Annotated in this window: 55 protein-coding genes and 1 riboswitch (1 of these 56 cut by a window edge); of the genes, 19 read left to right on the top strand and 36 right to left on the bottom strand. The window is 56.0% G+C overall.

What is annotated here, in order from left to right; translation table 11 throughout:
* Positions 1 to 59: 59 nt before the first annotated feature.
* From atpE to MKY74_RS05775, 18 genes are all read right to left on the bottom strand, one after another.
* Positions 60 to 284 (bottom strand): F0F1 ATP synthase subunit C, encoded by a 225-nt coding sequence (gene atpE / locus MKY74_RS05860; RefSeq protein ID WP_036706394.1) that lies wholly within the window; start codon positions 282 to 284, stop codon positions 60 to 62.
* Between the two features lie 88 nt (positions 285 to 372).
* On the bottom strand, positions 373 to 1,182 hold the full coding sequence (gene atpB, locus MKY74_RS05855) for a F0F1 ATP synthase subunit A (protein WP_076174681.1): 810 nt from the start codon (positions 1,180 to 1,182) through the stop codon (positions 373 to 375).
* A gap of 30 nt (positions 1,183 to 1,212) precedes the next feature.
* Positions 1,213 to 1,590 (bottom strand): ATP synthase subunit I, encoded by a 378-nt coding sequence (locus tag MKY74_RS05850; RefSeq protein ID WP_076174683.1) that lies wholly within the window; start codon positions 1,588 to 1,590, stop codon positions 1,213 to 1,215.
* Positions 1,583 to 1,837, bottom strand: coding sequence for an AtpZ/AtpI family protein (locus MKY74_RS05845; RefSeq protein WP_076174685.1), 255 nt, complete (start codon positions 1,835 to 1,837; stop codon positions 1,583 to 1,585). Before MKY74_RS05845 ends, MKY74_RS05850 begins: the two co-directional genes overlap by 8 nt.
* A 177-nt stretch (positions 1,838 to 2,014) precedes the next feature.
* Complete coding sequence (gene wecB, locus MKY74_RS05840; RefSeq protein WP_076174687.1) at positions 2,015 to 3,175, bottom strand: non-hydrolyzing UDP-N-acetylglucosamine 2-epimerase; 1,161 nt, start codon at positions 3,173 to 3,175, stop codon at positions 2,015 to 2,017.
* 15 nt (positions 3,176 to 3,190) lie between these two features.
* Positions 3,191 to 3,820 (bottom strand): uracil phosphoribosyltransferase, encoded by a 630-nt coding sequence (gene upp / locus MKY74_RS05835; RefSeq protein ID WP_076174689.1) that lies wholly within the window; start codon positions 3,818 to 3,820, stop codon positions 3,191 to 3,193.
* A gap of 581 nt (positions 3,821 to 4,401) precedes the next feature.
* Entirely contained in the window at positions 4,402 to 5,649 is a 1,248-nt protein-coding gene (gene glyA, locus MKY74_RS05830) for a serine hydroxymethyltransferase (RefSeq protein ID WP_076174691.1), read from the bottom strand.
* A gap of 62 nt (positions 5,650 to 5,711) precedes the next feature.
* Positions 5,712 to 6,326: a TIGR01440 family protein gene (locus tag MKY74_RS05825; protein WP_116233566.1), complete on the bottom strand. Its 615-nt coding sequence runs from the start codon at positions 6,324 to 6,326 to the stop codon at positions 5,712 to 5,714.
* Positions 6,327 to 6,347: 21 nt separating this feature from the next.
* Complete coding sequence (rpiB, locus tag MKY74_RS05820; protein ID WP_076174695.1) at positions 6,348 to 6,803, bottom strand: ribose 5-phosphate isomerase B; 456 nt, start codon at positions 6,801 to 6,803, stop codon at positions 6,348 to 6,350.
* Positions 6,804 to 6,950: 147 nt separating this feature from the next.
* Positions 6,951 to 7,032: riboswitch (ZMP/ZTP riboswitch) on the bottom strand.
* 109 nt (positions 7,033 to 7,141) lie between these two features.
* Complete coding sequence (locus MKY74_RS05815; RefSeq protein ID WP_076174699.1) at positions 7,142 to 7,729, bottom strand: low molecular weight protein arginine phosphatase; 588 nt, start codon at positions 7,727 to 7,729, stop codon at positions 7,142 to 7,144.
* 39 nt (positions 7,730 to 7,768) lie between these two features.
* Positions 7,769 to 8,329: a manganese efflux pump MntP gene (locus tag MKY74_RS05810; RefSeq protein ID WP_076174701.1), complete on the bottom strand. Its 561-nt coding sequence runs from the start codon at positions 8,327 to 8,329 to the stop codon at positions 7,769 to 7,771.
* A gap of 86 nt (positions 8,330 to 8,415) precedes the next feature.
* Positions 8,416 to 9,597: an L-threonylcarbamoyladenylate synthase gene (locus tag MKY74_RS05805; protein ID WP_084204125.1), complete on the bottom strand. Its 1,182-nt coding sequence runs from the start codon at positions 9,595 to 9,597 to the stop codon at positions 8,416 to 8,418.
* 97 nt (positions 9,598 to 9,694) lie between these two features.
* Positions 9,695 to 10,417, bottom strand: a complete 723-nt coding sequence (gene spoIIR / locus MKY74_RS05800; protein WP_076174798.1) for a stage II sporulation protein R — start codon at positions 10,415 to 10,417, stop codon at positions 9,695 to 9,697.
* Positions 10,418 to 10,731: 314 nt separating this feature from the next.
* Complete coding sequence (locus tag MKY74_RS05795) at positions 10,732 to 11,928, bottom strand: FtsW/RodA/SpoVE family cell cycle protein (RefSeq protein WP_076174703.1); 1,197 nt, start codon at positions 11,926 to 11,928, stop codon at positions 10,732 to 10,734.
* Between the two features lie 83 nt (positions 11,929 to 12,011).
* Entirely contained in the window at positions 12,012 to 13,250 is a 1,239-nt protein-coding gene (locus MKY74_RS05790) for an FtsW/RodA/SpoVE family cell cycle protein (RefSeq protein ID WP_076174705.1), read from the bottom strand.
* 71 nt (positions 13,251 to 13,321) lie between these two features.
* A complete protein-coding gene (locus tag MKY74_RS05785) occupies positions 13,322 to 14,389 on the bottom strand; it encodes a HemK/PrmC family methyltransferase (RefSeq protein WP_244169411.1) in 1,068 nt (355 codons plus the stop codon).
* A 4-nt stretch (positions 14,390 to 14,393) separates the two neighbouring features.
* Complete coding sequence (gene prfA / locus MKY74_RS05780; protein ID WP_076174707.1) at positions 14,394 to 15,461, bottom strand: peptide chain release factor 1; 1,068 nt, start codon at positions 15,459 to 15,461, stop codon at positions 14,394 to 14,396.
* 168 nt (positions 15,462 to 15,629) lie between these two features.
* Positions 15,630 to 16,928: an amino acid permease gene (locus tag MKY74_RS05775; RefSeq protein ID WP_076174709.1), complete on the bottom strand. Its 1,299-nt coding sequence runs from the start codon at positions 16,926 to 16,928 to the stop codon at positions 15,630 to 15,632.
* Between the two features lie 193 nt (positions 16,929 to 17,121).
* Between MKY74_RS05775 and MKY74_RS05770 the strand changes: the two genes are divergently transcribed.
* From MKY74_RS05770 to MKY74_RS05750, 5 genes are all read left to right on the top strand, one after another.
* Entirely contained in the window at positions 17,122 to 18,027 is a 906-nt protein-coding gene (locus tag MKY74_RS05770) for a LysR family transcriptional regulator (RefSeq protein ID WP_076174711.1), read from the top strand.
* A 91-nt stretch (positions 18,028 to 18,118) separates the two neighbouring features.
* Complete coding sequence (locus MKY74_RS05765) at positions 18,119 to 18,652, top strand: RNA polymerase sigma factor (RefSeq protein ID WP_076174713.1); 534 nt, start codon at positions 18,119 to 18,121, stop codon at positions 18,650 to 18,652.
* On the top strand, positions 18,649 to 19,071 hold the full coding sequence (locus MKY74_RS05760) for a zf-HC2 domain-containing protein (protein WP_076174715.1): 423 nt from the start codon (positions 18,649 to 18,651) through the stop codon (positions 19,069 to 19,071). The genes MKY74_RS05765 and MKY74_RS05760 overlap by 4 nt, the downstream gene beginning before the upstream one ends.
* Positions 19,068 to 19,589, top strand: a complete 522-nt coding sequence (locus tag MKY74_RS05755) for a hypothetical protein (protein WP_076174717.1) — start codon at positions 19,068 to 19,070, stop codon at positions 19,587 to 19,589. Before MKY74_RS05760 ends, MKY74_RS05755 begins: the two co-directional genes overlap by 4 nt.
* Positions 19,586 to 20,689, top strand: coding sequence for a DUF4097 family beta strand repeat-containing protein (locus MKY74_RS05750; RefSeq protein WP_076174719.1), 1,104 nt, complete (start codon positions 19,586 to 19,588; stop codon positions 20,687 to 20,689). Before MKY74_RS05755 ends, MKY74_RS05750 begins: the two co-directional genes overlap by 4 nt.
* Before the next feature lie 178 nt (positions 20,690 to 20,867).
* On the opposite strand, the gene ychF is transcribed toward MKY74_RS05750, so the two are convergent.
* The 5 genes from ychF to fni all read right to left on the bottom strand — a co-directional run bounded on the left by ychF (position 20,868) and on the right by fni (position 26,787).
* Positions 20,868 to 21,968, bottom strand: coding sequence for a redox-regulated ATPase YchF (gene ychF / locus MKY74_RS05745; RefSeq protein WP_076174721.1), 1,101 nt, complete (start codon positions 21,966 to 21,968; stop codon positions 20,868 to 20,870).
* Between the two features lie 327 nt (positions 21,969 to 22,295).
* Positions 22,296 to 23,123 (bottom strand): energy-coupling factor transporter transmembrane component T family protein, encoded by an 828-nt coding sequence (locus MKY74_RS05740; RefSeq protein ID WP_076174723.1) that lies wholly within the window; start codon positions 23,121 to 23,123, stop codon positions 22,296 to 22,298.
* Complete coding sequence (locus MKY74_RS05735; protein WP_208629385.1) at positions 23,116 to 24,825, bottom strand: ABC transporter ATP-binding protein; 1,710 nt, start codon at positions 24,823 to 24,825, stop codon at positions 23,116 to 23,118. Before MKY74_RS05735 ends, MKY74_RS05740 begins: the two co-directional genes overlap by 8 nt.
* 41 nt (positions 24,826 to 24,866) lie before the next feature.
* On the bottom strand, positions 24,867 to 25,427 hold the full coding sequence (locus MKY74_RS05730) for an ECF-type riboflavin transporter substrate-binding protein (RefSeq protein WP_084204127.1): 561 nt from the start codon (positions 25,425 to 25,427) through the stop codon (positions 24,867 to 24,869).
* A gap of 292 nt (positions 25,428 to 25,719) precedes the next feature.
* Positions 25,720 to 26,787: a type 2 isopentenyl-diphosphate Delta-isomerase gene (gene fni, locus MKY74_RS05725; protein WP_084204128.1), complete on the bottom strand. Its 1,068-nt coding sequence runs from the start codon at positions 26,785 to 26,787 to the stop codon at positions 25,720 to 25,722.
* A gap of 437 nt (positions 26,788 to 27,224) precedes the next feature.
* Here fni and MKY74_RS05720 point away from each other — a divergent pair, with 437 nt between their 5' ends.
* Positions 27,225 to 28,574, top strand: a complete 1,350-nt coding sequence (locus MKY74_RS05720) for an Nramp family divalent metal transporter (RefSeq protein ID WP_076174730.1) — start codon at positions 27,225 to 27,227, stop codon at positions 28,572 to 28,574.
* A gap of 193 nt (positions 28,575 to 28,767) precedes the next feature.
* Entirely contained in the window at positions 28,768 to 30,297 is a 1,530-nt protein-coding gene (locus MKY74_RS05715; RefSeq protein ID WP_084204129.1) for a phospholipase D family protein, read from the top strand.
* 212 nt (positions 30,298 to 30,509) lie between these two features.
* Here MKY74_RS05715 and MKY74_RS05710 read toward each other — a convergent pair whose 3' ends face one another.
* Together MKY74_RS05710 and cls are read right to left on the bottom strand one after the other, a co-directional pair.
* Entirely contained in the window at positions 30,510 to 31,337 is an 828-nt protein-coding gene (locus MKY74_RS05710; protein WP_076174732.1) for an ABC transporter ATP-binding protein, read from the bottom strand.
* Positions 31,338 to 31,509: 172 nt separating this feature from the next.
* Positions 31,510 to 33,015 carry a cardiolipin synthase gene (gene cls, locus MKY74_RS05705; protein WP_076174735.1) on the bottom strand — a complete coding sequence of 502 codons (1,506 nt, stop codon included), beginning with the start codon at positions 33,013 to 33,015 and terminating at the stop codon, positions 31,510 to 31,512.
* Positions 33,016 to 33,253: 238 nt separating this feature from the next.
* Between cls and MKY74_RS05700 the strand changes: the two genes are divergently transcribed.
* The 6 genes from MKY74_RS05700 to MKY74_RS05675 all read left to right on the top strand — a co-directional run bounded on the left by MKY74_RS05700 (position 33,254) and on the right by MKY74_RS05675 (position 39,491).
* The gene (locus tag MKY74_RS05700; protein WP_076174738.1) at positions 33,254 to 33,835 is read left to right on the top strand and encodes a TetR/AcrR family transcriptional regulator; all 582 of its coding nucleotides are present in this window, start codon (positions 33,254 to 33,256) and stop codon (positions 33,833 to 33,835) included.
* Between the two features lie 40 nt (positions 33,836 to 33,875).
* Positions 33,876 to 34,223, top strand: a complete 348-nt coding sequence (locus MKY74_RS05695; RefSeq protein WP_076174740.1) for a DMT family transporter — start codon at positions 33,876 to 33,878, stop codon at positions 34,221 to 34,223.
* The gene (locus MKY74_RS05690; protein WP_076174742.1) at positions 34,223 to 34,537 is read left to right on the top strand and encodes a DMT family transporter; all 315 of its coding nucleotides are present in this window, start codon (positions 34,223 to 34,225) and stop codon (positions 34,535 to 34,537) included. Before MKY74_RS05695 ends, MKY74_RS05690 begins: the two co-directional genes overlap by 1 nt.
* A gap of 87 nt (positions 34,538 to 34,624) precedes the next feature.
* Positions 34,625 to 35,071, top strand: coding sequence for a carboxymuconolactone decarboxylase family protein (locus MKY74_RS05685; protein ID WP_076174745.1), 447 nt, complete (start codon positions 34,625 to 34,627; stop codon positions 35,069 to 35,071).
* A 215-nt stretch (positions 35,072 to 35,286) separates the two neighbouring features.
* The gene (locus tag MKY74_RS05680; RefSeq protein WP_076174747.1) at positions 35,287 to 36,210 is read left to right on the top strand and encodes a TetR/AcrR family transcriptional regulator; all 924 of its coding nucleotides are present in this window, start codon (positions 35,287 to 35,289) and stop codon (positions 36,208 to 36,210) included.
* Positions 36,211 to 36,254: 44 nt separating this feature from the next.
* Positions 36,255 to 39,491: an efflux RND transporter permease subunit gene (locus tag MKY74_RS05675; RefSeq protein WP_076174750.1), complete on the top strand. Its 3,237-nt coding sequence runs from the start codon at positions 36,255 to 36,257 to the stop codon at positions 39,489 to 39,491.
* Between the two features lie 147 nt (positions 39,492 to 39,638).
* Here the strand turns inward: MKY74_RS05675 and mobA are convergent, their stop codons facing one another.
* Entirely contained in the window at positions 39,639 to 40,292 is a 654-nt protein-coding gene (gene mobA / locus MKY74_RS05670) for a molybdenum cofactor guanylyltransferase (protein WP_144025508.1), read from the bottom strand.
* Positions 40,293 to 40,551: 259 nt separating this feature from the next.
* Here mobA and MKY74_RS05665 point away from each other — a divergent pair, with 259 nt between their 5' ends.
* Complete coding sequence (locus MKY74_RS05665; RefSeq protein WP_076174755.1) at positions 40,552 to 41,790, top strand: MFS transporter; 1,239 nt, start codon at positions 40,552 to 40,554, stop codon at positions 41,788 to 41,790.
* 170 nt (positions 41,791 to 41,960) lie between these two features.
* Here MKY74_RS05665 and MKY74_RS05660 read toward each other — a convergent pair whose 3' ends face one another.
* Positions 41,961 to 43,649, bottom strand: coding sequence for a glutamine--tRNA ligase/YqeY domain fusion protein (locus MKY74_RS05660; protein WP_076174809.1), 1,689 nt, complete (start codon positions 43,647 to 43,649; stop codon positions 41,961 to 41,963).
* Between the two features lie 268 nt (positions 43,650 to 43,917).
* Here MKY74_RS05660 and MKY74_RS05655 point away from each other — a divergent pair, with 268 nt between their 5' ends.
* The 3 genes from MKY74_RS05655 to MKY74_RS05645 all read left to right on the top strand — a co-directional run bounded on the left by MKY74_RS05655 (position 43,918) and on the right by MKY74_RS05645 (position 44,990).
* Positions 43,918 to 44,172 (top strand): DUF2164 domain-containing protein, encoded by a 255-nt coding sequence (locus tag MKY74_RS05655; protein ID WP_076174757.1) that lies wholly within the window; start codon positions 43,918 to 43,920, stop codon positions 44,170 to 44,172.
* Positions 44,173 to 44,265: 93 nt separating this feature from the next.
* Positions 44,266 to 44,814, top strand: a complete 549-nt coding sequence (locus MKY74_RS05650) for a GNAT family N-acetyltransferase (RefSeq protein WP_076174812.1) — start codon at positions 44,266 to 44,268, stop codon at positions 44,812 to 44,814.
* Positions 44,796 to 44,990 carry a hypothetical protein gene (locus MKY74_RS05645; protein ID WP_076174760.1) on the top strand — a complete coding sequence of 65 codons (195 nt, stop codon included), beginning with the start codon at positions 44,796 to 44,798 and terminating at the stop codon, positions 44,988 to 44,990. The genes MKY74_RS05650 and MKY74_RS05645 overlap by 19 nt, the downstream gene beginning before the upstream one ends.
* Here MKY74_RS05645 and MKY74_RS05640 read toward each other — a convergent pair.
* The 5 genes from MKY74_RS05640 to MKY74_RS05620 form a co-directional block, all read right to left on the bottom strand.
* Entirely contained in the window at positions 44,987 to 45,646 is a 660-nt protein-coding gene (locus MKY74_RS05640; protein ID WP_076174763.1) for an MOSC domain-containing protein, read from the bottom strand. The genes MKY74_RS05645 and MKY74_RS05640 overlap by 4 nt on opposite strands.
* A 90-nt stretch (positions 45,647 to 45,736) precedes the next feature.
* On the bottom strand, positions 45,737 to 46,522 hold the full coding sequence (locus MKY74_RS05635; RefSeq protein ID WP_076174766.1) for an SDR family oxidoreductase: 786 nt from the start codon (positions 46,520 to 46,522) through the stop codon (positions 45,737 to 45,739).
* A gap of 237 nt (positions 46,523 to 46,759) precedes the next feature.
* A complete protein-coding gene (locus MKY74_RS05630; protein WP_076174768.1) occupies positions 46,760 to 47,263 on the bottom strand; it encodes a GNAT family N-acetyltransferase in 504 nt (167 codons plus the stop codon).
* Positions 47,264 to 47,323: 60 nt separating this feature from the next.
* Complete coding sequence (locus MKY74_RS05625) at positions 47,324 to 48,550, bottom strand: MFS transporter (protein ID WP_076174771.1); 1,227 nt, start codon at positions 48,548 to 48,550, stop codon at positions 47,324 to 47,326.
* A gap of 214 nt (positions 48,551 to 48,764) precedes the next feature.
* Positions 48,765 to 50,831, bottom strand: a complete 2,067-nt coding sequence (locus MKY74_RS05620; protein WP_076174773.1) for a molybdopterin-containing oxidoreductase family protein — start codon at positions 50,829 to 50,831, stop codon at positions 48,765 to 48,767.
* A gap of 327 nt (positions 50,832 to 51,158) precedes the next feature.
* On the opposite strand from MKY74_RS05620, the gene MKY74_RS05615 reads away from it, so the two are divergent.
* Positions 51,159 to 51,809 (top strand): SDR family oxidoreductase, encoded by a 651-nt coding sequence (locus MKY74_RS05615; protein ID WP_244169412.1) that lies wholly within the window; start codon positions 51,159 to 51,161, stop codon positions 51,807 to 51,809.
* A 661-nt stretch (positions 51,810 to 52,470) separates the two neighbouring features.
* Here MKY74_RS05615 and MKY74_RS05610 read toward each other — a convergent pair.
* A complete protein-coding gene (locus MKY74_RS05610) occupies positions 52,471 to 52,947 on the bottom strand; it encodes a glutathione peroxidase (protein ID WP_076171834.1) in 477 nt (158 codons plus the stop codon).
* Positions 52,948 to 52,992: 45 nt separating this feature from the next.
* On the bottom strand, positions 52,993 to 53,403 hold the full coding sequence (locus MKY74_RS05605) for a YjdF family protein (protein ID WP_076171836.1): 411 nt from the start codon (positions 53,401 to 53,403) through the stop codon (positions 52,993 to 52,995).
* Positions 53,404 to 53,702: 299 nt separating this feature from the next.
* Here MKY74_RS05605 and MKY74_RS05600 point away from each other — a divergent pair, with 299 nt between their 5' ends.
* Complete coding sequence (locus tag MKY74_RS05600; protein WP_076171838.1) at positions 53,703 to 54,914, top strand: oxalate decarboxylase family bicupin; 1,212 nt, start codon at positions 53,703 to 53,705, stop codon at positions 54,912 to 54,914.
* Positions 54,915 to 55,063: 149 nt separating this feature from the next.
* On the opposite strand, the gene MKY74_RS05595 is transcribed toward MKY74_RS05600, so the two are convergent.
* Positions 55,064 to 56,086, bottom strand: a complete 1,023-nt coding sequence (locus MKY74_RS05595) for an LLM class flavin-dependent oxidoreductase (RefSeq protein WP_076171840.1) — start codon at positions 56,084 to 56,086, stop codon at positions 55,064 to 55,066.
* A 338-nt stretch (positions 56,087 to 56,424) separates the two neighbouring features.
* Positions 56,425 to 57,005: the final stretch of a DEAD/DEAH box helicase gene (locus MKY74_RS05590; protein WP_076171842.1), read on the bottom strand. The gene runs 958 nt beyond the window's last position; the window shows 581 of its 1,539 coding nt (coding positions 959–1,539); its start codon lies beyond the right edge, outside the window; the stop codon is at positions 56,425 to 56,427.

Raw genomic sequence — 57,005 nt, 5'->3', positions numbered from 1 at the left:
ACGGCTAAAAAGAAGGCGCGGATGGCCGTGGCCTTCCCCGCCAAACCTTACTGCTTAAATTAAGCTCCTGCGTAGAACAAGAACGCGAGTACGACACCGATGATTGGAAGGGCTTCGACCAGACCTACACCGATAAACATTGTCGTTTGAAGCGTAGATTTCGCTTCTGGCTGACGAGCGATACCTTCAACCGTTTTACTTACGATCAGACCGTTACCAATACCTGCGCCAAGTGCGCCCAAACCTACTGCAATCGCAGCTGCAAGAAATGCCCAAACTCCCATTGATAAAATCCTCCTTAGAGATGTGTATTTGTTATTATTTATGTTTAGTTAAGAGTGAAGAAAGAAAACTCCAAGCTTAACTTTGAAGCTAGTGTTCGTGTTCGTCGTGACTTTCTATCATTTGTGAGATATAAACCATCGTCAGGATCGTAAAGACGAATGCCTGGATAGCGCCGACGAAAATACTGAAGCCCTGCCAAACGATGAGACCGAGTGCGGAAGCGATGTATCCGCCTACGCCGAGTGCGGTCAGTTTCAACAGAACCGAGATCAGCACTTCACCCGCGAAAATATTACCGAATAGACGCATGCCCTGCGTCAGCAGCTTCGCAAACTGCTCGATAACGTTGATCGGGAAGAAGAACCAGTAAGGTTGGAAATAGTGCTTGAAATAACTCTTTGTATTTCTGGTCATTCCCAGGAAGTGCGAAAGGAAGAATACGATAAACGCGAGCCCCATGGTAACCGAGGCATCAGCCGTAGGTGATTTCCACCAAGCCAGCTCGACTTCTTCTACATCCGGATGTTTCGCAAATTCTTCGGTGACAGATACGATTTCTTTGCCAAAGATATGCGCATGTTCCGGATCGTGGACTCCTGTAACGATACCAAAAGGAAGACCCAATAGGTTGCCGACGAAGATAAACATAATAAACGTCAATCCAAGGGACAGAAAGTGCTTCCCCTTCTTCCAATCCATCGTGCTGGAAATCAGGTTCTGGACGAATTCCACCGTCCATTCCATGAAATTCTGCAATTTCCCCGGGTTTTCGACTGACAAGTTACGGGTTGCCAGCTTCGCGATCACAAACACGATTACGGAGGTTACGATGAGCATCAGGATTGTGGAAAGGTCGAATTTTATGCCGCCCAATTCAATAATCGGTGATGTATGCATGTTTTTCTCACCCCTTTCTCAGTTGAAGGTCTACTCCTGTTTACGAGACAATCGAATCCCTATGAATAAGAGAAGAAACTGTGCCAATACCAGTGTTGCCGCTACGGCATACAGGTTAAACGTCTCCGGCCTTTGATAGGCCACAACGACGGCCAGCACACTGAGGGCTGCACGGGTCAGAAAACCCATATTTACTCTCTTGCCGCCCCCGCCTTCGACTGAATCCAACACTTTTTGCACTTTATAGCCCAAATAAAAGCTATTGGCAAGGCTGACACTGGAGCCAAGCACCATACCCAGCGCTATACTCCGGTATTGCGGGAAGACAGCAGCACCCAAGAAGCAAAGAGCCAGGAAATAAAGTGTCGCTCTAGTCAATACCCTGCGGTATTTCCATAGTTCACTCATCACTTTCCCCCATGACTGCCTTGGTGATCATAAAAACGCTTACGCCGCCAATCGCCAGACCCAGCAAAACTCCGAATGCAATCCAGAGTCCGGGTCCTCCCCAAATCTTGTCCAGCCAGGAGCCGAGATAAAAGCCCCCTAAAGTACACGCGGCCAGATCGATTCCGATGGCGCTTACAAGGCCCGCATACTTCAGAGGGCTTGCAGCATTTTTATTGGATTTTTGCGGCTTATCAGGTTGATTCATCTCTGTCCACCCTCTAATCCCAGTTCATTTTACTGAATGACCCGAGAGTTTGTCAATTGAACAAATCCGTGTCGAAACTGGCTGGAAATGTGACTTAAATCACTGCAAAAAGCCCGCAAATCCGTGTCAACCGTACAGTTTAACTGTATGCTGTACCCTTTGCCCTCAGAATATGGCTTAACTTTCCTTTGTGAACATTCTGTGAAATTGTTCAGGACGTTCATTTTTGATGCCAAAATGATGCAAAATCGCGTGGACAATCCGCTGGGATGCCTTGCCATCTCCGTATGGATTTGCGGCGCCGCTCATCGCATTATAGGCTTCCTGATCGGTCAGCAAATGCTTCGTCCGTCCGTACACTTGTTCCTCATCCGTTCCGACCAGCTCGAGCGTCCCCGCCTCGATCCCTTCCGGACGCTCGGTCGTGTCACGGAGCACCAGCACCGGCACACCGAAGGATGGAGCTTCTTCCTGAAGACCGCCGGAGTCCGTCAAGATGAGATGCGTATGCGGATAAAAATTGTGCAAGTCTACAACATCCAGCGGTTCAATCAGCTTAATTCTTGGATGATTGCCCAAAATTTGATGCGCCGGTTCTTTGACCGCCGGACTTGGATGGACCGGATACACGATGGCGATATCGTCGAATTCGTCGGCGATCCGCTTCACGGCACGGAAGATGTTCAGATGAGGCTCGCCCTGCGATTCGCGCCGGTGCGCCGTCATCAAAATCAGCCGTTTGCCCTGCGCCCAGTCGAGCACCGGATGGTGATAATCCGACTTGACGGTGTACTGGAATACATCGGTTACGGTATTGCCGGTCACGTAAATGTGGGACTCGTTCTTGTTCTCCTTCTTCAGGTTGCCTGCAGACCAGTCCGTCGGGGCAAAATGAAGATCGGCAAGCACGCCGGTCAACTGCCGGTTCATCTCCTCCGGATACGGGGAGAGCTTGTTCCACGTTCTCAGGCCCGCCTCGACATGTCCTACCTGGATCTTCTGCAGGAAGGCCGCATAGCTGGCCAGGAAGGTCGTCAGCGTGTCTCCGTGCACCAGAACGATATCAGGCTTGGCCTCTTTCAAAACCGGCTCCAGGCCCTGCAGAACGCGGATGGTCACCTCGTTCAGCGTCTGGTTCTCTTTCATGACGTCCAGATCGAAATCCGGCGTAATCTTGAACACCTCGAGCACCTGATCCAGCATCTGACGATGCTGGGCCGTTACGCAGACGACGGATTCGATATGCTCGGGATGCTTCTGCAGTTCTAAGATGAGCGGAGCCATCTTGATGGCTTCCGGGCGCACCCCGAAGATCGTCATCACTTTAATTTTTGACATATGGTTTCCCTCTCCTTACTTGGTTCCGTACAGCCGGTCTCCGGCGTCTCCCAGTCCCGGAATGATATAACCGTGATCGTCCAGCTTCTCGTCCAGGGCAGCTACATAAATGTCCACGTCAGGATGGGCTTCCTGCACGGCTTTGACTCCTTCCGGCGCGGCGATCAGGTTCATCATCTTGATCTGGGTGCACCCCCGCTTCTTCAGGACGTCGATCGCGGCAATAGCCGATCCGCCGGTCGCCAGCATCGGATCGATGACGATCAGCTCGCGCTCGGTCACGTCCGTCGGCAGCTTCGTGTAATACTCGACAGGCTGCAGCGTTTCCGGATCGCGGAACAGGCCGACATGTCCCACCTTGGCGGCGGGAATCAGCTTCAGCATGCCGTCGAGCATGCCGAGCCCGGCGCGCAGAATCGGAATCAGGCCGAGCATGCGGCCCGCCAGAACCTTACCGTCCATCTCGGCGACGGGTGTCTGCACCTTCACCGACTCGAGCGGAACCTCGCGTGTAATTTCGTAAGCCATTAAGGAAGCAACCTCATCGACCAGTTCGCGAAAATCTTTCGTGTTCGTCCGCACATCGCGGATAAATGTCAGTTTGTGTTGAATCAAAGGGTGATCACAAATCACCAGTTTTCCCATGTTAGTCCCTCCGGTTAAATCGTAAGTCTAAGTGCTGTCATTGCCGGTTAGTTAGATGCCCATTCGCATAACGATACATGCAAGTACACAAATCTTATTTATTATATCATTCCTGGAAATGATTTTGCACCCAAGAAAGATATGTTTATTCTGGCCCAAAGATCTGCCGGCTTAAACGTTAACCGAAGGACCGCGCAAGGGAACCGGCATGGTGTAAACACCCCGTAAAGACCCGCCAATCTGACATCTGCCCTTCGCATCTACCAGTCTTAAATCTAGCAGCTCCCTCTGAACTACTATATAAAAGCCACTCTAAGAGTGTGAAGGCACACATCCGCTGTGACGACAGAAAGGTTTATTGACCTATACGGCTTTTGAGAGCGAAAAGAAAAACGTTTTATCGGCATTCATTCTCAGAAAACAGACCGCGTTTAGCGGGAGTTTCTTTTGCGGGATCAGGATGGTTAGCCTCGAAACCTCGGAATATCTCTATTTTTCTTATCTCTAAAAAAAGGGACCGGAGAATATTCCCCAGTCCCTTATTTTCTCACAGACCTGTACTTCTCAAGATCGGTGTCCTATTAATAGTTCAGTTCAGGATACAGCGGATATTGATCCGTCAATTCCTTCACCATCGCCGCTGCTTTGGACAGCACGGCTTCTTCCTCAGGCGCCTTCAGCGTCATAGCGATGATCTTGCCGATTGTCACCATAGCCGCTTCATCCATGCCGCGGGAAGTCGCAGCCGGCGTACCGATCCGGATTCCGCTCGTGACGAACGGGCTGGTCGGATCGAACGGAATGGCGTTTTTGTTGACGGTGATACCGACGGAGTCCAGCACCTTCTCGGCGTCTTTCCCTGTAATGTTTACGCTGCGGGTATCCACCAGCATCAGGTGGTTATCCGTGCCGCCGGATACGATGTTCAGGCCTTCGCTGATCAGCGTCTCAGCCAATACTTTGGCGTTCTTCACCACGTTTTCGGCATACGTTTTGAACGATGGGTCCAGCGCTTCGCCCAAGGCTACGGCTTTGGACGCGATAACGTGCATCAGCGGACCGCCCTGCGTGCCCGGGAACACGGCCTTGTCGATGGCCGCAGCCCATGGCTGCTTGCACAGAATCATACCGCCGCGTGGTCCGCGGAGCGTTTTGTGCGTTGTCGTCGTGACAAAATGGGCGTGAGGCACCGGGTTCGGATGAAGCCCGGCTGCAACCAGTCCCGCAATATGAGCCATATCAACCATGAACAGCGCGCCCACGTCGTTGGCGATCGAAGCGAGAGCTTCGAAATCAATCGTACGCGGATAGGCGCTCGCACCGGCGACGATCAGGCGCGGACGATGCTTGAACGCAAGTTTGCGGACTTCGTCATAATCGATGAGGAACGTATCTTCCTGGACCCCGTAAGCGACGAAGTTGTACAGCAGACCGGATGCGTTCACCGGGCTTCCGTGCGTCAGGTGTCCGCCATGGGCAAGGTTCATCCCGAGTACGGTGTCCCCTGGTTTTAGCGCTGCCAGGTATACGGCCATGTTGGCCTGAGCGCCGGAGTGCGGCTGCACGTTGGCATGCTCGGCTCCGAACAGTTCTTTCGCACGGTCACGAGCGATATCTTCAACGATATCGACGCGCTCGCAGCCGCCGTAGTACCGCTTGCCCGGATATCCTTCGGCGTATTTGTTCGTGAGGACGGAGCCCATGGCTTCCATAACCGCTTCACTGACAATATTCTCCGATGCGATCAGCTCGATGTTCGCACGCTGACGCTTCAGTTCCAAATTCATGGCCTCGAGTACAGCCGGGTCCTTCTTACGCAATTGATCCATGTTAATAGTTCCTCCCTTATTGGAATTCAAAATAAAATGTTCGTTTCAATCATCCGCTCAAGTTAATCGCAAAGATCTGAACTGCCGCCGTCACGGTCGGCTCTGCCGGCTTCTTCATCCAGACGGTACACCGCCCGTTCTCCGCCGATCAGCTTGGGCCGCGTGTAGGCCGCATTCACGCGCGCATGCCCCACATACCGCAGGGTCGGGCGGAAAGGTACCGCCACACGCCGCAGATGCATGCCGATCATCGTCTCTCCGATGTCAATGCCCGCGTGAGCCTCGATCGCTTCGGCCAGACAAGGCTCCTTCATGGAACGGTAAGCAGCGGCAGCCATAGAGCCGCCCGCTTTCGGAACAGGAACGGCGGCGACCTCGGTTAAACGAAGGCGCTCCAGTACGGAACGCTCCATCACAAGCGCCCGGTTCAAATGCTCACAGCACTGAAACACCGTGTCGAAGCCGAACTTGGCCCGGACCTCGCCGATCGCCTGCAGCAGCTCCTCGGCAACCCCGAGTGCCCCGGAAGTGCCGATGCGTTTCCCGGCCACCTCACTGGTGCTCGTTCCGACAACCAGTACCTTACCAGGGCCAAGCCCGGCGGCTTCCACCAGCTCATGAAGAATTTGGGATACCTGTTCTCCCAGCGAAACTTCCAATGGACTGCCTCCTGACATGCTTTCCATGAGAAAACCTCCCTAATTGTGCAGATACCGCTCTTCAATCGCTTTAATCTTGTTCACGCGCCCGACATGACGCTCGCCGCCGCTGAACTCCGTGCCCAGCCACGCCTTGACGATTTCCTGGGCCAGACCTGGACCGATGACGCGTTCGCCCATCGCCAGCACGTTGGAGTCGTTGTGCTCCCTTGTGGCAATCGCTGAGAACACATCGTGGACCAAGGCGCACCGGATGCCCGGAACCTTGTTCGCAGCAATGCTCATGCCAATGCCTGTTCCACAGATCAGGATTCCCCGGTCGGCCTCGCCTTTGGTAACCAGCTCGCACACAGGGAGAGCATAGTCGGGATAGTCCACGGAATCCGTGCATCCGCATCCCACATCCGCAACTTGATGCCCCATTCCTTCGATCACGGCAATGATGTCTTCTTTCAAACGTATACCCGCATGATCTGTTCCAACAGCAATTTTCATCTTTCGAAAAACCTCCTAAAATTTCGCGCAATACAGAGAAACGAATCTAGCGCTCCCCGGTATTCCCGTGACTTCTTGTACCATTATAACTCATTTGCAGCCACTAGACGAAAAAAAGAGCAGTCCGCGGATCATTCCGCAGAATTGCTCTTTTGCCCAGGCGACCGGCCGTATATTCCGGTGCTCCATCGTGGTTGGATCCACATTGTCGCCAGTTACACCGGAACCGATGTTTTTCACCTTCATCATAAAGCATGACGCGATGAAAATCAATCTGCAAATTTACTCCATTTTTTCAGGCATAGGCTCCCGCCCAAGTGCCAATTTAAGCTTGTTTCTTAAAATGTACGGAACGCCTCCAGCTTATCCAGCAGCCGCTCGATGGCGGCGCGGATTTCTGCGGCGGTTACATCGTAATCGTCGCGGGACCCGCCGAACGGGTCCGAAATATCAAAGCTCGGGATCCGCTGCTGGATCTCGATCAGCCGCTCCCGTTCCTCATCCTCCAGCTGCTGCCCGAGCGCCCGCTTCATTTCCCAGGTGGCGTACAGGCTGTCGAGCTCCTGCAGGTCCTTGATCACGTTCTCGTCATCTTCGGTGTATTCCTTCAGGGTATAAATTTTATCAGCCGCGAGCGGAAAGCTCCGGATCACATGCTGCTTATGCCCCTGGGTCAGTGTCAAAATCAAATCCGCCCAATCCACCGTGTCGGCCCTGAGCGGCTTGGCGGTCAAATGCTCATCGATCTCGTGGTCCCGCAGCACCGCTTCCGCATGACGCGAGATCGGTGTCCCTTCAAGGGCGGCCACACCGGCCGAACGGACTTCGAGCGGAACGCTGCGCTCCTTGGCCAGCTTGCGAAGCAGAGCTTCGGCCATCGGGCTGCGGCACGTGTTACCCGTACAGACAAACAAAATATGCTTCACGTCTCTAGCACCTCCCGAAGTGTCTTTGCCGATATTGTATCAGAAGATAAAGGCGAGGCCAAATGCCAGCAGAATCGCGCCGCCAAGGGCCTCCCCGTATTCGCCGAGATTCCGGCTTACCCTCCTGCCGAGCAGGAGTCCAAGCACGGCCATCGCGCCCCCGCAGATCCCGAAAGCCAGCACGGTCAGAATCCGGTTGCTCTCAAACATCCCCAGGGATACGCCTACCGAAAAGGAGTCAATGCTGACGCTGAGCGAAAACAGCAGCATCCCCAGCAAAGAGCGGTGATCCACCATTCGCGTTTCGCTTGTTTTGAAGGAATTCAGGACCATGTGTCCACCCAGCAGCACAAGCAGCCCGCCGGCAACCAGGGCGGCAACTTGTCCAAGCAGCGAACTGACGTAATATCCCATAAACATTCCCAGCAGCGGCATCAACACATGGAAAAGGCCGATCAGCAGGCTGATCTTGAGAATATGCAGCAGCCGGATTCCTTTCATGCCGATTCCTACGCCCAGAGAGAATGCATCCAGTCCTAATGCGACGGCCATTATCATGATTGTCATCAGCTGCCCTAAACCGGCAGAAGTCTCCAACATCCCTATTCCCCCATGTCCGTTAGGTTCTTGTACAACCATATGCGGACAAGAGGTAAATGATGTCTCTTAAAAGGTGCGGCGAGCGGTCACAAGCGCACAACCCGCTGGCCGGCGGCCTTGCGGAGACGGTTCATGATGGCGGCGCCCAGCCCCTCTTCCGGGCAGGCTTCCGACAAAATAAACGTCACGCCTTCTTCATCCATGCGGCGAAGAGCGGCGTACAGCCGGTGGGCGGCCGCTTCCAGTCCGGCAAGACTGCCAAGGGACTGCACGCAATCCGCGGCATAGCGGCCGATGTGCTCCTCGAATGCCATCACGCCGGTTCTCTCCCCGCGTCCCGCCGCTGCCTTCAGCTGCTCATTGATCCAGCCGGAGACCTGCTCCGGCGTGCCGCCCTGCACAATGGTGAGCGCCCCCTTGGGAGCGTAGTGCGTATATTTCATGCCGGGCGATTTCGGTGCGACGATCTCCTCTTCATCCGGAGAGCGTTCGATTCCCGGATCGGTCGTCACCGTCACCCCGGAGGCGGTGGCAAGCTGCTCGCTAGTAATGCCGCCGGGCCGGAGAACGGTGACGCTGCCGTCTTCCTGGACCTGCACGACGGTGGATTCAAGGCCGACCCCGGTCGGCCCTCCGTCCAGAATACCGTCGATCAGCCCGCTCAAATCTTCCTCGACATGGCCCGCGAGCGTCGGGCTCGGCCGTCCCGAGCGGTTGGCGCTCGGCGCCGCCACCGGACAGCCGGATTCACCGATCAGCCTCAGTGCGATCGGATGGTCCGGCATCCGGATGCCGACTGTCGCCAGCCCCGCCGTTACGCGCGGGGACAGCACGCCCGGCCGAAGCGGCAGCACCAGCGTCAGCGGGCCGGGCCAAAAAGCCGCCATTAGCCGCCGCGCCGTATCGCTGACCTCCGTCACGAGCCCGTCCAATTGGCTTGCATCCGCAATGTGGACGATGAGCGGATTGTCGGACGGACGGCCCTTGGCCTTGAAAATCGCCTCGACAGCCTCCGTATTCCGGGCATCCGCCCCAAGGCCGTAGACGGTTTCGGTCGGAAAAGCAACGGTACCGCCATCCCGAAGAATGGCGGCTGCCCGGCCGATCGACTGCTCTGCATGGGACACCACTTCCCTCTCCGCTTCTGCGGCAGCGGTGCTGCGTCCCATCAATACGGTCACATCCCATACCGATGTGGCATGGCTCTTATTTGCATCATGGGTGAAAGGAGCGTTTCCTCCATCCTGCCCTTGGTTCAAACCTTTCATCGCTGTTCATTCCTGTCATCGAAATTGGTATGTTTTATTATAGCACATCTGCAAAATCCCCATGACGCATGCCCCTGGACAGGATGGCTGTTAGTTCCTAAGCGAACAGCCCCGTCAGCCAGGACCACAGCCCGGAGAGCATGTCTACCAGGAAGAAGCGAACTTCCGGCTGGGAAGCATCGGCAGCTGCTTTCCCGGAAGCCTGAGCGGCTGCACTATCTGCCACCTTGGCCGACGCAGTAGTCACGTCACCCTTAGCGTCACCCTTGGCATCCGCAGGTTGAGCCTTGGCATCGGCAGGCTGAGCCGCCGCATCTCCGCTGGCCGCATCGATAAAGCAGAGCGGAGGGAACAGCACGCACCACCAATTTTGACCGTTGCCTGCCCCCAATGTGATCCGTAGTGCTTCATAGTTCCCGGCGGGATAGACTGTACCGCCGTACAGTTTGGTCGGAAACGGCACGATGCCCAGCTCAACATGGTAATCGTAATGAATGCCTCTCTTCTCCAGCTCACGGCCCACCAGATCGTTCAGTTCCGGCAAATGCTCCCGGATCGTCGTTCTCGCCTGATCCAGGCTTTGCGGGTCCTCAAGCTCCTGTACCCAGCCGTTCATTTCCGCTACTACGGCATCGCGAATCTCGCGTTTGACCAGCTGGTCGTCCGGATTATCGGAATTGGCCAGGATGCGCAGGCGGATGGACTCCTGCGGAATCGGCCCGCCTGCTACAGCCGCGTCGGTCTTTTGACTCTCCCACATCATGGCGATCATAAACAAAATACAAAAAATAATGGCGGTATCCTTCACCAAGTCGCGCAGCCAATCTTGCCCTCTATATTTCCCCTGCTTCATCGTCTTTTCCATTTTCCCCGGGCCCCTCTCTATCAGAACAAATCTATGATAGTTCTCAGTATGTCCGGGAATGCTAGAGTCTAAACCTAGCAATCTATATATAGATTGAAATTAAAGAAATCCAACTTTGGCACGGATATTCCCCTTGGAAACAAGGAATGAAAAGAAAACTCGAATTCATCTGATCTAGTATTTTCTACGAGCTTCTTACCCGCAAAAAAGACCGCCTTCCCAAGCCCGAGGACTTGTCGAAAACGGTCATTTCTTGTAAATCATCAGCTTCACATGCCGGCTTTCGCCTGTCCGCCTTGAGCAGCAGTCCCCTTAGCGGGGGTCAGCATCTCGTCGTCCACTTCCTCCCCATGAACGCGCACGCTCATGACGATACCGATGCTCGCCATATTGATCAGCAGCGAGGTTCCGCCGTAACTGATAAACGGCAGCGTAATCCCGGTCAGCGGCATCAAGCCGATAAAGGCGCCGATATTTTCGAAGATCTGGTAGAGCATCATTGCGATAATGCCCACGATCAGAATCGGCCCTGCCCGGTCCCGGCACTCGAGACAGATCAGAATCATCCGGTGGATCAGGATAAAATAGAGCAGCAGTACGACCGATGAACCGACGAAGCCGAATTCTTCGGCGATTTCCACGAAAATGGAGTCCGAATAAGTATACGGCACGCGCCCGGATTGAACCGAGGACCCTTTCATATACCCTTCACCCATCATGCCGCCGGATGCGATCGCCAGCTTGGCGTTTTTCGTATGATAGGACGCCTTGGCCGTCGCCTTATCCGGCACCAGCCATGGGTCGAGACGTTCCGTCCAGTGCTCCCGCCCGATGTCCTTCATAAATTTCTCAATGTTGTCGTGAAAATGAATGTAAGAAAAAATGCTTCCGACGGCGACGGCCCCCAACACCACCAGCGCAATCAGCGCATGCCAAAACTTGATGTTACCGATCCATAGCAGTCCGAGCAAAATCAGAACGTAGCTGAGCGCGTTCCCGAGGTCATTCTGAATCATAACGAGCGCAAACGGCACGAACGTCAGCAGTCCGATCGGGACCACGTCATGCCAGAACGAGAGCCTCGATTTATTTTTGCGCATAATGATATATGTCAGAAAAATAATCAGGATGAGCTTGAACAGCTCCGCAGGCTGCAAACTAAAGCTTCCCATCTTGATCCAGCCCTGGGCGCCGTTGACGTCGGTCCCGATGAAGTTAACCGCAACGAGCAGGGCCAACCCGAACAAATACAGATAAAGCGCATATTTGACAAGCAGCTTGTAATCGACGATAACCAGCCCAAAAAATGCGATGAAGGCAAGCACGTAAAACTCGATCATTTTAATATGGGAACCGGCAAACTTCGTCCCCTGTGTGACACTGTAAATGGACATGATGCTGATGCCCATGAAAATCAAAAGAATAAAAACGACGACATAATCCACTTTTTTCAGCTTTTGAAGCATGGCTATCCTCCTGTGCGGAGCCTTCCGCTCCTCGTTGCCCCTGATGCGTACCTGTCTATTGTAATAGAACAGCCATGCCATATTCAATTCCTGTTAAATCCATCCCGGATGAGGCGCAGAATTTTGCCCGTCCCTGTGGCTGGAGCCGGTTCGTTCTGCAGCGGGAGCAGCTCCTCTTCCTCCTGCCCGTGAATCCGGACGCTCATCACCACCCCGATGCTGACCATGTTGATCACCAGTGATGTGCCGCCATAACTGATAAAAGGCAGCGTAATGCCGGTCAGCGGCATCAGACCGATAAAGGCGCCGATGTTGACAAAAATCTGGTAAATGAACATCGTGATAATGCCTGTAATCAGGTATGGCCCCGCCCGGTCGCGGCAGTCCGCGGCAATCAGAATCATGCGGTGGATCAGAATAAAATACAGCAGCAGCAGCGCCGACGAGCCGATAAATCCGTACTCCTCGGCAATCTGGACGAAGATCGAGTCGGCAAAAGCCAGCGGAACCCGGCCGTCGGACTGGATCGTCGTCCCCTGCATGTAGCCCTTGCCGTCCAGGCCGCCAGATCCGATCGCCAGCTTGGCGTTGTAGGTCTGCCAGCTGTCGTCACGGGAAGCTTTGTCCGGAACGAGCCAGGGGTCAAAACGCGCGATCCAATGCTCGCGGCCAATGGACTTGAACAGCTTCGCCGCCTCGTCATGATAATGAATGTACGCCTGAATTCCGCCGAAGATGGCGGCAAAGGCCACGGCGAACCCGATCAGCGCATGAACATACCGGATACCGCCGATCCACAGGAGCCCTACCAGAATAAGGAGATAGCAAAGCGCGTTCCCCAAGTCGTTTTGCGCCATCACCAGCATAAGCGGAACAAAGGTGAGGAGCCCCATCGGCACGACATCCCGCCAAAAGTACAGGCCGCGGGACCGGTCTCGATTTTTCCTCAGCAGCAGGCTGGACAGAAAAATGACAAGGAACAGCTTGAACAGCTCGGCCGGCTGCAGGCTGAGTCCCCCGGGAAGGGTGAGCCAGCCGCGGGCACCGTAGTATTCGTTACCGGCAAACAGGACGAATAAGAGCAGCATCAGGCCGAAGATATACACGTACAGTGCATATTTGATCAGCAGCTTATAATTGACGAGCGAAGTCGCCAGAAACCCTGCAAAACCGATGACGTAATAGACGGCCATCCGCACCGAATAATGATCGGTTTTGGGCCGCCCGGCGGTGACGCTGTATATGGAAGTCAGACTGAATGCCATCAGGCAGAGCAGCACGAGCATGACGGCGAAATCCAATTGTTTCAGTTTGCGCAGCATATCCTTTCCTCCAGGGAAAACATAGGTAGTTCCATTGTAGAGGAAATTGGGTCAAAAAGAAAATTATGGCATCACCGGCGGACACCGAGAACGTGGCGGTCAATGCCGGCGAGGTCCGGGATGATTATAATTTCATCCCAATGGCCCGCCTGGCGGAGCAGGTCTGCGACCTCGCCCGCCTGGCCGATGCCCAGCTCGAATCCGATGAGCCGGGGCGGCTCCTGCAGCAGCGGCAGCTGCTGCATCATGATGCGGTAAGGCGCGAGCCCGTCCGCTCCGCCGTCCAGCGCCGTGCGCGGCTCATGGTCGCGCACCTCGGGCTGCAGGCCGGGAATATCGGCCGCAGGAATGTACGGCGGGTTTGACACCAGGATGTCGACCCGCCGCCCCGCAAACGGCTCCAGCAGGTTGCCTTCTTCGAAGGCGACCTGGGCGCCGTTGGCTTCGGCGTTGCGCGCGGCGACCCGCAGCGCGTCCGCCGAGATGTCGCTGGCGTAGACCTGCCAGCGCGGGGCGTGCAGCGCCAGCGTGACCGCGATGGCGCCGCTGCCGGTGCCGATGTCGGCCGCGACCAGCGGGCGCAGGCCGTCCGCGGTGCCGGCAGCGCCGCCGGGCGCAGCGGCTGCGCGGCCCTGTGCCGCCGGACGAGCCGCTTCGCGGTCCGGCTGCTCCGCGTCAGCCGGCCCCGGAACGCGGCCGGCTCCTTGCCCTTGCGGCGGCTCCTGCTCCGCCGCAGACGCCGCTCGCCCTGCCGGTGCCGCCCCCTGCGGCCACAGCTGCGCGGCCTGCTGCAGCACGGCCTCGACGAGCAGCTCCGTCTCGGGCCGCGGGATGAGCACAGCGGGCGTCACCTGAAAGGGGATGCCGTAGAACTCCTGCTCCCCGATAATGTATTGGGCCGGTTCGCCCGCCGCCTTGCGGGAGATGACTTCCTCCCAGGCCTGCTGACGCTCGTCCGGGAATGGATCGGGCAGCGCCATGTAATAGGACGCGCCGGACAGGCCCAGCACATGCTCAAGCAGCAGCTGGGCGTTCCGCTGCGGCTCCATCACTTCATGCGCCGCTAAAAAAGAGGAAGCCTCCGCAAAGGCTTCCCGTATACTCTGCTTTGTCGTCATCACAAATGTGCTTTCCTTCAAAGCCTTATTCCCCTTTATCCATCATTTCCGCCTGCTCCGCAATGTTCAGGGCCGAAATGATCTCTTCGATTTCGCCGTTCATCACCGAATCGAGCTTGTGCAGCGTCAATCCGATGCGGTGGTCGGTCACCCGGCTCTGCGGGAAGTTGTACGTGCGAATCCGCTCACTGCGGTCGCCTGTACCCACTTTGCTCTTCCGCTCACCGGCATACTTCGCTTCTTCTTCCTGCCGCATCATATCAAAGATCCGGGCACGAAGCACCTGAAGCGCCTTTTCCTTGTTCGAGTTCTGCGACTTGCCGTCCTGACAGGTGGCCACGATTCCGGTTGGAATATGGGTCACGCGAACGGCGGATTTCGTGGTGTTGACGGATTGTCCGCCCGCACCGCTGGAGCAGAACGTATCGACGCGGATATCCTTGTCATGGATTTCAATGTCGATCTCTTCAACTTCCGGCATGACCGCCACTGTGGAAGTGGAGGTATGGATCCGTCCGCCGGACTCCGTCGTCGGGATGCGCTGCACACGATGCGCGCCGCTTTCGTATTTCATTTTGCTGTAGGCGCCGCGTCCGTTGATCATGAAGATGACTTCCTTGAAGCCGCCCAGATCGTTCGTATTGGCGTCCATCAGCTCTACGCGCCAGCCTTGGGTATCCGCATAACGCGTGTACATCCGGTACAGGTCGGAAGCGAACAAAGCCGCTTCGTCGCCGCCCGCCGCGCCGCGGATCTCCACGATGACGTTCTTGTCGTCGTTCGGGTCCTTCGGCAGGAGCAGAATGCGGATGCGTTCCTCCAGCTCGGTACGGCGCTGGGTCAGCTCCTCGATTTCCATCTTGACCATTTCACGCATTTCGTCGTCCAGCTTCTCAGCCTGAAGCGCTTTGGCGGATTCGAGTTCTTCCATGACGGATTTATATTCGGTATAAGCCTCATATGCAGGCTGCAAATCGGATTGTTCTTTGGAATATTCCCGCAGTCGCTTACTGTCGTTCGCAACGTCAGGATCGCAAAGCAGTTCACTAAGCTTCTCATAACGGTCCGCCAAGGATTGCAATCGGTCCAACACTGGGATTCACCTCTCCTATTAAAAAAATACACTAGGTATATATATGCTCTGATCGTTATCGCTGCTCTCTATCAAAATAGAGGGTAGACGACTTTTTATTATATCACGGTGCGCGCATATTTACCATAGCCGACATGGGTGAACAGGATAGCCGAAAGCCTGTTTATGTTAAGCTTGCGCTTTGTTTTTCCGACCTATACTTACCAAAAAATATATGCCGCAAATGACCAGCGGATACAAGATCGCCCACCCGACGAACGGAAACACCGCCGCCGTGAGGATAAAGGACAGCCAGCTGACCGTCCGTCCCCACCGCTGGCCTTTCAGCAGCCGGATCCCGGCTGCGCAGCCGCCCAGATACGTCAAAATAAACGTGGCATTGGGGAGCGTAATCAGCGTGGTCAGTGACACCGCGCCGGTTCCGTACAGAACGAGCACGAGCACGAAACAGCCCGCCAGGAAGCCCAGTCCCCCGACAGGCGTCTGGAATCGGGACGACATCTTCCCCATCCAGGCCGGCGCCTTTCCTTCCCGGGCGAGCGCGTAAGCCAGCCTCGACGAAGCGCCGGTATACGAGATGACCGTGGCTGTGCAAATAAACATCCCCGTCAAGCCCGCAATGACGGCCCCTGCCGGACCGAGCAGCTTTTCAATAACCAGCAGCAGCGATACATCCGAGCCGCTCCCCCCATAGCTGTGCGTTCCCACCGTGGCCAAGGCCGTCAGAAAATACAGCACGCCGACGATAATGGCCGCAACCGTCACGCCCTGCACCGCCGCCCGTTTCGGGTCCACGAACTCCTCGGACAAATGCGATACCGCCTCCCAGCCGATAAAGCACCAGAACAGAATGGCCGCACTCTGGCCGACGCTGATCCACCCTTCCGGCATAAAAGGCGTGAAATGCCTTGCTTCCATATGGGGAAAAGAACCGGATATCGCCAGGATGAGCACCAGCACGATCGCCGATACGACGATGATTTGCACGCTGCCGGCCAGCTTCATGCCAAAGACGTTAATGAACAGGGACACAGCCAGCATCAGCGCGGCGATGACGATTCTGGTGCCGTCACCCAGTCCAAAGGCAGCCGTCATATACCCTGCTCCCGTCAACGCTGCCACCGGTGCGCCTTTCGGCACCGACATGAGGAAAAACCAGCCGACCAGCGTCCCGGCTTTGGTGCCGTATGCTCTGGATACAAACGAGGACACACCCCCGGCATCGGGGTAACGCGCCGACAGCAGCCCCATCACAAGGGCCATCGGCAGGACGAGCAGCGTCATGAGCCCCCAGGACAGGAGCGAGGCCGGACCCGCGATATGCGCGGCGAGCCCCGGCACAATCAGGATGCCGGATCCGAGCACCGAACCGATATATAAAGCGATGGCTTGAGGCAGCCGAATGGAAGAGGTTAAGTGTGATGCTGTAGAAGTCTTTTCGAATGAGGTTTTTTCTAATGAAGCCATAGATTTGATCATCCTATCTGCTGTTAATGGTGTAACCGGCAGGGATTACCGGTCATTCTAGGGTTGTGCAGTGCTCACAGCTTAACAGATAATAGATGAATAGGTAAAACAGATTATTTTGATCGTTTCCATCGGGAGAACCGATAGTTGATGATTGCTACGAATTCATATTTCGCATCATGGAGGATCATTGATGGACTTAAAACACTTACACACCTTCCGAACCGTTGCGGATACGCATGGCTTTACCAAAGCCGCCGAAATCCTGTCCTACGCCCAATCGAGCGTCACAGCGCAAATTCAGGCGCTGGAGGAGGAAGTCGGCTCGAAGCTGTTTGACCGTCTGGGGAAAAAGGTACAGCTTACATCCGCAGGTGAGCGCCTGCTGCCCTATGCCATCCAGCTCCTGGAGCTGCACGACCGGGCGCTGGCCGAAATGTCCGCTGGCGGAAGCCTGCCATCCGGTACGCTGAACATCGGCGCACCCGAGTCTCTTGCGGCGTTCCGGCTCCCGGACATTATTAAGGAATACACGGAGCTGTATCCGGACGTGAAGATCATTCTCCGGCCGGCCGGCTGCAAGGAGCTCAAGAAATTGGCCCTGTCCGGCGATATGGACCTGGTATTTGTGCTGGAGCCGGAAGCCGATGACCCGCACTTGCAGTCGGAGACGCTCATCCATGAACCGATGGCGCTCATTGCGCCGCCGGCTCATCCCCTGACCCTGCTGCCGCAGGTCGATACTCTGGACTTGAAAGACGTCTCTTTTATCCATACCGAATCGGACTGCAGCTACCGCCTGCTGCTCGAACAGCATTTAAACAGCCACGCGATCTACAGCAGCAGCGACCTGGAGTTCTGGAGCATCGAGACGATCAAGCACTGCGTCATGTCCGGTCTTGGCATCTCCCTGCTGCCCGCCATTGCGGTCAAGGACGAGCTGTCCTCCGGCCGGCTCATCCGGCTCCCTTGGGACGACAGCCCCTGCCAAGTGGCCACGCAAATGCTGTACCACCCCGGAAAGTGGCTGTCTCCGGCCCTTGGGGAGTTCATCCGCCTGTCCCGGGAACACGCCGCCAGATGGCGCCAAAACGGCTGAATACATTTTTTTTTAAAACTTTGCAGGGATGCCTCGACATGCGGCGTCTAACTTAACGTATCGGGAGGAGGGGAGAAGACTGGAAGAAGAGTTGCAGTGGATCCGGGCGGTCAAAGCCGGCCATCCGGAAGCCTATAAATTTCTGGTGCAGCGGTACCAGAGCATGGTATACCACGTATGCCTGAAAATGACCGCCGACAGCGTCTCGGCGAAAGATTTGTCGCAGGACATTTTCCTTAAGGCATATTCGGCCCTGCCTGCTTTTCGGGAAGAATCCTCCTTCTCCACCTGGCTGTATCAAATCGCCGTCCGGAAGTGCCTGGACTGGAAAAGGGCCCACCAAAGGGAACAGGCGCAAAGGACGATGGGAGAGGTTAACGAAAACGATTGGGTAACCGCCGAGACACCCGAGAAGATCGTCCTCTCCGAAGAGACGAACAGCCGGATCCGTCAAATCGTCGATGAGCTGCAGGAGCCGTATAAGTCGGCCGTGCAGATGTATTATTTTGAACAATGCTCCTATCAGGAGATTGCCAAGAGGCGGGGCATTACCGCCAAAACCGTTGAGTCCCAATTATACCGTGCCAGACAAATGATGCGTCAGAAAGGAGAGGAGCTCAGGTGAAATGCGAACTCATTCAATACCAGATGGCCGCTTACGCCGCCCATGAACTGCCGCCCGAAACCTCCCTCTTGATCGAAAAGCATTTGAACCATTGTCCGGAATGCCAGGCTTGGTATCAGGAAATTACGGAGATGTCCCAAATTTGGGAGGATCCCGGTCCGGTCATGGATATGCCGGATATCGTTGCCGGCGTGATGGAGGAAGTCCGTCAAATGCCGCCGCTGGCGGTAAGATCGCTGCCAAGAAGCCGGCCCCGCGAGTCGCAGAAATCCAAGCTTGCCCATTTTGGCCTTGCGGCCTGCCTGACCTTTTGCTTATTCCAATTCGGGATTTTCGAGCATCTGGGGAACGGGCTGACGGAGGCCACGCAGCATTTATCCACTCGAATGGAGCACATATTTAAGGAGGGTAACCCATGATTAGAAAAAGTAGATGGCTCACGTTTATGTTGTCCATGATTCCCGGCCTCGGCCATTTATATTTAGGATTCGCCAAACAGGGACTGCAGTACATGATCGGCGCCTGCGTCTGCATCATCCTCATCCCGTCGATTCCGATGCTGTTTCCGTTCGCACTGGCGATTTTGTGGTTCTACCAGCTGTTTGACGCCCTGCAGAAGGCGAGCTGGATGAAAGCCGCGGCCATGGAGCATGAGCGGATGATGATGGGCCAGGACACCTTCGGCTATCCTTGGACCGAGCGTGACTGGATTCAAATGAACGGATATCAGAAAGAATCGGCGGTCCATCCGTTTTGGATCGGGGCGACCTGCATCGGCATGGGCATTCTTGTGCTCCTCGTCGGCGTCTTCCCCGGCCTGTGGGAATGGCTGCTGAACCGCAATATTACGAGCGTGCTGCTGGCCGTCGGCCTGATCGTTTACGGCATGTGGCTGCTTGGCAAAAGACCAAACCATAAGGGAAGTGAGCATCTGTGACCGCACCGCTTGAGACGCGCCCGCCGGTCCGAAAGATCGGCAAGTGGACCACCGCCATCGGATTGATCGGCCTTGGGGTCATCATCATTCTTCAAATGAATCAGTTCATCAGCTTTGAAGTTCTGAAATACGTATGGCCCACCCTGCTCATCCTGCTCGGCATTGAAGTTGTCATTTCCAATGTCGTGCATGCCAACCAGCGGGTTCGTCTGGGCGGCGGAAGCGTCACGATCCTGATTCTGCTTCTGATTGTCAGTGGAGCCCAGGCGATTTACCCCGACTGGACGTTCCTCTTTAACAAGGGTTACCTCAGCGCCGTGCAGGGATCGGTTCCGGCGCAGGGAGAGATCAAGCGGGTAGAAGTTTTCCTCAACAGCGGCAAGGTCAACGTAACGGAAGCTCAAGGCTCGAATATTGCCTATGAGGGAAAAGTCCGCGTGCGCACCGAATCCTCCCAGGCTAATGCCGACAAATGGACGAACCAGCACTGGAAGTCGGAAACGTCGGGAGACACGCTGACCCTGACACTGGATAAACACCAGCCGGATATCGTCCTGATCGGCGGCTGGTCGATGCCTGAAGATTACTTTAACCTCCAGGTTCCGGAGTCAGTCGAAGTGGAAGTGCATACGAAAAATTCCACCATCGACGCTTCCGGGCTTCATGCCGGACTGACGGCCGTGACGTCGAACGGCACTCTTAACGTAAAGGATATCCAGGGCAAGGTGTCGGCCAAGACCAGCAACGGCCGGATCGTAGCAACGAACATCAACGGCCCTTCCGAGCTGGTGACCAACAACGGTACGGTGACGGCCAACCAGCTTGGCGGCCCGGTCTACATCCGGACCAGCAACGGCGCCGTTCGGGGCGATAGCGGCATCGCTGGCAATTGGGACGTGAAAACCTCAAACGGCAGCATTAACTTGACCATTCCCGAGGACGCCAGCGCCAAGCTGACCGCCAAGACGTCCAACTCCTCCATCAAGGGCAACATCGGCTGGGTGGATGAGAGCGACTCCCGTGCCACGGCCACCTTGGGAGACGGACAGTATACCGTGGGGCTGGCCACGTCCAACGGCAGCATTACCGTGAATCATTAAGGGGCTGTGATCGTCGCAGGCTTCAAGCGATAATCGGCCTTTCGCGCTGGGTAGGACGGGGATAACCGACCACTCAGCCCTACCAAAAAACCGCCATTCCAAGGGTTACCCGGGGAATGGCGGTTTTACGTTGACTATCTGCTTACTCGAAATCCTAATGGCCGCATCCATTACACGCTTACACGTTGAAACGGAAATGCATTACGTCGCCGTCCGCAACGACATAATCTTTGCCCTCCAGGCGAAGCTGGCCGCGTTCCTTCGCGGCGTTCATGGTACCGGCGGCGACCAGGTCGTCGTAGGAGACCACTTCGGCACGAATAAAGCCGCGCTCAAAATCGGTGTGGATAACGCCGGCTGCCTGCGGCGCCTTCGTTCCTTTGCGGATCGTCCACGCGCGTACTTCCTGCACGCCTGCCGTAAAGTACGTGTACAGGCCGAGCAGGCGGTAAGCCGCCTTGATCAGACGGTTCAGGCCGGACTCTTCGAGACCGAGCTCTTCCAGGAACATTTCCTTGTCTTCCCCTTCCAGCTCGGCGATTTCCGCCTCGACCTTGGCGCTGATCGGAACGACTTCGGCGTTCTCGCCTGCCGCAAAGTCCTTGACCTGCTGCACGTACGGATTGCTGTCCGCATCAGCCACGCCGTCCTCGCTGACATTGGCCGCGTACAGAACCGGTTTCAGGGTCAGCAGGTGCAGATCGCGCACGATCACTTTCTCTTCGTCCGACAGCTCCACGCTGCGGGCCGGCTGATCATTGTACAGCGCTTCTTTCAGTCGCTCCAGCACTTCAACTTCCTGGGCGTACTGCTTGTTGCCGCCCTTCATGTTTTTGCGCGAACGGTCGATGCGCTTCTCCACGCTCTCCAGGTCGGCCAGGATCAGCTCCAGGTTGATGGTCTGAATGTCGCTGACCGGGTTGACCTTGCCGTCCACGTGTGTGATGTTCTCGTCCTCGAAGCAGCGAACCACGTGCACGATCGCATCCACCTCGCGGATATGGGCGAGGAACTTGTTGCCGAGACCTTCCCCTTTGCTCGCGCCGCGGACCAAACCTGCGATATCGACGAACTCAAAAGCGGTCGGTACGGTTTTGTTCGGCTGAACCAGCTCGGTCAGCTTATCCAGACGCTCGTCCGGAACTTCGACAACCCCGACGTTTGGATCAATCGTACAGAACGGATAGTTGGCGGATTCGGCGCCCGCCTGGGTTATTGCGTTAAACAACGTGGATTTGCCGACGTTCGGCAGTCCAACGATCCCTGCTTTCAAAGCCATTTATATGACAACTCCTATTTAGGTAATAGTTAAACAGACGTCTCTCAATCCTACCCATTATATATTAGAACCCCCGGAGCGGCAAGGATTGGACTTTACGATCGGATGCCCGGCTTAAGCCTTCATTTCGCCCTGCTGCTGGGGTGATCTGAACCGGGAGAGTAAAGTGCGTAATGATAAAGATGCAGCGATCGTGTGAAAAACGAAAAGGCGGCAAAATGAATGAAAGCTGTGAAAACCAATGCCTCAGACGCAGGCAATCAAGCTTTCGACGAAAAAGGACCCGGATTCTCCGGGCCCCTTACCAGAACATTTGCCAGACAATCCCTAAAAAGGATACCAAAACCCTTTCAGCACCTGCACCTTCAGCCAAATGCTCACAGCCAGCAGCAGCACGCCAATCACGGCCAGCGTCCAATCCAGCCCTTCCATCTCCTTGCCGCTGTACCAGGTGCGCCTCTTCTGCGTGCCAAAGCCCCGCAGCTCCATGGCGTTGGTCACCGAATCGATCCGGTGCAGCGCGGACTGCAGCACAGGAACGACGACCGCCGACAGGTTGCGCAGGCGCTGCGCGATGCTGCCGTCCTCTTTCGTAATCCCCATGCCGCGCGCCTGCATTGAGTTCAGCGTGCTGCGGAATTCTTCCGTCAGGTCTGGAATATAGCGGAGGGCAATACTGACGGCGTAGGCGATTTTATAAGGGACGCCGATCCGGTTCAAACTTCCGGCAAATGCGCTCGGCTGCGTAGTAAAAATGCACAGGATCGTAATCGGCAGCAGTGTCAAATATTTGGCCGACAGCGTCAGCACATAAAACAGCGTCTCCGCATTGATCGTATTATAGCCGAGCGGAATCAGCGGCGTATCCGTCCCCGTCAGCCGAGTGCCGAAAGTCGGCGTGATGAGCAGAATAAAGATGCCGTTCAGTACCGTGAAAATAATCATCAGCCAAAACAAAAACGCCATCTTTTTAAAAGGAATCCCTGCCGTTACCAGCAGCGCAATCCCGACAACCAGCATCAGCACAAACACCCGCAGGTCCAGAAACATGTACGTCATGACCGTCCAGGCCATAAACAGCACCAGCTTGACCGCTCCGTCCAGCCGGTGAAACAGCGAGTTCCCCGTGACATAGAGGCTGCCCGTTCTATTCATGGCCCTTCTTCTCCTTCTTCTCTGCGTTGATAAAAGCCTGCACAAACCGCTCCGGCGAAGCCAGGCCGTTGGCTTTGGCAAAAAGGGACAGCGACGTCTCCTTCAAATGGGCCGGCTCCGTCACCTCCGGACGGCTGAGCACCGAGGCGACCGTGTCGGCGGCGACCACCTCGCCCCCGCTGAGCACCACGGCGCGCTGCGCATACTCCAAGGCCAGATACATGTCGTGCGTAATGAGCAGGAAGGCGATGCCTTGTCCGGCCAATTGCTCGATAAAATCCATAAACTCCTGGTAATGCCGATAATCCTGGCCGGCCGTGGGCTCATCCAAAATCATCAGCTTCGGCGCCAGCACGAGAATCGCGGCGATGCTGAGCCGCTTCTTCTGGCCGTAGCTGAGCGCGGAAACAGGCCAGTTGCGAAAAGGATACAGCCCGCAGGTCTGCAGAACACCGGCGACCCGCTCCTTAATTTCAGTGGCAGGCACGCCGCGAACCCTCAGGCCGAGGCCAACCTCGTCCGCGATCATATGCTGCGTGATCATCCGGTTCGGGTTCTGCATCACATAGCCGATCGCTTCACCCCGGCGGCGGATCGACCATGCGGCCATATCCTGGCCGGTATAAGACATCGAGCCGGACTGCGGCTTCAGAATGCCCGTAATCAGCTGGGACAGTGTCGATTTGCCCGCCCCGTTGTTCCCCAGGAGCGCAACGATTTCTCCGGCACCGACTTGAAGCGACACATCCTTAAGAACCGGCTGCCCGGGCTCATACCCGAATGTCAGCCCGCGTACGTCCAGCAGCGGTTCTGCAGGCTGTGACGGCGCTTGTGCGGCTGCTTGTTCGCTCCATCCATCCAACCGTTCACCAAGGCCGGGAATGCCCAGCGGCTGCGGCCGGCTGAGGCCTTGAACACCGTCCAGGGATACGCCGGCATACCGCAGCGCATCAACATACAGCGGCGGTCGCAAGCCGCAGCCGCGCAGCAGGCCGGACGCCAGAATCTCGTCCGGCGTACCGACCGCCTCGATGCCTCCGTCCTTCATCAGGACAATCCGGTCGATCGGCTGCTGCAGCACATCCTCCACCCGGTGCTCGATGATGATCACCGTTTTGCCGCCCTGCCGATGGATATCGTCGATGAGCTGCATCGCTTTGCGCCCGCCCGCCGGATCGAGGTTGGCCAGCGGCTCGTCGAACAGCAGCACCTCCGCATCCGTTGACAGCACACCGGCCAGGGACACGCTCTGCTTCTGCCCGCCCGACAGCTCGTAAGGGCTGTGGTCGATATAATCCAGCATGCCGACCCGCTCCAGGGCAGCGGCGGTTTCCCGATTCATTTGCTCGCGGGGCATCGCTTTATTTTCCATGACAAACGCCACGTCCTCGGCCACGGTTAAGCCCACGAACTGGGAGTCCTGGTCCTGCAAAATCGTCCCCACCGTGCGGCTCAGCTCGAAAATGCTCAATTCGGCAGGATTCCGTCCGGCAATACTCAGACTGCCGCGGATGTCCCCGCCGTAGGTAAAAGGAATAAGCCCATTGATACAATGGGCCAAGGTCGATTTGCCGGAGCCGCTGGGACCGGCGATCCAGACATTTTCTCCGGGATAAATGTCCAGCGTAATGTCCTTCAGCGTGGGCTCCGACTGATTTTTATATTTAAAGCTGTATTGTTGAAACGAGATGATCGGCTGCATCATGACGTAAATCTCCTATCCTGTGGCGCTCTGCCAAGCACCTACTCGTTGACGCTTAAATTGCTGACTTTGGCGTTTCTGCGGGCAAATCCGATCACAGCCGGAACCCCGAGCACCAAAAAGACGACGATATTCGAAATCGAAGCGGCCGTAACCTGCACCAGCAGCTTATCCGACGGCTCGCCCATAAACGTGATGTCAAACCATCCCGAGAAGAGCAGTGACAGAATGATGCCGACGACGCCGTATACGATGAACAGGCCGATATGCTTTCCTTTGTATGTACCGTTCTGCGGGTCAAACCCTTTGGATAAGTAAATGAGTCCCATAAATGCGGCCGTAATGCCGGAACCGAGCGCCCAGCCCCACCATACCGTACCGCTGGTGAGCAGGTCGTTCAGCACGTGGCCGATCAGGCCTGCGATAAACCCGACCACCGGGCCGAACAGGGCGCCGAAAATCGCCAGCAGCGCAATCGCCGGACGCAGCGAGGTATCGGGTCCCACGGGAATTCCAATAAAGCTGGTGGCTCCATAGAGGGCCGCACCGATGCCTATCGTCACCACGGTTCTTGTGTTTAACTGAAAAATGGATTTCTTCAAAGCAGAGTCACCTTCCCCTTTACATCAATTCAACAACCTTCATGTCCTAAAGGCGAACATTTCGCGTTATTTGTACTCTTAATATAAGGGCAGGCAGAAACGAAGGCAAAACTTTTTTTGGTAAATATTATATAAAATTTTTGGATCGATGACCCAACGAAATGCGGCAACACCCATAATCGCAGCAAAAAAGGCCCTATTTCCGATGAGGAAAATGGGCCTTTGGTTGATTGTTTGCTTTTTGGCACCATACAGCTGCCTGCGGCCTGGGGGCTGCGGTCCGCCGCCCGGGTCAGGTCCGGGTCCGCAACAGCCGGCGCGTACCCTTCAGCGCGGCGACGTCCGCCGCGCCAATGCCGAACATCGCGGTGCGCAGCTCGAACTCGACCTGCGCCAGCGCCTCGTCCAGCGCCTGCTCGGACGAGACGGCCGGGCCGAGCAGGCTGCGGCCAAAGCCCGCGAGATCGGCGCCGAGCGCCAGCGCCTTGGCGGCGTCCACGCCGCCCTGCAGCCCGCCGCTGCCGATCAGCCCTCCGTGCGGGGATACCGCCCGCACCTCGGCAATGCACTCCGCGGTCGGGATGCCCCAGCCCGCGAACGCCTCCGCCGCCCGGCGCCTAACCGCGTCCCGGCTGCGGAACTTCTCGACCTGGCTCCACGAAGTCCCGCCGGCGCCGGCCACATCGACGAAAGCCGCGCCGGCGTCGTACAGCCGCGCCGCCGTATCCCCGTCGATGCCCCAGCCGACCTCCTTGACGCCGACCGGCACGTCCAGCCGGCGGCACACCTCTCCGATCCGGGTCAGCAGCCCGCTGAAATTCGTGTTCCCCTCCGGCTGGAATACCTCCTGCAGACCGTTCAGGTGCAGCACGAGCATGTCCGCTCCGGCGATATCGACGGCCCTTTGGCACTGCTCCACGCCGAAGCCGTAGTTCAGCTGGACCGCGCCCAGGTTCGCGATCACCGGGATCGTTGGCGCATGCGCGCGCACATGGAAGGTCGGCGCAAGCTCCTCCTTCTCCACCGCCGCGCGGACCGAGCCGACCCCGAGCGCCCAGCCGCGCCGCTCGGCGACGGCAGCCAGGCGGGCGTTGATCGCCCCGGTCGCTTCGCTTCCGCCCGTCATGGAGCTGATCAGGAACGGCGTCCGGAGCGTCCGCCCAAGGAAGGAGGCTTCGAGGGAAATTTCCTCGAAGCCGATCTCCGGCAGCGCACAGTGGCGAAAGCGGTACTGCTCCAGGCCGGAGGTTACGCCACTGCCTACATCTTCGTTCAAGCACAGGCGCACGTGCTCGATTTTTCTTTCCCCTGTAGGTATTTCGGGCAGCAAAGACCCGCTTTCCGCTTCGTTTCCGTTCATCTGATGCGCCCCTTTCATGGATATGCTGCAAACTTTAATTAACTTCGTGACCCGCTCGTCACCTCACGATTCTCTAAAGAGATTATTATACCACAGAACCTCTGGTAAATTCGCCAACTTGCCTCAACCGAGCCGACATGTACATCCCGGATAACGCATCCGGCTGACCAAAGTTCACAAGGCCGCGACCTTCCCCTTCCGCGACCCGGTTCACACATCGCGGTGTAATGCTGGCTGCTCACATAGGCACACGTTACAGCAGCGAGCCATCAATGCTTTGCAGGTTGTTCGGCCGAAGCGTTGGCTTAGGAGCCCACAAAGTTTCCTTGGGGAAAATTTTTGAAGTACATGCAACCGCCCAGGTGCTTTCCAATAGGATGTGATAGCCGTTTAGACTCAATTTGAATCGAAAGATTGTTGTGAAAGGAGTGCTGCCCATGAACGCAAGTGAGGAGAGCCGACTGGCGGCCGCCGGAAGCGGCTGGCGCAAAGGAGGCGGTCCGCCCAGCCTGCCTGAGGTCCATAAATCGATGAAGGTTCCCTTGAAGGGCAGCTTCTTCCGCAAAATGCTCGCCTTCGCGGGTCCCGGATACCTCGTCGCCGTCGGATACATGGATCCCGGCAACTGGGCCTCCGATTTGGCCGGCGGAGCCATGTTCAACTACTCGCTGCTGTCGGTCATCATGATTTCGAACCTGATGGCGATCCTGCTTCAGTCCCTGTCCGCCCGCCTTGGCATTGCTACGGGAAGGGACTTGGCCCAGGCCTGCCGCGATCATTACAGTAAGCCCGTCAGCATCGGGCTCTGGATATTATGCGAGCTGGCGATTGCGGCCTGCGATCTGGCCGAAATCATCGGCTCAGCCATCGCACTGCAGCTGCTGTTCGGCCTGCCGCTGCTGGCAGGCGTCCTCATCACGTCCGTGGACGTCCTTCTGGTGCTGCTGCTGCAAAATAAAGGATTCCGGCATATCGAAATTTTGGTCATTTCGTTTATCGCTGTGATCATCATGTGCTTCGGGGTCGAATTGTTCCTGTCCAAGCCGGAGATGGGCGCGGTCATGGCCGGATTCGTTCCGACGGCAGACATCGTGCAGAACCCGGAAATGCTGTACATCGCCCTGGCCATGCTCGGCGCGACTGTCATGCCCCACAACCTGTACCTGCACTCCTCGATCGTGCAGACCCGGCGGTACGATGAGTCCATTGCCGGCAAGAAATCGGCCATCCGTTTCGCTACCGCGGATTCCACCGTGGCGCTCACCATCGCCCTGTTCGTCAATGCGGCCATTCTGATCCTTGCGGCGTCTGCCTTTTATTCAACGGGGCATACTGAAGTAGCAGAGATTCAAGACGCCTACCAGCTGCTTACTCCGCTGCTCGGCACCGGTGCGGCCAGCGTTCTGTTCGCCGTCGCGCTGCTCGCTTCCGGCCAAAACTCGACGCTAACGGGAACGCTCGCCGGCCAGATCGTTATGGAAGGCTTTATGAACATCCGCCTGAAGCCATGGATCCGGCGGCTAATCACGCGCCTGATCGCTATCGTTCCCGCCGTGATCGTGATCGGAATTTACGGGGAAGGCTCCACCGGCCAGCTGCTGATTTTCAGCCAGGTCATCCTTTCGCTGCAGCTGTCCTTTGCCGTGTTCCCGCTGGTCAAATTCACTTCCGATCCCGTTAAGATGGGACCTTTTATCGCCCCGCGCTGGGTGCGGATACTGGCCTGGATCGTAGCAGCCGTCATCGCAGCGCTGAACATCTATTTGCTGTATGGCACGTTTTTCTAGGCTACCTAGGGTCACCATGCCCTTTTCCCATATGATGACAACGTTCCGCTGCTTCAAACAGGCCCTTTCGACGTTAATAGTTGGTTAGACCGCTGTACCAAGCAAGGCAGGGTTCCAAACCGTGGGGCACTCCCTCAGAGAACCCTGCCGTTTAACCCCGATGCAGTGGACAAGCAAAGGAGGCGATGACTCGATGACCCACCATATCCCATCCCAGCACGCACCTGAACCGTACCATTCGCGTTCGGCCAGCTGGCAGCCGCAGGGGAAAAGCCGTAAACGCCGGGTTCGGCGCTGGATTCTGGCTGCAGCCTGCTTGCTCATCCTTTGGCTCGCCGGGGTCATCGTTTATCAGACACACAAGCCGCTTCCTCCCGGCATATCTTACGAGAGCCCACTCTACCATGTCGATCAAGTCCGCTTCTATCGCGACTTGACTTACCCTGATAACCAAGGGCAGGTCATCCATGAGCCCCAGATTACGAATCGGATCATGCAGATTGTCGATGAATCCAGGGAGTTTCTTGTCATTGATCTGTTCCTGTTTAACGATTACAAGCATAAAGGGCAGAAGTTTCCGACCGTCAGCAAGGACTTGGCGGACAAGCTCATCGCGCATAAAAAGCAGTATCCCAAGATGCAAATCGTCTTTATTACGGACCAGATCAATACGAATTACGGCTCCGCCCCGAACTCCCTGCTCGAAGCGATGAAGGCAGCGGGCATCCAGGTCGTCGTGACCGATGTGGATCCGCTGCGGGATTCGAACCCGATCTACTCCGCCGTGTGGCGGACGTTTATCCAGTGGTTCGGCCAGTCGGGCAAAGGATGGATACCGAACCTGATGGCCAACGAGGGGCCCAAGGTCACTGCAAGGTCGTATTTAAAAATGCTGAACGTCAAGGCCAACCACCGCAAGGTTGTGGTCAGCGAGAAGACCGCCCTGGTCTCTTCCGGCAACGTGCATGATGCCAGCGCTTACCACTCCAATATTGCCTTTGAGGTGCAAGGCCCGATTATCGGCGATATCCTGAAAGGCGAGCAGGCGGCGGCCCGGCTGTCCGGAGACTACCAACTCCCGGTTTATACCCCAGCCTCCGAGGACGCTAAGAAATCATCCGAAGGGAAAATAGCCGTCCGCTATCTGACCGAAGGCAAAATCGACAAATATACACTGCTGGAGATCAACCGGGCGCCGCAAGGGTCCACCCTGTGGATGGGCATGTTCTATCTGGCCGATGAAAAGGTGATGAGCGCCCTGCTGGATGCCGCCGACCGCGGAGTCAACATCCGGCTGCTGCTTGACCCCAATCAGAACGCGTTCGGCCAGGACAAGATCGGTATCCCGAACCGTCCCGTCGCTAAGGAGCTCACTAAACGTTCCGATGGCCGTATCGCCATCCGCTGGTACAACACGACCGAGGAGCAGTATCATACGAAGCTGATGTACATCTCCAACCCTTCAGGCAGCTCCGTGATCATGGGCGGCTCGACCAATCTCACGCCGCGAAACCTGGACAATTACAATCTGGAGAACGACCTCTGGATATCCGTTCCGCGCGGCGATGCGCTGGACCGGCAGATGGCCGGCTATTTTGACCGGCTCTGGAACAACCGGGACGGGCATTACAGTCTGGACCTGAGCGCGTATCAGGAAAAGTCCACCTGGTTCAAGGACTTTCTGTTCCGCGTGCAGAAGCTGCTAGGATTTACGACCTTCTGATGCGTTACCAAGCACCGGTGCTTTCACAGGCGTCCTCCCATTCTCCTGGTTTTGACCTGGACCTGATCAGCACAGTCATTTCATCCGGATAGACGGCTGTTATGATCACACAACGCAAAAAAGGCGCCTTCTGTTATGCAGAAGCGCCTTCTGTTATATGTTCCATCTCGTTATTACAATTCAAGTGAATTCCCGCTCAAAGAATGCATTCACTAAGCTTCGCAGACCGCCGACAGCTTGCACCGGTCTCCGCACAAGCGGCCTTTGCCGTGCGGCACGCACATCGGCGTTCCGAAGATCGGATCCTCCGCAATCATGCAGTCCATGCAGAACACTTCCTTGACCATCTGCGGCGTCAGCACGTCTTCCGGTGCACCGGCACAATAGACGCCCTGGTTCTTCACGGCAATCATATGATCGGCGTAACGGCAGGCCAGGTTCAGGTCATGAAGCACCATCACGATCGTCCGTCCCTGCTCACGGTTCAGCTCATACAGCAGATCCAGCACCTCGATCTGATGGCTCAAATCCAGGTACGTCGTCGGCTCGTCGAGCAGAATCAGGTCGGTGTTTTGCGCCAGCGTCATGGCGATCCAGGCCCGCTGCCGCTGTCCTCCGGACAGGGAGTCAACCGCGCGGTCAGCCAAATCGGTGAGGCGCGTCATTTCCAGCGCTTCGTTCACCAGACGCTCATCCTCCGCACTCCACTGCTTCAGCCACGATTGATGCGGATAACGCCCCTGCTTCACCAGCTGAAGCACGGTCAGTCCTTCCGGAGCCGTCGGTCCCTGCGGCAGAATTGCCATATTCCGGGCAACTTCCTTGGTCGACGTCCGGTGGATTTCCTTGCCGTCGAGCAGAACCGATCCGCTCTTCGGACGCAAAAGACGCGCCATGGAACGAAGCAGCGTGGATTTGCCGCAGCCGTTGCTGCCGATCAGAACCGTAACTTTGCCTTCGGGAATGTCCAAATGCAGGTCTTTAATAATATCGGTATCGCCGTACCCCAGCGTCAATGCTTCCGTTTGCAAAAGCGTCATCTTTCCCGTAACCCCCAATTCTGCCCATCATATGATTTAAACCAATCTAATAACGTCCGTCCACAATAATGAGAATCATTATCACAAATATAATCGGCGGCCGCGTGAATGTCAACCACTCACGGGCCGCCCAAAGAAGCTTTTCCGCCTACCTCGTACCACCGCAAAGCCGCTACAGCAAAGGGGATAGCAGCCTCGCGAGCGACTCCATAAAGCGTTCCGGTATTTTTTTCTTATTAAATTTATCGGGAATGATTTGCTTCGTATACACCAAATCCCGTTCAAAGTCCGACACGATCCGCTGCACGCTCTCGGTCTGCACCAGCAGCGCGTTCACTTCAAAATTCAAATGGAAGCTGCGCATGTCCATATTGGCGGTTCCGATCGTCGCCACCTCGCCGTCAATGATCAGCAGCTTGGAATGCAGGAACCCTTTTTCGTATTCGTAAATTTTGACGCCCACGTCGAGCAGCGAAGGAAAATACGAATGGGAAGCCAGGAACGGCAGCCACTTGTCCGGCTTGGACGGAAAAAGAATGCGTACGTCGAGCCCCGACATCGCGGCCACGCGCAGAGACGTCAGGATATCGTCGTCCGGGATAAAATAAGGCGTCGCCAGCCAGACCGATTTCTGCGCCGAGGTGATCATCGAGAAGAAAATATTTTTGAGCGTACGCCGGTCGTTGTCCGGTCCGCTCGGGATAATCTGCACGGCGCCGCCGCTGCTTTCCGCCAGCTCGGGAGACAGATATTCGGCGTCCAGCACCTTTTCCCCGGTCATATAGAGCCAGTCCTGCAGGAAAATAATTTGCAGCGTCCGCACCGCCTCGCCCCTGACGCGCATATGGGTATCTCTCCAGAAGCCGTATGCCGCATTGCGGCTCAGGTACTCGTCCCCGACGTTCAGCCCGCCGATAAAGCCAACCTTGCCGTCAATCACGACGATTTTGCGGTGGTTGCGGAAGTTGACCCGGGAGAGAAAAAACGCCTTGGAGCTTCCGTACGCGACGACCTGAACCCCGGCTTCCTGCATGGCCCGGAGGAACGATTTGGGCAGCTGCATGCTTCCCCAGGCATCGTACATAAAACGGACCTGCACGCCGGCTTTGGCCTTTTCAATTAAAATCTGCTGAATCCTTGTTCCGATATGATCGGCGCGGTAAATGTAGTATTCCATATGAATATGATGCCTGGCCTTCTCGAGCTCCTTCAGCAGGGTCGAGAACGTTTCCTGCCCGTTGGTCAGCACTTTGGTATCGCTGGAGAAGGAAATCGGAGTCCGCGCCAGCCGCTGCGAGAGATGCAGCAGCTGCTGCTGCATGGGATTAAAGGAAGATAGATCCGGATGGAACCGCGCACCATTCTCTTCCAGCCGGTCATATGTTCTGAGGTCCTGCTCGGCTTTTTTATCGAACTTGCGCCGTTTGAAGTAATTTTGCCCGAAGAGCAGATAAAAGAACAGACCCACCACCGGCATCAGGGCGAGCAGCAAAATCCAGGCCATCGTCGAGGACGGGTTGCGGTTTTCCATAAAAATCATGAACCCGAGCGACACGACGGTAAGCGTGGAAAATATACTGACAATGGTTCCCGCGGTTTTGCCGAACACGCCGAAACCAAAATAGTAAAACGCAAATAATATCGCGGCAATGATAAAGATTTGTATTCCCCGTCTCATATGTTACCTCTCTTAAGTATCATTAAAAAACATGCATATCCATGGTCATCGTCCAAACCCATAAGGTATATTTTACATGAACAAGTTCAAAGTTCCTACGAATTTTTATCGAATGGACAAGCCCGCCTGAAATTTCCGTGCATGCCTGATGTTAGAATGCCCATCTTCTTGACATTGGCTGCATTGTGTGAAAAAATATCACCTAACGACCGTTAGGTAGTCAACAGGAGTCGATGATATGAACGCCAAAAACACCCTGCTCGAAGCTGCATTATCGCATTTTGCCAAGGATGGATATGAAGGAGCGTCCCTGCAAAAAATAGCCGAGGAAGTCGGCATCAAAAAGCCGTCCATCTACGCGCATTTCAAAGGGAAGGATGAGCTGTTCCTGCAGACGCTGAAGGGCGCCCTCGATGAGGAAGGGACCCGGATTATCCGCCGCTATATCAGCCTGAAAGACCAGCCGCTCGAGCAGCGGCTCAAAGGACTGCTGGAGTATCTCCAGGAGGAGTACACCCGGAGCAGCAAAACCAAGTTTGTGCTGCGCATGGCCTACTTTCCACCTTCCTCGCTGCATGATCAGGTCATGGAACTGGTCTTTCCGTTTCTGGATTCGATGGAAAAGCGGATGATTCGCGTCATGCGCCACCACGCTTCCGCCGGCCACCTCCCGGTTAAAGATCCGGACGGTGCCGCCGTCGCCTACATGACGCTGATCGACGGGGTCCTCATCGAAATGGTGTGCGGCGGGCTGGAGGGATCGCAGCGAAGACTGGCGGCATCATGGCCCGTATACTGGGCGGGCATTCATCATATTTGACGCAAGTGGCATCCTAACGGACAAATAAAGGAGGATCATCATGAACCGCCACTGGCTTTCTGTTATTATCGGGGGCGTTGTGGAAGTGCTGTGGGTGTCCGGCCTGAAGCACTCGGACAATGCGCTTGAATGGATTCTTACGGTCATCGCTATCATCGCGAGCTTCATTCTCATTATTAACGCTTCGAACCATCTGCCGGTCGGGACGGTGTATGCGGTGTTTACCGGCCTGGGAACGGCCGGCACCGTCGTTGCCGAGATGCTGTTCTTCGGCGAACCGTTCCGATGGTCCAAGTCGCTGCTCATTCTCGTTCTTCTCGCCGGAGTGATCGGCCTTAAGCTGGTCACTGACAAAGACGGCAAGGGACAAAAGGAGGCGAATCACTGATGGCTTGGATTGCAATCGTCATCGCCGGCCTGTGCGAAATGTTCGGCGTCATCGGGATCAAGGGCGTCACGCAAAAGAAAGGGCTGCCGGCATATGTCATGCTGATCCTGTCCTTTATCGTCAGCTTCTCCCTGCTGTCCTACGCCATGAACTCGATTCCGATGGGAACGGCGTACGCCGTCTGGACCGGCATCGGTACGGTCGGCAGCACGCTGGCCGGCATGTTTCTGTTCGGCGAGCCCAAGGAATGGCGGCGGATTCTGTTTATTGCGATGATTTTGGCCTCAGCGGTAGGTTTGAAGCTGATCTCATAATTTTTTTTGCTTTTTTATGGAATGATGTCACAAATCCCGCACCTGATCAGTCTTCTTTGTGAACGAACCTAAAGGAGGCTGTTATCGATGGAAATCAGATTGAATTACAAGGACGCCAATATGCCGGCTCTTAGAGCGATGCTTGCTTTTGAGCAGTTTGCCCAGAGCACTACGATCGACAAGGTGCTCTCCGAGCTGATCAAGATCCGGGTGTCGCAAATTAACGGATGCGCGTTTTGCCTGGATATGCACAGCAAGGACCTGCTCAAGCTGGGAGATTACCAGGAGCAGCTGACGCTGGTCTGCGTATGGCGGGAGGCCCCTGTATTCACCGAGCAGCAGCGCGCAGCACTGGAGCTTGCGGAATACGTGACGAAAATTTCCGAGGCAGGCGTCCCGGATGAGGTGTTCGGCAGGGTCAAAGAACATTTTGACGAGAAGGAAATCGTCGACCTGCTGATGGCCATCAACGCCATTAACTGCTGGAACCGGCTGGCCATTTCGACCGGTATGTTTCCCGGCTGTATGGGTTAAGAGAACCGCCTATCTAAACCGTCACAATTTCGCCATATTCATTCCCTATAAATGTGGAGCCCAACCGGCACCTTCCTGCGTAATACAACCAGGAAGGTGCCTTTTTTTGTAAATGGCGCCGGGTTGTTTGAAAACGACCTTCGCTTTGTAATATAATCGTTCTGACTAGGCGGTCAATTTGAGAACCGAAGTGTCAGAAAGGGGTGAAGGTGCATTTGTCTGAGAAATTGGCGGACAAGAAAAAACAGATTCTGAAAACCGCCCTGCAGCTGTTTTCCACAAAGGGGATTTCGGCCACCTCCATGCAGGAAATCGCGGAATACTGCGGCATGTCCAAAGGCAGCTTGTATCTGCACTTCAAATCCAAGGAGGATTTGGAGAGCAGCATCTACCTGTACTGTGAGGGCCTGATCCGGGACAGCGTTATGCAGGTGGAACAGGAACACCTTCTGACTCCCAAAGAACAGCTGCGGAAACAGCTGGAAGTCGTGCTGAATCTGCTCGTAGAACTCCGGGAGTTTCTGGTGGTGCAGATTCAGGATCACCATGCTTCGGGAAAAAAGCCACCTTCCCAGAAACATTTGCGTGAAAAGCAAATCATCGGCATCCAGTGGTTCAAAAACAAGCTCGAGCAAATTTACGGGGATGACGTCTATCCCTACACGCTGGACCTTACCATGTTTGTGGTGGGCCTTCTCGACGGATATATCCGGACGCTGTTTATTCCGGGTCTGCCGCTGAACATCCGGCGGGTTGCCGATCATATCGTGTTTTTGCTGGACGAAGTCGCCGGCGGCATGGTCCGGTCGCAGCGGGATCCGCTTATTTCCCCCGGGATATGGACCGAGTGGACGGAGAAGCTGAAGGACCGGTCCGGGGGGAGCCTGCGGCATCCGCTTATTATTACCAAGCAGATGCGGGATCTCTTAAAGGACAAGCTGCCGGAAGGACCAGAGCGTGACCTGGCTCAGGAGTCGATCGATATCATCGACAAGGAGTTTCGGGACATCGAACCGCGCAAAGCGATCCTGGCCGGCATGATCGCCAACCTGGAGAGCGTGCCCGAGCTTGTTTCCTTAAGCCGCGAATTGAAGGAAATCTGCAGGCTGTACGTGTTTTCAAGAACCGATCGTACCTGAAGCGTGAGCAAGAGATACAAAGGAGAGGAGCAGAAACCTGCGAAATGAAGAGCATTATTAATTTTTCATTGAACAATAAATTCGCCATCTGGATCCTGACGGTCATCGTCGCCGCCGCCGGCTTGTACAGCGGGCTGGTGATGAAGCAGGAGACGATTCCGAATATCAACATCCCGTTTCTTAGCGTGACCGCCGTTTACCCGGGCGCAGCGCCGGAAGGCGTCGTGCAGGATATTACGATCCCGCTGGAGCAGCGGCTGCAGAACGTGGACGGGGTCAAGAACGTCTCCTCTACGTCTATGGAGAACGCAGCCAACATCGCCATGGAATTCGACTACGGCACGGACCTCGATCAGGCCACCGCAGCCGTCCGGGAAGCGCTCAACGAAGTGACGCTGCCTGACGGCGCCCAGAAGCCGACGATCTCCAAGTTCAGCCTGAGCTCATTTCCGGTCGTATCCCTCAGCGCGTCCGACAGCTCAAGCGATCTTGAGGGTCTGACCAAAAACATTGAGGACGAAGTCGTGCCTGAACTGGAGAAAATTCCAGGTGTCGCTTCCGTCTCCGTCTCCGGACAATACGTCAAGGAAGTCCAGCTGACATTTAATAAGGAGAAAATGGCCCAGCTCGGCCTGACTGAAGATACCGTCAAGGGTATCGTTCAAGGCTCCTCCGTACGGGTTCCGCTCGGTCTGTTCAATCTGGAGCAGTCCTCCAAAGCGGTAGTCGTGGACGGCAACATCACGACGCTCGATGATTTGAAAAAGCTGACGATTCCGGTTACGCTGGGAGCGGGCAGCGCACAAGGACAGAGCGGTACTGCTGGGGCAGCCGGTCAAGGTGCCGGTGGCGCGGGTGTTGCTGGCGGTGCAGGCGCAGGCAGCGCAGCCGGTGCTGGCGGCGCTGGGGCAGGCAATGCTGGAGCAGGCAATGCTGCTGCTTCCATTCAAGGCGGCCAGGCCGGCGTTCCAACCGGCATTCCGACGGTGAAGCTCAGCGATATCGCCGACATCAAGGTGGTCGGCAGCGCGGAGTCGGTGTCCCGCACGAACGGCAAGGCCTCGATCGGCCTGCAAATCGTCAAGGACAATGACGCCAACACGGTGGACGTAGTCAATGCCGTGAAGGACAAAGCCAAAGACCTTGAAGGCCAGTTCAAAGGCATGGAGCTTACGGTGCTGCTCGACCAGGGCAAACCGATCGAAGACTCCGTATCGACGATGCTGGATAAAGCGGTCTTCGGCGCGCTCTTCGCCGTTATCATCATCCTGATCTTCCTGCGGAACATTCGCTCCACGATCATCTCGATCCTGTCGATTCCGCTGTCGCTGCTGATCGCCCTGCTGATTCTGTGGCGGCTCGATATTACGCTCAACATGATGACGCTCGGCGCGATGACCGTCGCGATCGGCCGCGTCGTCGACGACTCCATCGTCGTCATCGAGAACATTTACCGCCGCTTGACCAGCAGCGGCGAGAAGCTGCGCGGACGCGAACTGATCCGCGAAGCGACGCGCGAAATGTTCGTTCCGATCATGTCCTCGACGATCGTAACGATCGCGGTCTTCCTGCCGCTGGCGTTCGTTACCGGCATGGTCGGCGAGCTGTTCATGCCGTTTGCGCTTACGATGGTCTTCGCCCTGCTGGCTTCCCTGCTCGTAGCGATCACCCTCGTGCCGATGCTGGCCCACAGCTTGTTCAAGAAGGGCATCAAGTCCTCCAAGCAGCATGATCACGACAAGCCGGGCCGGATGGCACGCGGCTACCAGCGGATTTTGAACTGGGCCTTGTCCCACAAGCTGATCACGTTCGGATCCGCGGTTATTCTGCTCGTAGCAAGCTTCTTCCTGACCCCGCTGATCGGCACCAGCTTCCTGCCGGATCAGGAGGACAAATACATCATGGTGACCTACTCGCCTGAACCTGGCGCTCAGCTGGAAACCGTGGAGAAGCGGGCCCTTGAAGCCGAGAAATACATTTTGAGCCAGCCGAACATCGACAAGATGCAGTACTCCGTCGGCGGCAGCGGCAATCCGCTGGCCGGGGGCTCGTCGTCCAATTCGGGTCTGTTCTATGTAGAGTACAACAAAGATACGAAAGACTTTGAGAACGTGAAGAAAAACCTGGTGGAAGGTCTGAAGAAACAAGTATCCACCGGAGAATGGAGCTTGATGGACATGTCCGGCGGCATGGGCGGAAGCTCGCTCAGCGTCAGCGTCTACGGCAACAGCCTGGATGATATCAAGCCGGTCTCCGAGCAAATCCTGAAGCTGGTGCAGGCAGACACGGATAATTTTGAAAAAGCGAAAACCAGCCTGACCAAAGCTTATGACCAATACACGATCGTGGCGGATCAGCAAAAGCTAAGCTCGATGGGCTTGACGGCCGGTCAAATCGCCATGAAGCTAAGCCCGGTCCGCGAACGTCCGGTGCTGACCGAAGTGACGGTCGACAACAAAGACTACAAGGTTTATATCGAAACCGATAATAAGGAATACAAGAGCATCAACGACATTGAGAACGAAACGGTTCAATCGCCGCTGGGCATGAACGTTCCGATCAAAGAAGTCGCCAAAGTGGAAAAAGGCACGTCGCCGGATACGATCACCCGCAACGACGGCAAAATGGTCGTGGACGTGACGGCCAACATCGTCACCTCCAACGTCGGCAAAGCTTCTTCGGACCTGCAAAAGGAAATCGACAAGATCGACTTGCCGGATGGCGTCGAAGTTAAATTCGGCGGCACGACCGAGCAGATCAACGATACGTTCACCCAGCTCGGCCTGGCCATGGCTGCGGCGATCGCCATCGTCTACTTCGTGCTCGTCGTGACCTTCGGCGGCGGCCTGGCGCCGTTTGCGATCCTGTTCTCCCTGCCGTTCACGATCATTGGCGGACTTGTCGGCCTCTGGATCGGCGGAGAGACGCTGAACGTATCGGCCCTGATGGGCGCCCTGATGCTGATCGGTATCGTCGTGACCAACGCGATCGTGCTGATCGACCGGGTGATTCACAAGGAACGCGAAGGCTTGTCGACGCGCGAAGCGCTGCTGGAAGCCGGAGCCACCCGTCTCCGTCCGATTCTGATGACGGCGCTCGCCACCATCGGTGCCCTGCTGCCGCTCGTATCGGGACTGGAGAACAGTGCCGGTATCATCTCCAGAGGTCTCGGCATCACGGTTATCGGCGGTTTGGTCAGCTCCACGCTGCTGACGCTGGTCATCGTGCCGGTTGTTTATGAGTTCCTGATGAAATTCCGGAAACCGAAAGTAGAAGATTAATTTCTTCAAATAAAAAGGACGTGCTTCTCTCCCTAAACGGGAAGGGGCACGTCCTTTTTCTATATAGTTTAGGCTTGCCGACGAAACCTAACCTACTGACCTATGCATAAAATCGGAATATACAGACAACTTAACACAAATCCTCTCTCAAGAAAGACCTGTCATGGCGCGCTTATAGTCTGAAGGCTCATTCATGTTATAGAAGGCTTTGTCCGCACCGGGCCCAAGCTCCTGGATAAGCTCTTCCTCGGAGACATAGCACACCTTCAGCTGCTCCAGCCACCCGGTCAGGCGCAGCCGGCCGGAAGACAAGCACGTCTCCAGGGACGGCAGAACACTGCGATGGTAGGCAGCCAGCAGCGGCTGAATGCGTCCCCCCGATACCGGGACGATGGCCTGGAGTCCGCTTTTATCATCCATAACCGCCGCCGCTTCTTCTGCCTTCTGTGCCAGAAAACGAAAAACCTCTTCCGTCACAAACGGCATATCACAAGCCGCGATGATGCTCCAAGGCGTGGCGGCAGCTTGCAGTCCGGCATGCAATCCCGACAGCGGTCCCTGTCCCGGATAACGGTCATGCACCACTTCTTTGCCCAGGAACGCATACTTTTCGTCGTCATTAACCGAAATGATGATATTTGAAGCAGACGGCGACATCAAGCGGACGATCCGCTCGATTACCGTTTCACCGTTCACGTTCAGCAGTGCCTTATCGGTCCCCATCCGGCTGGATTGACCCCCGGCAAGCAAAATTCCTGTGACCTTGAACATCGTTCGTCTCATCCCTCTCGTTACAAGCATGAACAGGCAATCCAGGTCCTATTTTTCATACATTTAAAGTAGCTCCAAATAAATTATGGGATAATTCTCAAAAGTTGGTTTGTATCCCTTTTCAACTAATGATAAAGTGGGATTGGCAGTCTTTAAAACGCCGCTTTCGATATGGAATGAACGGAAGATTTTCTAACTTTGCGCACAGAAGCGGGTCATCAGAAGATTACAATGCGGAACTTCAGTTCAACCTATATATTAGCAAACGGCCGGAAAGGAATGTGCTAGCGTGCAGGAAAACGGAAGCAAGCCGTCTTCGTTAACGTCGCTCAAGGCGTTCAACTTTTTAATTTACGGCACCATGGTGATTTTCACCAGCTATTTTCAATTATACCTGCAGGATGCGGGAATGAACAAACTGGAAATCGGCAGCCTGATGGCACTGGGGCCGTTGATCTCCCTGCTGGCCAATCCGGTCTGGACGTTTGCCAGCGAACGCCTGCGTGACACCAAGCGCAGCCTGCTGCTCATGATGGCGGGTACCCTGCTGCTGACTCAATTTGTATTTCATGCCGATACGTTTACGATGATTTATGTGGCCATGATGCTCTTTTTCTTCTTTCAAAGCCCGATGTTTGCGCAGAGCAACACGCTGATTCTCGGCTATATTCCGGATCAGCCGCACCGGTTCGGCGCGTTCCGGATGTGGGGCTCTATAGGCTGGGCGGTGACCGCTGTGGCGGCCGGCCTCTTCCTCGACCGGATCGGAATCTCCCGCCTTTCCTTCGTGTTTACGGGAATCCTTGTCCTGGCGATCGTATCCGTCCTGCTCCTGCCTCCGCTCAAGCGGACCTCCGAAACGCCGCCGATGCGTCTCCGGGGCTTTGGCAGGTTTGCGGTGAACCGTTATTTTATCGCTTTTATCGTTCTGGGCATGGCTGTCTCCGTCCCCACCTTTATGAATAATACGTTCATGTCGCTCTATATCACGGAACTGGGAGGATCAAAAACGGTAGTGGGACTGGCCGTCTTCCTGTCGTCCATTCTGGAGATCGGCGTGCTGATTCTGTTCAATCGTTATCTAAGGCGTAAATTGTCCACGCTCGTAGGCTGCCTTTCCCTTGTAAGCCTTCTGTTTGTCCTTCGCTGGCAGCTGATGGCGAACGCCACAAGCCCGGTCGAAATCGCCGTCATCCAGATCCTTCACAGCATCACCTTCGGCGGCTTCTTCTTTGTCGGAACCCAGGTGGTGCGACTGCTGACGCCGGCCCCATTCCGCGGACCCGCTCAGGCGCTCTACACGCTCACTTGGAGCGGCATCTCCGGCATGCTCGGCAGCCTGGCCGGCGGCTGGCTGTTCCAGAACTTCGGCGGCGCGGCCATGTACAAAATTTGCGTGATGCTGGCGCTGATCGGCGCGGCCGGCTTCGGCATTATGTGGTACTGGATTCGCGTTCAGCATCATACCCAGGCGGGGGCTGCCGGAACTGTGACCGGGCCTGCAGATGATGACGATTCACCGTTCTAAAGAAGCTGGACCCGATTGGCCGGGCCAAAGCTTGACATAAGCGAGACAGAGCAAGCCAAACATAAACAAAAAGCCAGCCGCTGGGTGATTGCATCTGCGGCTGGCTTTTCTATATGTCATTCGAACGTTGCAGGCCTTCTCATAGGTTCTTGTGCCGAGCCGATCCCGCCTTATTTCGGCATTTGGAAGGAGCTCTTCAGGGAGACGACCAGGTTAAATACCGGTTGTCCGGGCGCAGAATACTTCGAATCCACGTTAAAATATCCGTGCCGGAAAAACTGGAACTTGTCCTGCGGCTTGGCATTCTTCATGTCCGCTTCCACAAAGCCGTGCAGCACTTCGAGGGAGTTCGGATTGATTTCGTCCAGGAAGCTTTTCTCTGCTGTTTCGGCTTCGTTCTCCTCGGCCGTGACATCCGTCTCTTCCGCCTTGATCAGCGGCTCATACAGACGGAACTCCGCCGGTACGGCATGGGAAGCTTCGACCCAGTGGATGGTTCCCTTGACCTTGCGGCCGGTAAAGCCGGTGCCGCTCTTCGTTTCCGGATCATAGGTGCAGTGAATTTCCGTCACCTGGCCGTTCTCATCCTTCACGAAGTCATGGCATTTAATGAAATAGGCATTCTTCAGCCGGACCTCGTTGCCCGGGAACAAACGGAAATATTTGTTCGGCGGGTCCTCCATGAAGTCGTCCTGCTCGATGTAAATTTCGCGCGAGAACGGGATTTGCCGCGTGCCCATGTCCGGGTTCTCGGTATTGTTCTCCGCTTCGAGCCATTCCACCTGGCCTTCTGGATAGTTGGTGATGACCACTTTCAACGGCCGCAGCACCGCCATCGTCCGCGGAGCCTTCAGCTTAAGGTCCTCGCGGATAAAATGCTCCAGCATTTGCAAATCCACCAAACCCTGGCTCTTCGAGATGCCGGTCTCGTACACGAAATTCCGGATCGCTTCCGGCGTGTAGCCGCGGCGGCGGAGTCCGGAAATCGTCGGCATGCGCGGATCGTCCCAGCCGTCGACGATCTTCTCGTCTACGAGCAGCTTCAGCTTCCGCTTGCTGGTCAGCGTCTGTGCCAGATTCAGGCGGCCGAATTCGTATTGATGCGGTGTGCTCTCCATTTCGCATTCCTGGATGACCCAATCATAGAACGGGCGCTGATCCTCGAACTCCAGCGAGCAGAGGGAGTGCGTTACGCCTTCGATGGCGTCCTCCAGCGGATGGGCGAACGCATACATCGGGTAAATGCACCACTTGTCCCCCGTGTTGTGGTGCGTGGCATGGGCGATCCGGTAAATGACCGGATCCCGCAGGTTGATGTTCGGCGAGGCCATGTCGATCTTGGCGCGAAGCACCTTCTCCCCATCCTTGAATTCACCGCTGCGCATTTTCTCAAACAGCTCAAGGTTCTCCTCGACGCTGCGGTCACGGTAAGGGCTGTTTTGGCCCGGCTCGGTCAGCGTGCCGCGCGTCTCGCGGATTTGATCGGCTGTCTGATCGTCGACATACGCTTTGCCTTTTTTGATCAAGAGCACCGCACGGTTGTACATCTCATCGAAATAGTCCGAGGCATAACGCTTCTCCGCCCATTCGTATCCAAGCCATTTCACGTCTTCCTCAATGGATCTGACGAACTCCACATCTTCCTTCAGCGGGTTCGTATCGTCAAAGCGCAGGTTCGTTGCGCCTTCGAATTCGCCGGCCAGCGCGAAATTGATCCAGATCGCCTTGGCATGCCCAATATGCAAATAGCCGTTCGGTTCCGGAGGAAAGCGGGTGACCACTTTCTGAACCTTGCCCGACTTCAGGTCTTCCGTTATGACATTTTTAATAAAATTGGAGGGAGTGCTTGGTTTCTCCACAGTTATCAACCTTTCATCCATAAAGTCTTCTTTATAGATAGACCTCGTCCATCTTATTCTCTGTATAAAGCTTGTTTCATATAAATATACCTGTAATGCCGGGAGAGTTCAATCATTCGCGCTCCTCTCCCCTTTTACGTGAACGCGAAGCCTTATACATCCTTCCCCAATCCAGGGGCAAACATGAAAATTGGGGCTAATACCATTTTGACGCCATTTGAGGAATAAGGTAGCATGGAAATAAAAGCCGAAGGGGGCCTAAATGCATATGAAATCGATGAAGCTGGCGAAGGAACAGCGGGACCAGGCGATTCTGCAGATCCAGCAGTTTTTTGAGCATGAACGCGGCGAAGCCATCGGTGAGCTGGCAGCGGACGGCGTGCTGGACTTCTTTATGACACGCATCGCTCCGCATGTGTACAACCAGGCGCTGAGCGACTGCCGCCATGTGGTCAGCCAGAGAATGATATCCCTGGAAGACGATATATACGCATTGGAACAAAAGGTTAAAGCGTCCCGTTAAGTACGAGGGGAGAAGTGAAAACGCATGGTTGGTTACATATATAAGCTGGCCGCCAATTTCGCCGATCTTGGGAAAAGAAAGAGGGATTCATTCATGTTTACATACGCACTTGACGACCAAATTGAGCTCCGGCCCCTGGCGCTGCAGCATGCACGCCCGCTGTTTCACTTGACCGACCGGTCACGTGACCGGCTGCGGGAATGGCTCCCCTGGGTGGATGCGATCCGGGAAGTGGAGCATACGGCCAATTTTGTGAAAAATGCCATTAAGCAGGGCGCCGAGAACGGCGGCATTTCCGCCGGCATTTGGGTGGACGATGAAATCGCCGGTCTGATCAGCTACCATCAGATCGACTGGAACAACCGCTCCGTCAGCATCGGCTACTGGCTGGGGAAGGAATTTGAAGGCAAGGGCATCATGACCAGCGCCTGCCGGACCTTTGTCGATTATGCCCTGATGGACATGGATCTCAACCGGGTCGAAATCCGCTGCGCAACGGGCAACCACCGCAGCCGCGCAATCCCCGAACGACTGGGATTCGTTCTCGAGGGAATCGTCCGTGAAGCGGAGAAGCTACCCCAAGGTTACGTGAATCACGCGGTCTATGGGATGATACAAAATGAATGGAAGCTGCTTCGGTAGCCCGTTTTGAAAACCCTTCCTCCAAGGCAGACAAAATGCCGCCGCTCCTGTCCAACGGACAGGGAACGGCGGCATTTTTGCCATACGATGAAGCGGTCATTCAGCGATACACAGACGTTCGGCAGCCGCTGGATAACTGGGCGGCCGGCGGACTGGCCGCAGCCTGGCCGGTTTAGGCCAGCCAGTTGCTGAACTGCTCCTTCACGGTCGAAGCAAGGGCTTCGACTTCGAGCATCCGGGCAATCTCTTCCCGGTCCGCCCGCTTGCGTCCCAGCGCCAGCTGGCGCAGAACCGCGGCCACTGTCACGCCGCCCGGGCTGGATTCACGCTTGACGATGGACGATTGGCGGTCCAGCACCCCTTCCTGGAGCACGCGGAGATAAAAACCGCTGTATCCGGTATCCAGCACCCGTGCCGGGAAGTCGGTCACCCCATGCTTGCTGGCGATTTTGAAACAGGGAAATCTCGGCTGGGCGACCTGCATGACTGTCCCGCCGATTTCAAACGTATCGCCGATGCACACTTCTTCTTCCAGCAGCCCGGATACGGTCAAATTCTCGCCAAAGGCCGGGCACTCCATCGGAATGCCCAGCTCCCGCTTCCAATAGGCGTAATGCTCTACAGGATAGACGCACACGGCCTTGTCAGGCCCGCCGTGATTTTTCAAGTCACCTTGGCCGTCCCCTTCCATCTGCGTGCGTCCAACGAACACTTCTCCTTCAATCGGGCGTTTATGTATGCCGGTTGTGAGCGGTTTGCCCATATACTCCACCGTGATCGGCTTGCCGACGTTCACCGATACGATCCGGTAAGCGGTATCCACCTGATTCATTGCGGCTTCCCTCCAAATTGATCATCTTGCTTCCATCATAGCATTTGGGGGTGCGCCGGTACAAAAGAATTACACGAGCTGGGATGGCCCTTAGAGAGCCTGTACCAGCCCGCCGTCAATGACAAGGGTTGTGCCGGTAATATAGGTGTTGGCACCCGATAACAGGAATACAACGCCTTTGGCGAATTCCTCCGGCGTTCCATACCGTCCGAGCGGAATTTCGCTCTGGGACTGCTCTGCGACCTCTTCCGCGCTGACACCCTTCGCTTTCGCATTCGATTCGTTCAGCTGGATGATCCGGTCGGTCTCGATCCGCCCCGGTGCCACCGTGTTCACCAGGATTCCGTACTGAGCCAGCTCCTGAGACAAAGACTTGCTCATGCCGGCTACGCCGTTGCGGAACGTATTCGACAGAATGAGCCCGGGAATCGGCTGCTTGATTGACGTCGACGTCAAATTGACGATATGCCCGCCCAGTCCCTTCATATGCGGAAGCACCTCACGGATCATTCGGACATAACTGAGCAGGTTCAGCTGAAAGGCTTTATCCCAGTCTTCATCCGTCAGCGTTTCAAACGTTCCCGGAGACGGACCGCCTCCGTTATTGACCAATATATCGATGCGGCCGAACTTTTCGGCCGTATAACGCACCATCGCTTCCACTTCATGCGGAATCGTAATGTCCGCCGCGTAATATTCCACCACGCCGCTGCCGAGCTTCTGCAGCTCCTGCTGTACCGCCTCCAGCTTGCCGTCGCTGCGGCTGACCAGCATCACATCGGCTCCTTCTCGCACCAGTTCAGCGGCGATCGCTTTGCCCAGTCCCTGACTGGATGCAATGACAAGCGCCTTTTTACCCTCAAGATGAAGATCCATTCTCTTATGACCCCTCTTCTATAAATTCTGCTATACCCTTATAAACTGATCATTCGGGGATGAAACCATTCGGATTCTTGAATGCTGCTGATGACAAAGCGTTAATTATAGTATAAAAAGGAACCTTCACCTTGTGAAAGTCCCTTTTGTACCGTTTTATATCGGGCTGACTGACTAATTATACACAAAAAATGTCATATCATGGTATTTTACAGGACGGATAGCCCCATAGCCCCATTAAGGACGCGCCAGAAAGCAGCTCATCAATATATCATCGACATCGCGGCCGCCGATACAAAATTCCCGTTCCAGGCAGCCCTCCTGTACGAAACCACATTTGCGGTAAAATGCGATGGCTCCGGGGTTGGAAGACAGGACCCGCAGTCTCAGCTTTCGTTTTCCTTGCTCCTGCGCCCATTTCTTTCCCGCCTCGATCAGCCTCGACCCGATCCCCTCCTGCTGATAATCGGGATGAACCGCAATGTTAATTTCACAAACATGGCTGTTGCTGGAGAGGCCCGTAGCCGGACGAAATCCGATGTACCCGCACAGCACGTTGTCCACCACGGCCACCAGCTGGGAACCCGGCGGGCAGTGACGCAGATAGTCCTCCCGGGAAGACCAGCGGACCGGTTCCGGAGCGGTCCACTCGTTCCACACGAGGGCGTCGATATCCATCAGCGCCTGGGCGTCCCTCATTTCCGAGAGGCGGATGGTCAAAACACGATGTTCGGATGGCATAACAGCTTCACCTCGATTGATAGTAAACTAGGACCAGGTTCAGGGGTATTTGAGTCATCGTCAGCTTCCGAAGGATTCGGCCAGATCGATCTCCGCCTGCCGGTTGCGGACCGCGTGCGTCACAAAGAACACAACCGACAGCACCGCTACCCCAATCGCCAGCCAGGTCACCGGCATAATTCCTCCGTTATCATACAGTATTCCCATGACATAGGGCCCTGCCATTCTTCCGACGGCCCCCATTCCCCCGGTCAAACCGATATAGAACGGAGCCGCCTTATAGGCGTGATCGGAAATAAAAGCCGGGATGGCCGGCGAGATCAGCATCTCTCCGAGCGTCGCCAGGATCATAGCCATGACCATTCCCGGATAACTGTGCAGACCAGCAATGACAAGATAGGCCCCCAGGTAAAAGAGGCCGCTGGCCGTAATTTGGGCCGACGAGGTCCGTGCGAACCAGCGCTTGATCAGGCTTGTCAGCGGCTGGGCGACAAAAATGAGAATGCCGTTCATCGTCCACAGGAAGCCATAGGCCCGCTTCGGCATGCCCTCGGAGATAATGAACGGGGACACGCCTGTGTTCCAGATCGAGTTCCCCAGCCAGAGGAACAGGGAACCGATGCCGATGAACAGGTAAACCCTCGTATTGCAGAGCAGGGACCAGGTACCTTCGGCGCGTTCGGGCTTGTCCTTTTTCTGCAGATGAACCGGCCCCTGCTCCTTATCGAGCCTGCTGAGATAATTCAGGAAAAACATGGCGAAAACCGCCGATGTGACCCCGTTCAGAATAAAGGTCAGGTCGTAGGACAGATCGGCAAGGAATCCGCTCAGCGCCGTCCCCAGGGCGACGCCGATGTTGTTGGCGACGTACACGACGTTAAACAGCTCGCCCCGCCGGTCGGCGAAGCGGTAGCCGATGAACGCCTGGATCGCCGGCATGGACACGGCGTTGCAGAAGCCGATAAAGCCCATCAGAGCCATGTATAAATACCAATACGGGCTGATGAAGGGCAGGGCGAACAGGCCAAGCGCATTCAGGCCAAGCGACCCGACGATGAGCCGCTTCACCCCGACCCGGTGGTACAGCGCGCCGCCGAGCAGCTGGCCGATGATGCCGCCCAGCGCCTGGATCATGATGACCAGGCCGGCATCGGCCATCGAGTGGCCCAGCTCCTCAAACACGTACATGGTGGTGAGCGGCCACATCAGCGACCCGCCCGCCGAGTTGATCAGGCTGGCCGCCAAAAATATTTGAACTTCCCTTGGATAGGATTGCAGAAATTTCATGTTAGGAATCTCCTGTGCAGCGGTATGTGGTGAGGCCGGGCAGATGTCCGGCATCTGAAACCGGCAGATCACGAACGAAAAAAAGAAAGCCCCTGGGGGCTCTCCGGCAGGTGTCCGCCAAGCGTAAAACCGGCTGACACCTGTAGCAATTTATCGTTATGTCTGCCGTCCCACATGACAGTATCTATCATATTGTGTCATCCCGCAATGACCTTCACTGACGCTTTACTTCGACAGTGGTTGAGAAGAACGTGGCTCCGCCGCCCATGTCGGCCAGGCGGTCGGGCGTCAAAGCGTTGGCCCGCTGCCTGCGGCCGTCCTTTGCCCACCACAATCCCTGGCTTACGACAGTGCCGGGAAGCATTTTATCCGTGACCACAGCCTTCAGCTCATACCGTCCCCGCTCGTTGTATACGCAGACGGGATCCCCGTCGGTAATGCCGCGTGCAGCGGCGTCTTCCGGATGGATCTGCAGCACCGGCTCCTTCTCCAGCTTCTGATGCTTTTCCACATTGGCGAAGGTGGAGTTCAGGAAATTGTGGTTCGGCGGCGAAATGAACATGAGCGGGAAGCTCTCTCCTGCTGCAGGACGGCGCTCACCGTCGTAGCCTTCCTTCAGCGGGACATACTCCGGCAGCGGCGGCAGTCCCGCCAGCTTCATCGCTTCGGAATACAGCTCGATTTTGCCGGAAGGGGTCGGCAGCCGGTCCAAATAGTGCAGCTTCGGCGTCATGTCGAGCTTGACGAAGCGCTGCTCCTTCAGCGACTCCAGGGTTACTCCGTTCAGATAGGGATTGTCCGGATAATCCAGCGCCGCTTCGATCATCTGCTCCTCCGTCTGGGAGAAGGCTTCTTCATCAAAGCCCATCGCCCGGCCCAGCAGAGAGAACAGCTCCACGTTGCTCTTGCTCTCGCCCTGCGCAGGAATGACGGGCTCCTGGATCTGAACATATTGATGCCAGTAAGAGCCGAACAAATCTGTGCTCTCAAAGGAAGAGGTCGCCGGCAGAAGGATATCGGCGTATTTCGCCGTATCGGTCATAAACAGGTCATGCACGACCGTAAACAGGTCCTCCCGGGCAAATCCGGCCTGAACCCGTGCCGTATCCGGCGCGACAACCAGCGGGTTGCTGCAGTAGACAAGCAGCGCCTTGATTGGCTGCTCCGTCATGGCCAGCGCTTCCCCGATCCGGTTCATGTTGATGCTGCGCGCCTCCGGGTTCGGCCGCAGATCCGGGCGCTCCAGCGCTTCGCTGTTCATCGCGTTATAGCCGCCGTTGGACTTGGCGGCACCTCCGCCCTGCTTCAGCCAGTGGCCGGTCAAGGCCGGCAGGCAGGCGATGCTGCGGATGTTCATGCCGCCATTGTCATGATGCTGCAACCCGTTGCCGATGTGGATGTAGGCGGCTTCCGCCTCGCCGTACATACGGGCCAGCTTCTCGATATCCTCCTCCGGAATGCCCGTAATTTGGGATACAAGGGCCGGGGTGTACGCCTTCACATGCTCCCGCAGCTCCTCATGGCCGACAGTGTACTTGGCCATAAAGTCATTGTCCGTCAGCCCGTCGCGGAACAGGATGTGCATCATGCCCAGTGCGAGCGCCGTATCCGTTCCGGGATACAGCGGAATAAACCAGTCGGCCCACTGGCCGGTGCGGTTGCGGTGCACGTCGATCACGACCACTTTGGCTCCGCGCTTGCGGGCTCTCTCCGCAATGACGACTTGGTGCATATTCGTGCTGATGATGTTGCCGCCCCAGACCAGTATCAGGTCGGCGTATTCGGTATCTTCCGGCGTCGTTCCGCCGCCGAAGCCCATCGTATATCTCCAGCCGGCGCCGCCGGCGGAGTTGCATATCGTTTGGTCCAAACGGCTTGTACCCAGCGCATTGAGGAAACGTCGGTCCATGCCGTCGACGCTGAGAATGCCCATATTACCGTAGAAGCTGTAGGGCAGTATCGCTTCGGAGCCATGCTCCGCAATAATATCCCGAAAGCGCTGGGTAATTTCCGTCACCGCTTCGTCCCAGGTGATCCGTTCAAACTGGCCTTCCCCTTTGGGCCCCGTTCGCTTCATCGGGTACAACACCCGGTCCGGATGATAAACCCGCTCCGTCATATTTCTTACCTTATTGCAGATCGCACCCTGAGTAATCGGGTGATCGGGGTTGCCGGTCACTTTGACGATTCTACCGTTCTCCTTGTGCAGCAGCAGGCTGCAGGTATCCGGGCAGTCCAGCGGGCACACCGCAGGAAAAACGCCGTTCTCTTGCTCGATCATCTCCCGCTCCATCTCCCTCTATATGAAGTCTGTATATGCTTGTATTTCTATCTTAAAGCGAGCCGGCAAAATCCGCAAAAGAAAAAATAAGGCATCTGTTTCAACCCCACACCCGCCGGGTATAAAAAGAACAGGAGCATAGAGTGGACGAACCGTGTTCGCCCTGCCTGCTATGCCATATATCATGGACCACTCCCAACCGAATTCGCCAGGTCGATGTTTCGTTCCCCCGGACGCCGACCTGGCGAATTTGTTTATTTTTGGAATTCGATCAAAACCTGTGTTCCCGCCCTGGACATCGGGGTAATGCATACGTAGAGGTGATCAATGATGACAACCGTTTTTGTGGCAGGCGCAAACGGCCAGACCGGGCGCAGAATCGTATCGAAGCTGGTTGAGGCAGGTTATGACGTGAGAGGGCTGGTCCGTAAAGAAGACCACCTCCGGGATCTGGAATCCACAGGAGCTAAGGGTTATCTTGGAGACTTGTCGGGAGCTTTCTCCGACGGTATGAAGGGAGCGGACATCGTCGTCTGCGCCGCAGGGGCCGGCACCTCGGGAGATCCGGAGCATGTGGATCATGTCGGAACCGTTCGGCTCATTGAGCAGAGCGTGCTGGAGCAAATTCCACGGTTTGTGCTGATCAGCTCTATGGGCACCAAGGATCCGGACGCCATGCCTTCCTTCCTGAAGCCCTTCCTGATGGCCAAACGCAAGGCCGAGACCATCCTGGAGGAAAGCGGGCTGAGCTATACGATTATCCGTCCGGGCGGGCTGACAAACGAGCCGGGCAAAGGCAAGGTGCATGCCGCTCCGGAACTGCAGCGTCACGGCCGGGTATCCAGAGATGATGTGGCCGCAGCTGTTCTCGCGGCGCTGCAAATCCGGCAGACCCATAACCAGTCGTTCGACCTGCTTGAAGGCGATACCCCGGTGGAGGAAGCCTTGAAAGGATTAAACGGCAGCGTTCCGCAGTAACATCCGTTTTTGTAAGAAAAACGTCTATCGACGCACCTTCAAAGTAGACAGACCGCGTTTAAAGGAAGTTTTTCCTGCAATATCAGGAAGCAATGGCTATGGAGTTCATACTTACTGATATTATAAGAAAAACGTCTATCGACGTACCTTCAAAGTAGACAGACCGCGTTTAAAGGAAGTTTTTCCTGCAATATCAGGAAGCAATGGCTATGGAGTTTATACTTTCTGATATTATAAGAAAAACGTCTATCGACGTACCTTCAAAGTAGACAGACCGCGTTTAAAGGGAGTTTTTCTTGCAATATCAGGAAGCAATGGCTATGGAGTTCATACTTACTGATATTATAAAAAAAACGTCTATCGACGTACCTTCAAAGTAGACAGACCGCGTTTAAAGGAAGTTTTTCTTGCAATATCAGGAAGCAATGGCTATGGAGTTCATACTTACTGATATTATAAGAAAAACGTCTATCGACGTACCTTCAAAGTAGACAGACCGCGTTTAAAGGAAGTTTTTCTTGCAATATCAGGAAGCAATGGCTATGGAGTTCATACTTACTGATATTATCAAAAAGGTCTGTCCCGTTTTCGGGACAGACCTTTTGTTCATGATATTGGTTCGTATCACTTTCAGGAAGTTTTCAGGAAGCATCCCGGCAGTTTACAGCAAACCGCGAATCGCTTCCGTCATGGCTTCCGGCGACTCCTTCGGTTCAAAACGGGCAACTACTTCTCCCTGCCGGTTCACCAGGAACTTCGTAAAGTTCCATTGAATCTCGCCGTCTTCGGCCGGACCCGGCTGCTGCTGTTTCAAATATTGAAAGAGCGGATGAGCCCCTTCCCCGTTCACTTCCACTTTGGCGAATACCGGGAATTGAACCCCATAATTCAGCTGACAGAACGATGCGGCTTCTTCACTGGTACCCGGCTCCTGTCCTCCGAACTGGTTGCAGGGAAATCCAAGGATTTCGAGCCCCTGCGCCTTGAACTGGTCATACAGCTTCTGCAGGTCGCCATACTGTGGCGTTAATCCGCATTGGCTTGCCGTATTGGCGATGACCAGCACTTTACCTTCATAATCCTGAAGAGACACCTCTTGACCAGAGGTCTTGGCTGCTGTGAATTGGTATACGGACATGTGATTACCCCTTTCTATCCTTCATATAGAATTGGCATTCTGCTGCTATTTACCCCGATGCTTGGCCTTGGCCTTCCTTACGGCGATCTCCCGCTTGTAAGCGGCCAGGGCTTCCCGCTGTTCCCTGTTTCGGCAAGTGCGCTGCTTCTTTGACTTCTCCAGCTCCAGGCGAAGCGCCTCCTGGCTCTGGGTGCTGACGCCTCGGGAGCGGGACTCCTTCGCCGCCTGCCGGGCAAGCCGCTTCGGGTTGACCGACTTCACAGGCAGCCGCGCGGCCGGGACGCTGCAGGATAAACGCTCCACCAGCGCGGGAAGATCGTTCATAACGTACTCCCACACTTCCTGCAAAGACGGCTCGGAACCAAAGACGTGACAACCCGCCTTGAGCCCGTCTGCTTCCTGCACTTCGACGACACCGACCCAATAAGGATCTTCAAAAAATACCGTGAGTTTCACCAGTATTCCCCCTCTGTATAAATCGGACCGAGGGACATCCCGAGGGGGGAAGGCTACTGACATGTGATCCGGGAGGCTGTGCTGGCGAATCGCCCTCTGCCTCCCTACATGCGCCGCGGACTACCGACCGGGCTGTGATTTTACGATCCACTTTCCATGATACTCCAAAGCGGCCGTGATGCAAGTCCGGCCCCAAGCGAATCCAATGAAGCCGGGAATCAGCCTCATATCGGCATGCGGCGGTTCATATACTTTCCTGTAGCTGAAAGCGAGATTACTGCTGAAAAGGGGCCATACGCATGAATCATTCATCCAATCGGCCGGAGTCGGGCAGGCGGATTCCCCAGCCGATCCGCGGCCGCGAAGGGGCGACCGACGAGGGGCCGCGCGACGTGCTTCGGGACATGGAGAATCCCGATATGCTCGTTCCGCCGAAGACCGATAACGGGCTGATACCCAATTTAAAATTTTCCTTCTCCGATACGCACATGCAGCTTAATGAAGGCGGATGGTCCAGGGAAGTGACGGTTCGCGACCTGCCCATCGCCACCACGCTGGCCGGCGTCAACATGCGCCTCACCCCTGGCGGCCTGCGTGAGCTCCACTGGCACCAGCAGGCCGAATGGTCCTTTATGCTGCTCGGCAGGGCACGCATTACGGCAGTGGACCAAAACGGGCGCAATTTCATTGCCGATGTGGGTCCCGGAGATCTCTGGTATTTCCCGCCAGGCATCCCCCATTCCATCCAAGGGCTCGAGGAAGGCTGCGAGTTTTTGCTTGTTTTTGACGACGGACATTTCTCCGACCTGAATACCCTCAGCATCTCCGACTGGTTCGCCCACACGCCCAGGGAGGTCCTCTCAGCCAATTTCGGCGTTCCGGAAAGCGCGTTTGCAAGCATCCCTCCCAGCCAGGTGTACATCGAGCAGGAACCCGTTCCCGGTCCACTGGACAGCCAAAAGGTAACCTCGCCCTACGGAGAGGTGCCCCAAACCTTTACGCACCGCCTGCTCGCGCAGCCTCCGATCATCACATCCGGCGGCAGCGTACGGATCGTAGATTCGTCCAATTTCCCGATCTCGCGTACCGTAGCGGCGGCACTGGTGGAAATCAAACCCGGCGGAATGAGGGAGATGCACTGGCATCCGAATCAGGACGAATGGCAGTATTACCTTACCGGCCAAGGCAGAATGACCGTATTCGCCGGTGGCGGCAAGGCCCGTACGTTCAACGTTCGCGCGGGCGACGTCGGCTATGTGCCGTTCGCCTTCGGACACTATATCCAGAATACCGGAACAGACAGCCTCTGGTTTTTGGAAATGTTCAAAAGCGACCGGTTCGCGGATGTGTCATTGAACCAGTGGATGGCCTTGACACCACGGGAGCTGGTGGCGGAAAACCTGAACGTCGGGTCCGATCTGCTGGATGCGCTGCGCAAGGAAAAATCGCCTGTAGTCAAGTACCCCGGCTTCACCTACACGAAGCCAAAAGACGGCGCCCCGGACGGATAATATCCAGGGGGCCGTCTTTTTTTCTAGATGCAAGAAAGTATTAGCTTCGGAGAATGTGCTTCTTTATAACACAAGAAACACTTCCGGATGCGGTCTTGCTTCCGATGTATGCCGATAGACGTTATTCTAATTTCCGCCTGTTCGTTCTGTTATCGTCCGGCGGCGTCCGCCGGACGTCCGAACGCTTCGGCGATCAGCCGGAAGGACTGCAGCTTATCCTCAAAACGATGGGTAATGCTGGCGATCATCACCTCATCGGCATTGTATTCCTCGCACAGCTCTTCAATTCTGCGCTTCACCTGCTGCGGGGAACCGACGACCATCCGCTTGCGGTTCTCCTCAATCCGGATTCGGTCGTACCGCGAATACGGATATTCCAGCGCTTTCTCCACCGACGGAGTGCCTGAAGACGATCCGCCCTTTTCCAATAAAATGAGCGAGAGATCCATGCTGGACGCAATCCGGTTCGCTTCCTCCTCCGTCTCTGCGCATACGGCAAAGATGGCCACCAGGGACTGGGGCTTGTCAAAAATGGCCGACGGCTGAAAATGCTCCTGGTACCAGCGCATCACATCACTGCCGCCGGAACCGTTGATAAACTGGGCGAAAGCAAAGCCGGTTCCCCGCATGGCGGCAATCCCGGCGCTGCCACCGCTGGAGCCAAGCAGCCACATTTCCGGAACGGTTTGGACCATCGGCGTGGCCAGAAGTCCAGCAAAAGGATGTTCCGGACTCAGGGAATCCGTCAAATAGGCGACTAAGTCGTCGATCTGATCGGCGTAACGGTCCTCGCCGCGCATCTTCCCTTCCTGAAGGGCACGGGTCGCCAAAGGCATGCCGCCCGGCGCGCGTCCGAGTCCTAGGTCGATTCTGCCCGGATAGAGGCCTTCCAAGAGCCGAAAGTTCTCCGCTACCTTGTAAGAGCTGTAGTGAGGCAGCATTACGCCGCCTGATCCAACCCGGAGCGTCGATGTCTTCGCCGCCAGATGGGAGATCAGCACTTCCGGACTGGAGCCGGCCAGGTTCGGGGAGAAATGATGCTCCGATACCCAAAAACGATGGTATCCGAGCCGTTCGGCTTCCTGGGCCATGGCCGCCGTCTGGGCCAGCGCTTCCACCGGATTGCTGCCTTCCGATATCGTTGATTGATCCAATATGCTCAGCTTGATCATTACGCATCAAGACCTTTCTGCTATGACTGATTGCAGCCGGTGCTGACTGCTATTGCAGCAGCGGCATCCAGGTTTTGGATGAGCTGCCCTGCTATTATATCATGCGTTTGACGGGCTGCTGAAACGCTTGGCCGCAAAGTGGGAGGTTGCCCGAATCATCCGAGTCAGAAAACAAAAACGGCAGCGCCGCGATAGAGTACGGTTTGCACGGGCGGCCCACCCATTAGCAGATTTAGAGATTTGCCTCTAAATTTCGGGGCATCCGTGAGGACAAAAAAAAGGCAGCAGCTGACCCCGCCTGGGTTAGCTGCTGCCTTTGCCTTGGCCGCGGGGCGCCGTTATTTCCGGCGCCCGCGTCCTCCCGCGCTCCGGCCTCTGCCGCCGGGAGCGGATGGGCGGCCCGTGCCGCTCCGCTTGGCATCCCGGCCGCCGCGGGAACCGCCAACCGGCGCGCCGCGTTCCGCGCGGGCCGCTTGGCCCCGGCCGCCGCCAGCGCTGCGGCCGTCACGCTGCCCGGCCGCACCAGTGCGGGAGCGGCCGACACCTGCACCGCCTGCGCCGGCTTCGCTTCCGGCGTAGGCGCCCCGCGCCCGCTTGGCCTCGCCGCGGGCGCCTCTGCCTTCACCGCCCGCGCGTGCGGGGCGGTCATCCCGGCGCGGGCGGCCTTCGCCGCGCCCGCCGTCTCTGCCGCCGCGTCCGCGGTCCTCACGCTCCGCATGGATGGAGCGCGCCTTGGTCCCCGCGGCAGTGATGCCGGCGCCCTTGTCATACCGGCGCCGTTCAATATTGTACTGGATGTGCTGCTCGATGTTTGCCAGCTCGCCTTTGTCTTTGGGGGCGACCAGCGTGATGGCCATGCCCTTTTCCCCGGCCCGGCCCGTACGGCCGATCCGGTGGATATAACTCTCCACGTCATGCG

This window comes from Paenibacillus sp. FSL R5-0378, from assembly GCF_038009285.1.
Taxonomy (GTDB): Bacteria; Bacillota; Bacilli; order Paenibacillales; family Paenibacillaceae; genus Paenibacillus_AQ; species Paenibacillus_AQ favisporus.
This window is presented reverse-complemented; position numbering and strand designations above follow the sequence as displayed.

What these genes read in the sequence shown, in the direction of transcription:
- MKY74_RS05805 (WP_084204125.1), bottom strand. Translation starts at nt 9,597, where the DNA reads ATGAAAGGTTTGAACCAAGGGCAGGATGGAGGAAACGCTCCTTTCACC.
- MKY74_RS05770 (WP_076174711.1), top strand. Translation starts at nt 17,122, where the DNA reads ATGGACTTAAAACACTTACACACCTTCCGAACCGTTGCGGATACGCAT.
- upp (WP_076174689.1), bottom strand. Translation starts at nt 3,820, where the DNA reads ATGGGAAAACTGGTGATTTGTGATCACCCTTTGATTCAACACAAACTG.
- MKY74_RS05795 (WP_076174703.1), bottom strand. Translation starts at nt 11,928, where the DNA reads ATGCTTCAAAAGCTGAAAAAAGTGGATTATGTCGTCGTTTTTATTCTT.
- MKY74_RS05620 (WP_076174773.1), bottom strand. Translation starts at nt 50,831, where the DNA reads ATGATCGAGCAAGAGAACGGCGTTTTTCCTGCGGTGTGCCCGCTGGAC.
- fni (WP_084204128.1), bottom strand. Translation starts at nt 26,787, where the DNA reads ATGAACGGAAACGAAGCGGAAAGCGGGTCTTTGCTGCCCGAAATACCT.
- ychF (WP_076174721.1), bottom strand. Translation starts at nt 21,968, where the DNA reads ATGGCTTTGAAAGCAGGGATCGTTGGACTGCCGAACGTCGGCAAATCC.
- MKY74_RS05675 (WP_076174750.1), top strand. Translation starts at nt 36,255, where the DNA reads ATGAAGAGCATTATTAATTTTTCATTGAACAATAAATTCGCCATCTGG.
- MKY74_RS05610 (WP_076171834.1), bottom strand. Translation starts at nt 52,947, where the DNA reads ATGTCCGTATACCAATTCACAGCAGCCAAGACCTCTGGTCAAGAGGTG.
- MKY74_RS05600 (WP_076171838.1), top strand. Translation starts at nt 53,703, where the DNA reads ATGAATCATTCATCCAATCGGCCGGAGTCGGGCAGGCGGATTCCCCAG.
- MKY74_RS05700 (WP_076174738.1), top strand. Translation starts at nt 33,254, where the DNA reads ATGAACGCCAAAAACACCCTGCTCGAAGCTGCATTATCGCATTTTGCC.
- atpB (WP_076174681.1), bottom strand. Translation starts at nt 1,182, where the DNA reads ATGCATACATCACCGATTATTGAATTGGGCGGCATAAAATTCGACCTT.
- MKY74_RS05790 (WP_076174705.1), bottom strand. Translation starts at nt 13,250, where the DNA reads ATGCTGCGCAAACTGAAACAATTGGATTTCGCCGTCATGCTCGTGCTG.
- MKY74_RS05640 (WP_076174763.1), bottom strand. Translation starts at nt 45,646, where the DNA reads ATGAATCAGGTGGATACCGCTTACCGGATCGTATCGGTGAACGTCGGC.
- MKY74_RS05740 (WP_076174723.1), bottom strand. Translation starts at nt 23,123, where the DNA reads ATGAATAGAACGGGCAGCCTCTATGTCACGGGGAACTCGCTGTTTCAC.
- MKY74_RS05775 (WP_076174709.1), bottom strand. Translation starts at nt 16,928, where the DNA reads ATGGCTTCATTAGAAAAAACCTCATTCGAAAAGACTTCTACAGCATCA.
- MKY74_RS05715 (WP_084204129.1), top strand. Translation starts at nt 28,768, where the DNA reads ATGACCCACCATATCCCATCCCAGCACGCACCTGAACCGTACCATTCG.
- MKY74_RS05695 (WP_076174740.1), top strand. Translation starts at nt 33,876, where the DNA reads ATGAACCGCCACTGGCTTTCTGTTATTATCGGGGGCGTTGTGGAAGTG.
- rpiB (WP_076174695.1), bottom strand. Translation starts at nt 6,803, where the DNA reads ATGAAAATTGCTGTTGGAACAGATCATGCGGGTATACGTTTGAAAGAA.
- MKY74_RS05615 (WP_244169412.1), top strand. Translation starts at nt 51,159, where the DNA reads ATGATGACAACCGTTTTTGTGGCAGGCGCAAACGGCCAGACCGGGCGC.
- MKY74_RS05630 (WP_076174768.1), bottom strand. Translation starts at nt 47,263, where the DNA reads ATGCCATCCGAACATCGTGTTTTGACCATCCGCCTCTCGGAAATGAGG.
- MKY74_RS05845 (WP_076174685.1), bottom strand. Translation starts at nt 1,837, where the DNA reads ATGAATCAACCTGATAAGCCGCAAAAATCCAATAAAAATGCTGCAAGC.
- MKY74_RS05635 (WP_076174766.1), bottom strand. Translation starts at nt 46,522, where the DNA reads ATGGATCTTCATCTTGAGGGTAAAAAGGCGCTTGTCATTGCATCCAGT.
- MKY74_RS05825 (WP_116233566.1), bottom strand. Translation starts at nt 6,326, where the DNA reads ATGTCAGGAGGCAGTCCATTGGAAGTTTCGCTGGGAGAACAGGTATCC.
- MKY74_RS05690 (WP_076174742.1), top strand. Translation starts at nt 34,223, where the DNA reads ATGGCTTGGATTGCAATCGTCATCGCCGGCCTGTGCGAAATGTTCGGC.
- glyA (WP_076174691.1), bottom strand. Translation starts at nt 5,649, where the DNA reads ATGGATCAATTGCGTAAGAAGGACCCGGCTGTACTCGAGGCCATGAAT.
- atpE (WP_036706394.1), bottom strand. Translation starts at nt 284, where the DNA reads ATGGGAGTTTGGGCATTTCTTGCAGCTGCGATTGCAGTAGGTTTGGGC.
- MKY74_RS05650 (WP_076174812.1), top strand. Translation starts at nt 44,266, where the DNA reads ATGTTTACATACGCACTTGACGACCAAATTGAGCTCCGGCCCCTGGCG.
- MKY74_RS05755 (WP_076174717.1), top strand. Translation starts at nt 19,068, where the DNA reads ATGATTAGAAAAAGTAGATGGCTCACGTTTATGTTGTCCATGATTCCC.
- cls (WP_076174735.1), bottom strand. Translation starts at nt 33,015, where the DNA reads ATGAGACGGGGAATACAAATCTTTATCATTGCCGCGATATTATTTGCG.
- MKY74_RS05810 (WP_076174701.1), bottom strand. Translation starts at nt 8,329, where the DNA reads ATGTTGGAGACTTCTGCCGGTTTAGGGCAGCTGATGACAATCATGATA.
- wecB (WP_076174687.1), bottom strand. Translation starts at nt 3,175, where the DNA reads ATGTCAAAAATTAAAGTGATGACGATCTTCGGGGTGCGCCCGGAAGCC.
- MKY74_RS05595 (WP_076171840.1), bottom strand. Translation starts at nt 56,086, where the DNA reads ATGATCAAGCTGAGCATATTGGATCAATCAACGATATCGGAAGGCAGC.
- MKY74_RS05655 (WP_076174757.1), top strand. Translation starts at nt 43,918, where the DNA reads ATGAAATCGATGAAGCTGGCGAAGGAACAGCGGGACCAGGCGATTCTG.
- mobA (WP_144025508.1), bottom strand. Translation starts at nt 40,292, where the DNA reads ATGCTTGTAACGAGAGGGATGAGACGAACGATGTTCAAGGTCACAGGA.
- MKY74_RS05685 (WP_076174745.1), top strand. Translation starts at nt 34,625, where the DNA reads ATGGAAATCAGATTGAATTACAAGGACGCCAATATGCCGGCTCTTAGA.
- MKY74_RS05710 (WP_076174732.1), bottom strand. Translation starts at nt 31,337, where the DNA reads ATGACGCTTTTGCAAACGGAAGCATTGACGCTGGGGTACGGCGATACC.
- MKY74_RS05645 (WP_076174760.1), top strand. Translation starts at nt 44,796, where the DNA reads ATGGAAGCTGCTTCGGTAGCCCGTTTTGAAAACCCTTCCTCCAAGGCA.
- MKY74_RS05720 (WP_076174730.1), top strand. Translation starts at nt 27,225, where the DNA reads ATGAACGCAAGTGAGGAGAGCCGACTGGCGGCCGCCGGAAGCGGCTGG.
- MKY74_RS05850 (WP_076174683.1), bottom strand. Translation starts at nt 1,590, where the DNA reads ATGAGTGAACTATGGAAATACCGCAGGGTATTGACTAGAGCGACACTT.
- MKY74_RS05735 (WP_208629385.1), bottom strand. Translation starts at nt 24,825, where the DNA reads ATGCAGCCGATCATCTCGTTTCAACAATACAGCTTTAAATATAAAAAT.
- MKY74_RS05625 (WP_076174771.1), bottom strand. Translation starts at nt 48,550, where the DNA reads ATGAAATTTCTGCAATCCTATCCAAGGGAAGTTCAAATATTTTTGGCG.